Origin of the sequence: Nonomuraea sp. CA-141351, from assembly GCF_050944675.1 — a bacterium.
In the GTDB taxonomy this organism is placed as follows: Bacteria; Actinomycetota; Actinomycetes; order Streptosporangiales; family Streptosporangiaceae; genus Nonomuraea.
This window is the reverse complement of the sequence record NZ_CP191982.1, coordinates 10234039-10288802: the sequence shown is the minus strand read 5'-3', so window position 1 is coordinate 10288802 and position 54764 is coordinate 10234039. Positions and strand designations below refer to the sequence as shown.

The following is a 54764-nucleotide window of genomic DNA, read 5'->3' as shown; positions in this document are numbered from 1 at the left end:
ACATAGACATCTTGCCGTGCCGCGCGGGAACCGCCGTACGCCGGGGACACGTGTCAGGCCCTGATGGCCTTGGCCTTGCCGCGGATGGTCGCCAGAAAGTTCGCAGCCAGGGGGTTATGGTCGTTCTTCCGCCAGGCGACGGCGATTTGTGTGCGGACGATATCGGGCCCCAGGCGGCCGGCGACGGCGAGCAGGCGGAGCCGCAGGCGTTTGGGCTCGTAGCGGCGGGCGTCAATCCTCACCACGTTCTGACTCCGGTTGCCACACTGCTGAACACATGTTTACTATAGTAAACGTGTGTTCAGCACCTCTGGCGGACCTGACCGCCCAGGCCAAGATCCGTAACGCCGCCATCGCGCACTTCGCCCGCGACGGCTTCCAGAAGACGAACCTGCGCGCCATCGCGGCCACCGCGGGGGTGAGCGCCGCCCTGGTCATCCGGCACTTCGGCAGCAAGGACAACCTGCGGAGCGTCTGCGACGAGCACGTCCTACAGATCCTGGTGCGGAGGGCCCGGACCGTGGCCGACCTGATCGGCATGCGGGATCTGTCCCAGGAATATCTGTCGGACTCGGAGGAGTACCGCCTCCATGTGCAGTACATGGTGCGCGCGATCGAGGAGGACTCCTCGGCGGCCACCACGTTCGTCAACACGCTGGTGGAGGAGACCGAGGAGCTCTTCCGGGCCGGGATCGCCGGCGGCTCGATGCGCCAGTCCTCCGACGTGCGGGCGCTGGCCGTGCTCAACGTGCTGATCAGCCTGGCCACGCTGACCATGGCGCCACCCCTGACCCGCGCGCTCGGCTTCGAGCGGATGGGTCCCGACGTGCTGCGGCGCATCGGGCTGCCCATGCTCGAGATCTACACCCATGGCTTGTACGCCGACGACACCATGCTCAAAGCCGCCCAGGCCGCCTGGGAGGCCCAGCGGGGAGACGATCTCTAGCCCTCTCCTCATCACCACATAAGGACACCCATGATGACTGAGACCGATGCCATCTCCATGGCCGGATTGGTCAAGTCGTTCGGCCCGGCACGGGCACTGAACGGCCTCGACCTCGTCGTACGGACTGGCGAGGTGCACGGCTTCCTCGGGCCCAACGGCGCGGGCAAGAGCACCACGATCCGGATCCTGCTGGGCCTGATGCGCCCCGACGCGGGCACCGCCCGGCTGCTCGGCGGTGACCCCTGGACACAGACCGCTGAGCTGCACCGCCGCCTGGCGTACGTGCCCGGCGACGTCACCCTGTGGCCCAACCTGTCCGGTGGCGAGGCCATCGACCTGCTCGGCCGGCTGCGCGGCAGCCTCGACCGGCGGCGCCGGGACGAACTGATCGAACGCTTCGACCTCGACCCGCGCAAGAAAGGCCGCACCTACTCCAAAGGCAACCGGCAGAAGGTGGCCCTGGTCGCCGCGCTGGCCTCCGATGCCGAGCTGCTCATCCTCGACGAACCCACCTCCGGCCTGGACCCGCTGATGGAGGAGGTCTTCCGGCAGACGATCCAGGAGGTGCGGCGCGCGGGTAACCGTACGGTGCTGCTGTCCAGCCACATCCTCTCCGAGGTCGAGGCACTCTGCGACCGGATCACGATCATCCGCGACGGTCGTACCGTCGAGACCGGCACCATGGCCGAGCTGCGGCACCTCACCCGCACCTCCATCGACGCCGAGCTGGCCGCCCCACCGGACGGGCTGGCCGGCCTGCCGGGCGTGCACGGCCTGCGCGCCGACGGCGGCCGGGTACGCTTCAGCGTCGACGCCGCCGCGCTGGACCTCGCACTTCGCCACCTCACCAAGGTCGGCGTGCGCAGCCTGGTCAGCCGGCCTCCGACGCTGGAGGAACTGTTCCTGCGGCACTACGACCGCGCGACCGTGAACGTCAAGGGCCGGCACACGGAGGCAGGACGATGAACGCGTTCGCCGGCACGGGAAAGCTCATCCGCCTGGTGCTGCGGCGCGATCGTGTGCTGCTGCCGCTGTGGGTGGCCTTCATCTGCATGATCCCGGTGGTGTTCGTCGGCGCCTTCACCGGCGCGTACCCCACGGCCGAGGCCCGCCAGCACTACTACGAGACCAGCGTCCATACCAGGGCCTTCACCATCGCCTACGGCGTGCTGAACGGATCCAGCCTCGGCGAGCTCGTCGCCTGGCGGTCGGGATTCGTCACGTTCATGGTCGCGCTGTTCGCCCTGCTCACGGTCATCCGGCACACGCGTACGGAAGAGGCGGCCGGGCGGCGCGAACTGGTCGGGGCCACAGCGGTGTCCCGCCACGCAGACCTGGCCGCCACCCTGATCGTCACCTGCGGGGCCGCCCTCGTCCTGGGCATAGCCTCGGCGGTGGCGCTGATCGGCCAGGGCCTGCCCGCCGCCGGCTCCCTGGCGCTCGGACTTGGGTTCACGGTGGCCGCCTGCGCGTTCGCCTCGATCGGCGCGGTGACGGCGCAGCTCACGACCAGCGCGGGCGGCGCGCGCGCCATCGGGATCAGCACGCTCGGCGCCGCGATCCTGCTGCGCGGTGTCGGCGACGTCGCCGCGCAGTCCGGTGACGGGCCCGCCTGGGTATCCTGGATGACGCCGCTCGGCTGGGCGGAGGCGCTGCGGTCCTACAGCGGCGAACGCTGGTGGGTGCTCGCGCTCGCGGCCGGCGCCGTGCTGGCGCTGATCGTGCTGGCCGTGGCGCTATCGGAGCGGCGCGACCTCGGCGCCGGCATGTTCCAGGCCCGCCTGGGCCCGGCCGCCGCCGGACCCCGCCTGCGCAGCCCGCTGGCGCTGTCCTGGCGGCTGCACCGCGGGCCGCTGATCAGCCGGCTCGCCGGACTCGCCCTGGTCGGGCTCGTGGTTGGCGCGATGTCGGCGAGCCTTGGGACGCTGATGGACAACAGCGGCGCCGCGGCCCGAGAGGCGCTGGCCCGGCTCGGCGGTCCCGGCACGCTCGTCGACCAGTTCCTCGCCCCCATGATGACCATGCTCGGCCTGGTCAGCGCCGGCTTCGCCATCCAGGCCGCGCTGCTGCTCAGGAACGAGGAGCGCGACGGGCGGGCCGAGCCCCTGCTGGCCACCCCGGTGCGCCGGCTGCGCTGGGCGGGCAGCCACTTCGCGTTCATACTGCTCGGCCCGGCGCTCGGGTTGATCGCCTTCGGGACGGCCGCCGGTCTGGCGCACGGCCTCAACACCGGCGACGTCGCCCGTGAGCTGTCCCGCCTCCTGGCCGCCGCTCTCGTGCAGCTCCCTGTGGTGTGGGTGTTCACCGGGGTCGCGTTCGCCCTGTTCGGGCTGCTGCCCCGGCTGGTCGCCGGCACGTTCGCGGTGGCCATGGTGAGCATGTTGTTCGGCTGGGTCGGCCTGGAGTTGCAACTCGACCAATGGGTCATCAACCTGTCGGTCTTCGAGCACGTACCGAAACTTCCCGGCGGGGTCATGACGGCCACGCCACTGATCGTCATGACCGTCGTCGCGGCGGCCCTCGTCGCGGCCGGCCTGGCCGGATTCACCCGACGCGATATGCCCACCACCTGAGCCTGGAGGACATCATGGGAGTCACCCTTCCTACCCTGACCCCGCTGCAGGAAACCCTGTGGGTGACGCTGTGCGGCCGGGCGCTCGACAGCCGCCTGCCACGCCCCATACTCGGCGACCGCATGGCCTACGAGATCATCCACAAGACCGGCTACGACCACCGCAAACTCCGCTGGAGCGCGGCCTCGGCCATCGACGTCGCCCAGCGCGCCAAGAAGCTGGACGAGGTGGCCCAACAGTTCATGGCCCGCCACCCCGACGCGATCGGAATCGACCTGGGAGCCGGCCTCGACACCCGGGCCCTCCGCATCGACCCGCCGCCCACAGCGGACTGGTACGACGTCGACTTCCCCGAAGTCGTGGACGCCCGGCACCGGGTCATCCCCGATCGGCCGCACACGCACACGATCGGCGCGGACCTGACCGAGCCCGGCTGGCTGGAGGCGCTCCCCGCCGACCGCCCCGCCGTGATCGTCGCCGACGGCGTGCTGCCCTTCCTCTCCCAGGAAGAGATGATCACGCTGCTGGACCGTCTCACCAGCCACTTTCCCAGCGGGGAGATAGCGTTCAACGTCTACACCAGATTCACCGTCTGGGCAGCGAAACACTACTCCGGCAGCCGGTTTCTGGTCCCGCTCTTCAAGTCCCCCGGCTTCGACCGTCTCGACCCCGTACGGTGGAACCCGCGACTGACCCTGATCCGGCACATCCTGCTCACTCGGGAGCCCGAGGTCGACCAGTTCCCTCCGGCCCTGCGCCTGTGGACCCGACTGTCGGCGCTCAGCGCGGCCTTCTCCAGGCTGGGCACCACGGTCGCGCACTACCGTTTCTGACGATTCCGGCCGGCGGCTCACGCCGGGCCGGGCAGGTCCATCGCCGCCAGCCGGGCCGGGTCGACCAGGGCCGCGATGCCCGTGATCCGCCCGTCGGCGACGATGAATATGAGGACCGATAGTGGAGTGCCGTCCTCGTGCCAGGAGAGCATCCCGGGCAGGCCGTTGACCAGCACCGCCCGCCCCGCGTGGCCGAGCCGGAGAACAGCTGCGCGCGGCCTGCGATCTTGGTGGCGCCGAGGGCGACGACCACGCCGCCGAGGGTGTCGACGGTCAGCTCCACCTCGGGGTCGAGCACGCGCAACCGCGCGGTGGCTCGACCGAGCACAACGGCACAGCGAACGCGCCGAGCTACCGACACTGTGCGCCTGCCGATAATTCCATCCTTGCAGGTCAAGCCGCTTGTGAGTATTCGTGGAGGACGCCGCCGAGCCGGTCTCGTCGGCGTATCTTTAGGTCGGTGATTCGCTCTGGATCCGTGATCGGATCGGGGACGGTGCGCAGCGGCGCTGCTTGGTCCAGGGCTTGGTGGGCTCGGTGCTGGTTGTAGAAGTGTTCGTATTCGCGTAGGGCGTGCCGCAGGTGGTGTTCGTTCCAGACGAGGCAGCGGTCGAGAAGCTCGTGGCGGCACGACTGCCCCCACCGTTCCATGATCGAGTTCATGCGCGGTATCCGGATGCCGGTGATCACGGTCTTGATGCCGGCTTCGGCGAGGATGTCGTCCATGAGGGCGGGGAACTTCCCATCTCGGTCTCGGATTAGATAGCGCGCCCGGCAGCCTGTATCGTCCAGATCCATCACCAGGTTCCTGATCGCCTGGGTGACCCAGCCGGCGCTCGGGTGCGCGGTGGTGCCGAGCACCCGGATGCGCCGGGTGGTGTGCTCGATGACGGCCAGGATGTATTGGCGCTGTCCGTTCAGGGTGATGGTCTCGATGAATTCGCAGGCCAGCAGGGCGTCGGCTTGCGAGCGCAGGAAGTCGGCCCACGTAGTGAACGCCCGCTCGGGCGCCGGATCGAGCCCCTCCTGCTTGAGGATCTCCCAGACCGTGGACGGTGCCACCTTGATGCCGAGGGTGGTGAGCTCGCCGTGCACTCGCCGATAGCCCCAGCCGGGGTTCTCCCGGACCAGGCGCAGGATGAGGGCGCGGATGGAGCGGACCCTGGGTGGGCGCCCGGGCCGCTTCGGCCGGCAGGTACGGGCATGACGCCGTCGTATCAGATCGCGGTGCCAGCGTAGGACGGTGTCGGGCCGGACGAGGAGCCGTAGCCGGCGTAGGACCTCGCGGGGCAGCGAGGTCAGGAGCGCGGCGGGGAAGGCTCGGTCCTCGGGTGTGAATCGCACTCTGGTGTCGGGGCCGAGTTGGCGTTCAAGGACAGTGATCTGGTGACGCAGGACGAGGATCTCCACGTCCTTGTCCCGATCGCTCATGGGGAGCAACCGCAGCGCGGCGAAGGCGTTCGTGACAGCCCCAGGTAGGCCAGGCGAAGGAGCACAGCGGATCATCCTGCCGTACGCGTTTCCGTCTCTCGGGGGACTGGAGCTCGCGGTACGCCACGCAAGCCCTCGCAGAGCCATGACTTGGGTGGATGTAGTTATCGGCAGGCGCAGCGCCCATTTCATGAAGACGTCCAGGTCATCTAGCGCGACAGCGGCGTCGGCCTGCTGCGTGTCATCCAGTTGCACTAGGTGCGGGAAGCGGCTTGGCGACGCGTGCGGACTGCTCGGCCAGGGCTAGGAGGTCGGCGACCAGCGCGGCACCGGTGCCTGCCTTGCCCGCCGGCCGCTCCGGCGACCTGCGGCTGCTCATCACCGGCACGGCGCTGCACACCAAGGACCGGGAGCAACTCGTGGCCTGGCTGCGCGGAAGCCCATAAGGGTTCATTACAAGGCATGGACGAGGAAGGCGTAATGGCCGGCGGCCTCTCGCCGCAGCGTCCGGCTCGCTGTTCGGCTTGCTGGGCCCGCCATCTGTCGAACTCGGCGGCCAGTTCGGCGCGGGTCACCTGCTCTTCGGCGACCGGCACTTGGACGAGCTCGTCGCGATTGGGGCTTTGGTGCACCTCGGTGACGTAGCCGACGAGGCCATCGGTCTCCCGCGCCGAAGGATCTATGACCGCCGCCAGCGGAGGTGCCGTGCCCAGGACGGTCTGGTAGGTGGCGCGGTTGATCCGATCGATGCCTACCGTCTTCGCGTCATCGACCAGGCACAGCAGCTTGACGTAGCCGGGATCGAGCACGTGGCCGCCCCGCAGGCGCGCTCCCTCGTGCAAGACACTGTAGGAGACGAACACGCCGCAGGTGTTCAGCAGCTCCGGCGTGACTGCGGCCGCCGTCGCCCGCCACTCCTTGGCGGCGGTCACCGACAAGCCGACCCGCTCGCAGAACTCCCCGAGAGCAGCGGCGCCATGAGCCCATTCCGCTGCCAGGATGTCACCGATCGCCAGCTGATTGCGACGGCAGCCGATCATCAGGCGGCGGCATTCGTGGACGTCGTGCTCTGTGAAACTCATGCGAACCCATACCACTTCTTAGTGGCTCCACCCCGCGAGCTAGAAGCGGTAGTGCGCGACTGTGGTGCCCAGCCTGGAGAAGGTCGCGCTGAGTGCTGACAGGCGGGTCCACAGGCGAAGGGCCGGCGGGAATCGAGCGACCTCAGGCTCCCGCTCGGCTGGAACACGGCGTCCACCAGCGCCAGCGCGGCCCGCGAGGCGTCAGTGAAGCAGGGCGCGTCCCACCAGGAGGCCGCGGCGCTGATGCGTTCCTCGGGCTCTCCCGCTTGACGCATGGCGGCGCCGAGCATCGCCGTGTGCCCATGCCATGTTCCAGGCAGGTCCTGACCAACTCGGTAGGGGCGCAGATGGCCGCTGATCGAGACCACGGAGGATCAGCAGGCAAGAACTGCCGCGTGACCTGTGTCATCCAGTTGGACAGGTAGCTCTGCGGTGCAGTCTACGCGTCCGTATCCGGGCGGGCAGCGTCTATGGACGTGACGCCCAGTGGGCCGTCTCGGACCTGAACTCCCGCGGGGACATGCCATAAGCCGCGCGGAAGGCGCGGCTGAAGTCGCCTGCGCGGCCGAACCCCCATCGGGTGGCGATCTCGTGGATCGGGACGTCGGTCAGGGCGGCGTCGGCGAGGTCACGACGTGTGCGCTGCAGTCGCTGATCGCGTATCCATGCCGCGATTGTGTCACCTTCCTGTTGGAACAGCCGGTGGAGGTAGCTGACCGAGATGTGGTGTGCGGCCGCGACCGAACGCGGGGTGAGCTCGGGGTCGTTCAGATGGCGCTGAATGTAGGCGCGTATGCGCAGGGCGAGGACTCGCCGTGGTGAGCCTGGCCGGGGGCCTGGCCCAGATTGAAGCAGGCTGGAAAAGCATGCGGTCACGAGATCCACCAGGACCATCCCCAGCCGTTGGCTGTCTGCCGGGTTGAGCAACAGCTTTTCGTCGGAGAGATCTTCGATGAATCGTTTGAGCAGCCCGCTTACTCCGTCGTCAACGGGCATGCCATGCCCGAGCAGAGGAGCGATCGCCTCGCCCGCCAGCGGCAGCACCGGCTTCGGGATGGCGACCAGGGCCAATTCCAGAGCATCGTCGTGCCCGTCGGATTCCAGGCGTATCTCGTCGAGTTGGGCAAGGTCGTGTGCGTAGAGGTCGCCCACGCTCACGGTGTCCTGTCGTCCTGCCCACGTCGCGTTCACGGTGCCGCGCCTTGGCACGATGAGCTGGACAATGTCCGCATCGCCAGGCCGCACCGGGATGGCCTCCCGCTGCAGGTGTATCGGACGGAATCGTTTGACCTCCAGTACGGCCACCCCGAGATCGACCACACGTGCGTCGGCGGAAAAGCCACTCCCATCGACGGTAGCGAACTCACGACACAGATCGGCATGGGTGATCCAGTCGTTCAAAGCCGTTGCCTGCTGGCGAGCTATCCCTTCTCCACGCACTCGTATTCTCCTTTCGCATAGAGATGGAGCCGGGCGAGTGGGGCCGGATCCTCATGGTTTTGTGTCTTTCCTTCTGTCCTGGGGGCGGGGCAGGCGGGATTGCGACGCTGGAAGGCCATCAGGCCGACCACGGCGATCATCGGCAGGGTGGTCATGACGAGCAGCGGTGTCGTGGTGAACTGGTCTCCCGTGATGACCCGGTGAGCCCCAGATCTTCCGGACAGCTCGCCGACTAAGGTTGAGGGCTGGAGAGCCAGATGATCGGGAAACCATCAGGTCCGGTTCGGGCGGACCACTTCGCATCCTTCGTCGCCATCGCCGCCGCCCTCATTTGCTACCGCCGACTTGCCAAATGAGTCACCGTCTTGAGCGGCGGATATGCGGCATCGAGGGCGGGGACGCGTGGTGTGTCATCACTCTTGGGCGTGCCCCGTCAGGGCGGGGTTGCGGGTCTTGCCTCCGTACTTGCGCTGGATGTACGCCTCGGCGACGACGAGGTTGACGATGAGAGCCGTCCATGCACCCGAGCTCGCGATGTCGTGGATCATCGCAACGGTGTTGCCCTGGTAGGCGGGAGAGTCAGCTTGGGCCATGACGATCAGTGCCATAACGATGCCCCACGGCCGGGAGGCGAGGATGGCGAGCGTGACGGCGTAGTTGCGGATCATCCACTTGCGATGATCGTTGAAGCGGCGCGACTTGGCGGCACGTAGGCCGGCGACGCCGGTGACGGCCCACAGGATGAGCATGGTGTCCAGTGCGGCGACGTTGGACACGCCGGACTCGCTCATGGCGGAAACTGGCACTGCGAAGATCATCGACGGGATGATCCCGGCGTAGAAATAGATGCGGCCCGTCCATCGATGTATGCGGGGAAACCTGTTGCGCAACCCCGCCCACAGCTGCAGCAGGCCCGTCATTGTGGCGACCGCGCCGAACGCAATGTGTCCCACCAGCAGCCAGTAACGCACCTGGTTGCCGTGCATGTCGGCCCGACTCGTACGAATGTCCGGCGGGATGTACGCCGACAGCATGAAAGCCAGGATCGCCAGCGTGATCACCGACAGGGGGAGCATCCACCAGGCGGGGCGTCGCCGCTTTCGCCGCGATCGTGCCACCGGTGTGTCGCGCTGTGACACCTGAGTCATCTCGATTGACCTCTCTACCGGAATTAGCGTCCAGAAGATACTATCCTATGGATATTAATTTCGGCCGGTAGAGTCTGTAAGCGTGCGCAGCAAGCCGTCCGACGAGGCAGAACGCGAGGTGTCCGCACCGCTGAGGAGGCTGTGGCGGCTTCCCACCGGGTCGCACCGCGGCCGTCCGGCGGGGCTCGATGTTGACCGGGTGATCGGCACCGCACTGGAACTCGCTGACCGCGACGGACTGGCTGGCGCGACACTGCCGAAAGTCGCCGAGGCGCTGGGCGTCACGAAGATGTCGTTGTATCGCTATGTGGGATCGAAGGACGAGCTGTTCGATCTGATGAGCGACTTGGCCATCGGCCCGCCTCCCGAGATCAGCGAGAGGGCTGGCTGGCGGACCGGCGTGCGACAGTGGATCCTGGCCAACCGGCAGGTCTACGAGCGCCATCCCTGGCTGGCGCACCTTCCGATCAGCGGCCCGCCGCGTGGGCCGCACGCGATCGGCTGGATGGACGCGATGCTGCGCGCTCTGCGTGGGACGGGCCTCGACTGGCGGGCGAAGGTGGGCGTACTGAACCTCATCGGCGGGTATGTCCGCACCGCCAGTGCTCAGGAGCAACAGCTCGCGCAGGGTCGCCAGGAGATCGGGCTCGATCAGGCGCAGAGTGAGCAAGATTATGGCAGGGCCCTAGCCGAGCTCGTGGAGCCTGGCCGCTATCCCGAGGCGGCCAAGCTCTTCGCCTCCGACGTCTTCCGCTCGCCCCTGCATCAAGGGACGGACGGCAGCTTCAGGTTCGGGGTCGAGCTGATACTCAACGGCATCGACACCCTGATCACTGCCACGCGAACAGGATGATGGACCCGAGAGCGGACCGGTGGAGCGGCTCGTGCAGGGCGATCATCGGTGTCGGAGGGAGAACATGATGGTGTCTGTAAGAACTGCCGCGCCTGGCTGGGAACCGGTCGCCGCGGACCTTGACAGATCTCTGAACCGGCCGCCATGGCACCACGGGTTAGGGTGCGGCGAGCTCGACCTTTCATGCGCCGACTTGGCGGCCGTCCTGGTCGCACATGCGGGTGTGGTGGCAAGACCCTCCCTGTCAAAATGGACAGAGGTAGCAAACGGGCATGAAACTCTGTGTTGAGGGTGGGGAAGGAGACATCCCTTCGTGGGAGCAAGCAAGCCGGATCCGGAGATCCCTGACCCTCAGGTGCACGAACGTGGGCGTCCGCGCACCTACTCCGCCGCCTACAAGGCCCGGATCTTGGAGGAGTACGACCAACTCGACAAGGCCGGCAAGGGGGCGCTGCTGCGCCGGGAGGGCCTGTACTCCTCGCTGATCTCCAGCTGGCGCACAGCGCGGGACCATGGCGCGGAGCAGGCGCTGGCCCGGCCGGTCGGCCGGCCGAAGGCCGATCCGCGGGACAGGCAGATCGACGCACTGCAGGCGGAGGTCGAGCGGCTGCGCGCCGAGCTCGGCAAGACCCGCCAGGTGATCGAGGTGCAGGGAAAGCTCTTCGCGCTGCTGGATCAGCTCGCCACCGGCAGCGAGACCTCGACGCCTCGGGGCGAGCGGTGAACCAGCTCCTCCAGGCCGCCCAGGACGAGGCGATCATCGAGCTCACGCCGCTGCTCGGGCGGCGCAAGGCGTGTCAGGCGGCCGGGGTTGCGCAAGGCCACCTGGTACCGCAACAACCGCCGAAGCCCGGCTCCGGTCCGCCCAGTTCGAGTGCGCAAGCCGCGCTGTCGCAGGCCGAACGCGAGCGCGTCCGCGCGGTGGTCAACGAGCGGTTCGCCGACGCCGCCCCGGCCACGGCCTACTTCACCCTGCTGGATGAGGGCACCTACCTGGCGTCGGTCTCCACGATGTACCGGATCCTGCGCCAGCACGGCGAAGTCGGCCGACATCGGCGCCGGCAAGCCACCCACCCGCCCCGGACGGTGCCCGAGCTGGTCGCAGACGCCCCGAACCGCGTCTGGGCCTGGGACATCACCAAACTGCGCAGCCCCGGCAAAGGCGTCTGGTGCTCGCTCTATACGATCATCGACCTGTTCAGCCGTTATGTTGTCGGCTGGATGGTCGCCTCCCGCGAGTCCGCCGACCTGGCCAAGATGCTCATCGCCCAGACCGCCCGCAAGCACGGCATCGATCCCGGCACGCTCACCCTGCATGCCGATCGCGGCTCGTCGATGACATCGAAGACCGTCGCCGAGTTGCTGATCGACCTGGGCGTGGCCAAGTCCCACTCCCGCCCGAAGACCAGCAACGACAACTCGCACGTTGAGGCGAGCTTCAAGACGCTGAAGTACTATCCTGCCTTCCCGGCCGTCTTCGGCTCCATCGAGGACGCCCGCGTCTTCTGCCAGGGCTTTTACGCCTGGTATAACCACGAGCACTACCGCTCGGGGATCGGCTATCACCATCCGGTGGACGTGCATTACGGCCGCGCTGCCGCTATCCGGGACCGGCGCGCCGCAATCCTGACGGCCGCTCAGAGCGCCTATCCCGAGCGGTTCGCCAGCGGCGGTACTCCGGCCCCGCCTGACCTGCCCGGCCCGGCGTGGATCAACAAGCCCAAGAACACCGTCGAAGAGGTCGCCCCAGAGAACTCGACACAGAATTAATCCAGCTCAGCTGCCTTGATCAAATTGACAGGTTCCGAGACGCGAGGAAGGTGACGTCACCCGTGCACGGGGTCGGTTCAGGCTTCGGGACTGGACTGCGGCAGATCAGCATCAACGCGCAGCCGCCTTTAACGGCCAGCGCGAGCGGCCACCTCCATTGGTACGGCGGGACGTCCGGCTGGCGTCAAGGCTTCGAAGTCGATCACGATGTAGGTGTTCCGGGCCACGTGGCGGCCGGAGTCCCCGCCACCACGACGGGCAGGGATGCGGCCAGACGGTGCCGGGCCGCCAGAGAGGGCCGGCGGTGGACCTTCGGCCTGGTCATCGCGGTGGTTGTGCTGGCCTCCTCCGCGGACGAGAACACCGCCGGGACCGCTCTGCTGGACCGGGTCGCAGCCCAGACCTCCGGCACGGTGACCAAAGCCCTGGTCGATCAGGGGTTCAAGAACACTGTCGTCGACCATGGGGCCGGGCTCGGATCGACGTGGAGATCGTCGAACGCAACCCCGCCGACCGGGGGTTCGTCCCCCAGCTGAAACGATGGATCGTCGAGCAGACGTATGGCACCTTGATGCTGCACCGGCGCCTGGTCCGCGACTATGAACACCTGCCGGCCAGCTCCGAATCACGGGTGTACTGGGCGATGACCGACGTGATGTCCCGTCGGCTGACCCGCGCCCCCGCACCGTCGTGGCGGTCGACATGACCAGGCCGGATGCACAGGAACCGGACCGCGGCACGAGGGGGGACGGGCGGCGGGCTCTGTACAAGGTGCGGGACCCGCCGCGATGTCAATTATGGATCTGACCGTGAGAAGACTACCCGCTGGCCCTGGTAGTACCAGGCCGGCCTATTTCTTCAGCCGCCTTTCGAGGTCCAGCATGATGTCGTTGAACTCGTCGGGGCGTTCGAAGTGGAAGCCGTGGCCGGAGTCGACCTGATAGAACTGCACGTCCTTGAGCAGGGAGCGGGCTTGCCGGGCGTCGTTGGCGCTCATGGCGGCCAGCAGGTGCCCTTGTCATCGTAAAGGTCCTTGACGTGGATCAGGACGGCGGGGACGCGGATGCGCGAGAGTGTGGCGGCGTGGTCGAAGCCTTGGCGGAAGCTGTTGTCGTAGAAGGTCTCGCCGAAGCGGAGGTCGTAGAAGTCCATGGCGCGGAAGGATTCGTTGAGCTCCGGGCGGCATGTAGAAGATCATGAGTGGCTCCCCAGGATGGTCCTCGCGGTAGGAGAGCGCATACTCCTGCATGCTCTGTTTGGCGCCCTTGAACAGGTCCCAGATCGGGCCATGCCGGATCTGGAAGGCGGTGAAGTCGCTCTCGCCGCTGCGTAGGAAGTCGTGGGTGGAGGATGCCACCCGACATGGTTGAACGTCTTTTCCGCGCGAGGCAGCACGGAGGAGAAGAATGGTGGATCCTCCAGCACGACCGCCTGGACCTGGGCGCGATGCCGGGGCTGCGTCTGGGTGATGACCTTGCCGGTGGCCACCTCCAGCGCGGTGAACAGATCGGTGGTGCCTGCCCGGATGTAGTCGTGCGTGACGCGCTGGGGCGTGCCGTGCATCATCGGCAGCACCGGCTGACTGCGGTCCAGCGCCTGGACCTGGGTCTTCTCATCCACGCACAACACCAGCCCGGCGGCTGGCGGGTCCAGACAGAGCCCGACCACATCGCGGACCTTGTCCACGGGTCCTTGGACAGCTTGAAAGTCTCTTGCCGGTGCGGCTTGAGGCCGAAGGCACGCCAGATCCGTGAGATCGCGGTCTGCGACATGCCCGTCGCCTGGGCCATCGAGCGGGTCGACCAGTGCGTGTCGTCTCCAGCGTCGCCACGATCACCTGCTCGACCTGGTCATCGGTGATGGTCCGAGGGGCGGCCGGGACGCGGCTCGTCCAGCAGGCCTTCAAAGCGCTGTTCGACGAACCGTGCCCGCCACTGGGTCACGTTCCGCGAGAGACCCCCAGCTCGGTGGCCACCCTGCTGTTGGACCTGCCTTCGGCGCAGGCCAGCACGATCCACGACCGTAACGCCAGCGCCTGCGACGTCTTGCGACGGCGCGTCTACGTAGCTCTCCAGGGTGTGCCGTTCATCGTCAGTTAGTTCCAACGGTGCAAGCTTCGAGCTCGGCATATCGCAAGCCTACAGACTGACCATGAATTAATGACTCAGAACACTAGCCGACAGTGGGCGGCGGTGATAGACGGCTATGACATACAAGCTCCGCCGGTTCTGGCGATGTCGGCCTGGCGGACCCAGAAACGAACACCGCCCACGACTGTCGTCGTCTTCACGACCACGATCCCGTTGAGGATCTTGCGGGTTTCCCCCTGGTAGATGCTGAGTTGGCTGCCCTTACGGAAGAAACTATGGAACGTCCAGCTACCGTCGACCCTCGGCGCATAGCGCCGTGTAGTTCTAACGACCTTTACTGGGCAGATGACCGCTGCGCTCGCCGGGGCCGCTTTCGTTGCCGCCGTTGCAGGCGCGCTCGCCTCGGCCGAGGTAGCCATTGGAACCATGAACATGCCGGTGACAGCGGCGGAAAATGCTGCCATCTTATAGCGCTTAAATCGCACTGCTTCTCCTTCGTCGCACCTGCGCTTGTCCGCGCGTGAGTAAGACTATGGAGGAAGATGCGCCGGGATCCATCGCATGGAGTGCACAGTCTTTTTGCGCTCGCTCTAGTAGTACTTTGTTAGTTCGGGATCTTGTGTGAGATGATTTTTGTGTGACTCCGGCTGAGCTGGCTGAGGTTCGAGGCCGTCTTGAGGACTTCGCGGGTGAGGTGTTCACTTCCTTCGCGCGTCGGGAACAGCGGTCCAACGGCGGGCTGTACCTGCGTGGGCTGATGCTGGATGGGCGGCGCAAATCGATGGTTCCGATGGCTGAGCGGTTGGGGGTGGATCACCAGCGGCTGCAGCAGTTCATCACCTCCTCGACCTGGGACTATGCGGCGGTGCGCAGGCGTCTGGCACAGCGCGCGGTCAGCGTGGTGGCGCCGCAGGCGTGGGTGCTGGACGACACTGGCCACCTCAAGGACGGCGATGCCTCGCCGGGGGTGGCCCGGCAGTACACCGGCACCGCGGGAAAGGTGACCAACTGCCAGATCGCGGTCAGCGTGCACGCGGTTACCGATACGTGCTCGGCGGCGCTGAACTGGCGGTTGTTCCTACCTGAGCGATGGGACGACGCGCTGGCCGAGGATGCAGCCCAGGCCGCGGCGATCGCCGGGCGGCGGCGGCGCTGCGGCATCCCTGACGATCAGCGGCACCGTCCCAAGTGGCAGCAGGCGCTGGACATGCTCGATGAGCTGGCCGCCTGGGGGCAGGTGCCGCCGCTGGTGGTGGCCGATGCCGGATACGGCGATGTGACCGCGCTCCGGCTCGGCCTGACCGGGCGCGACCTGCCGTACGTGGTCGCCCTCAAGGGCACCACCAGCGCGTATCCCGCCGATGTCGTCCCCGAGACGGTGCCCTACTCCGGTAACGGCCGCCGTCCGGTGGCCAAATACCGCAGCGCGCCCTCCAGCCTGCGCGAGCTGGCCCTGGCCGCCGGACGCAGCAGTCTGCGCCGGGTGAGCTGGCGGCAGGGCACCAAGAAGAGCAAGGGCAACCCGACCGCTACGATGCGCTCACGCTTCCTCGTGCTGCGGGTGCGGCCCGCCAACAGCGGCATCGCCCGAGACAGTGACGGGCATCTGCCCGAATGCTGGCTTCTGGCCGAATGGCCACCTGGTGAGCCCGAGCCCACCGATTACTGGCTGTCCACCCTTCCGCCAGACATCCGGCTGCGGGAACTGGTGCGCCTGGCGAAGATCCGCTGGCGGATCGAGCACGACTACCGCGAGCTCAAGACCGGCCTGGGCCTGACCCACTTCGAGGGCCGCTCCTTCACCGGCTGGCACCGGCACGTCACCCTGGCTTCGGCCGCCCATCTGTTCCTCACCGAACTCCGGCTGTCCATCCCAAAAGCAACTGGGGCGGCCTGACCTTCTACAAGATCTTGCACATGCTCCAGGTGCTGTTAGCCACCTGGGCCGGCCGATGCCCCACCTGTCATCAACGACCACCATGACGAACTAACAAAGTACTACTAGTGTTCTGAGTCATTAATTCATGGTCAGTCTGTAGGCTTGCGATATGCCGAGCTCGAAGCTTGCACCGTTGGAACTAACTGACGATGAACGGCACACCCTGGAGAGCTACGTAGACGCGCCGTCGCAAGACGTCGCAGGCGCTGGCGTTACGGTCGTGGATCGTGCTGGCCTGCGCCGAAGGCAGGTCCAACAGCAGGGTGGCCACCGAGCTGGGGGTCTCTCGCGGAACGTGACCCAGTGGCGGGCACGGTTCGTCGAACAGCGCTTTGAAGGCCTGCTGGACGAGCCGCGTCCCGGCCGCCCCTCGGACCATCACCGATGACCAGGTCGAGCAGGTGATCGTGGCGACGCTGGAGACGACACGCACTGGTCGACCCGCTCGATGGCCCAGGCGACGGGCATGTCGCAGACCGCGATCTCACGGATCTGGCGTGCCTTCGGCCTCAAGCCGCACCGGCAAGAGACTTTCAAGCTGTCCAAGGACCCGTGGACAAGGTCCGCGATGTGGTCGGGCTCTGTCTGGACCCGCCAGCCGCCGGGCTGGTGTTGTGCGTGGATGAGAAGACCCAGGTCCAGGCGCTGGACCGCAGTCAGCCGGTGCTGCCGATGATGCACGGCACGCCCCAGCGCGTCACGCACGACTACATCCGGGCAGGCACCACCGATCTGTTCACCGCGCTGGAGGTGGCCACCGGCAAGGTCATCACCCAGACGCAGCCCCGGCATCGCGCCGTCGACTTTCGCGCCTTCCTCAACACCATCAACCGGCAGGTGCCGGCCGACCTGGACGTGCACCTGAAAGTTCTCGACTGGCTGCACCGGCAGACCGACATGGATGTGGCGCTGGTCGGGGATGACGCGGGCACTGTGGAGTCGGCCACCGCGGGTTTCCCCCGGGGGATTGTACGAACGCTCGCTCCCTTGCTCGCACGGCTGTCCGGTGGGGAGTTAGCTGCGGCCGCCACCGAGGCCGACAGGATGTACGTGCGCTGTGAAGCCCTGGATGCGTACGCTCCGCGCCCGGTGGTGGTGGCGGCCAGTCGTTCGGAGCCGACGTCGGAGGCGGTCGCGCTGGTCTCTCACGTCGGTAGCGTCATCACGGTCCTGCGCCGCGCCCAAGACGCTGACCGAGCCTGGCATGGCTACCAGCGCAAGACACGCCAGGTGCGGTTCGCCGTGCTCCAGGCGTACCGGCCAGGGAACCGACGCTGACCGGCCGCATGACAACTGGTGCTGTCCCGCCGCTGCTGGAGGCCGACCGGCTGCGGGTTACCTGCTGCACTGCCCCACGGCCGACCGCGACCGAATCCCGCAGGCCCACCAGGATCCCTCCGGCTACCACGGCCCGGTTGATGGTGCGGTGCCCCGTCTTCAAGGAGCACCTGATCTGTCTCATCGCCGACGACGAGGACGCGGCCGGCTCCGGCGTCCAGGCCCGCGGACGGGGCGAGGCCCTGCGCCGCCTGGTACGCGACAACCCGCACCACGCACTGGGCATCAGCGGCCCGCACCCGCTCAGCGCGACAGCCGAGGCCTACACCCAGGCCACCCACGCCCTGGCCGCCGCCCGCACCACCTCCAGCCGCGTGCTCTCTACCACGGCCAGACTTCGCTGGAAGGCGTACTGCGCCGCGGCCCCGCCCTCACCTGTGGCGCGGTACCTTGCTGCGCCCCCTGGACTCCCTCCCGAAGGTCGCCGCTGACATCACCCGCTTCCTCATGAGGATGCCCCGATCTGCCGTGGCCCGGCTGCTCGACCTCAGCTGCAACACAGTCACCGCACACATCACCCGCGCGCAACGGGCTCTCCGCCTCGACCTCGCCAACGTCCGCTCCCACGCCGAAGTTCACCTGGCCCTGGCCCTCACCAACGCATGCGCCGCGACCGAGGCCGATGACCATCACCTAGATCGCTGATGTGAAATTTTGGTGATCGGCCGCGGGCGTGACGAAGGGCGTCCATTGTCGGTGTGTGAAGACTGACTTAGACGCCCTTCTGACCGCACTCTATGTGCATCTGGACGATCACGTGATGCCTTCGCGGGGACGGCCTCGCGGACGGGGCCGGCCGCCGGTGCTGACCCCGGCCGAGGCGGTGGTCGTGGCAGTGGCGCAGGTGCTGCTGCGGTGTGATGACGAACGCCGCTGGATGCGGATGGCGGCCAGCCGGATCGGGCACCTGTTCCCCAGGCTGCCGTCCCAGTCGCAGTACAACCGGCAACTGCGTGATCTGGGGCCGGCCATGTCGGCGGCGGCGTTGTGGCTGGCCCGCCAGGTCCCGACCTGGCACGAGCCTTTGCGGCTGATGGACGGCACCCCGATCCGCTGCGGCGCCTCGCGAGTGACGGTCAACAGATCACACCTGGGTGAGATCGCCGGATACGGCATGGACAAGTCCCACCACGCCTTCTACTGGGGCGCCAAGCTGATGCTGATCACTACCGCTGATGGCGCGGTGACCGGCTTCAGCCTGGCCCACCCCAAAGAGCTCGATGAACGCAAGCAGGCCCTGCACCTGCTGCACGTCCACCAGATAGCCGACGGGCCATGCCCGATCGTGTGCGACAAGGGATTCGCCGGAGCCGGCATCGAGAAGGCCGCCGCCGATCTGGGTCATCTCCTGATCCGGCCGACCCGCGAAGACGAGCCTGCACGCGCCCTGCCCTTTCCCGGCTGGCTGCGCCAGCGCATCGAGGCGATCATCTGGACACTGAAGAACCAGCTCGGCCTCGAACGCCACAACGCCCGCCACCCCGACGGCCTCTGGGCCCGTATCAGCCAGCGCATCCTCGCCCTCAACGCCGCAATCTGGCACAACTGGAACACCGACGCACCCGTGAAACGGTCCCTGACCGCCTACGACCACTAACCCAAATTCACATCAGCGATCTAGCCCTCACACTGGACGACCTACTGCGCACCGAACCCGCCGCCGCCTGGGCTCAGACTTTCCTCCGTCGCCTGCAGGCCGCTCACCGCCGCACCCTGCAGGCTTGGATCGACGCCAACACCGACGCCCAGCAGGCCGCCCGCAGCCTCGGCATCAGCCGCAACACCGTCCGCACCCACCTCCGCACCGCCGAAGCCCTGCTGGGCAGCGACCTGCTGACCACCGGCGCTGGCATCCATGACGTCGTCCACGCCCTCCACATCACCACCGCCGAGATCACCTGAGCAGCGTGCACAACCAACACCCGGGACGCCGGTCCGACGGGTGCGTCTGTCAAGCGATCGAACGGTGTAATCAAGCGGAGACGGTCTCGGCGTGGATACGCGACCAGCGACTGTGGCGTACCCGTCGTGACCTCGCCGACGCGGCCCTGGACACCGTGCCGATCCACGAGATCGCCACCCGCTGGGGGTTCGGCCGCGTGGGCGACTTCAGCCGTGCTTTCCGCACCGCCTACGGCGAGTCACCACGCGAGTTCAGATCCCGTACGGCCCGCAGGGGCTGAGCGCGGACCCGGAAAGCAGGCGGCGCCGCAGCACAGGCGCGGCAACGACGGCGCCGAGACCGCATAGTCCTACGGTGGCCCAAGCGGTGGAACACGGGCGCCCATCTGGCCAGGAGGAACCCGCCGCCGTGGCCCGCGGCGATGCCGACGATCGCGACAACCACGGCGCGGTCTCCGGTAAGCCGGAGGGCCGGCGGTCGCGTTGTGCACGCTGCCCTGGTTGGGGGTTCGTGCCGGACGATGTGGCGTCGGCGCCGACGGCGGCGGTGGTGATGCGCCTGGCGGAGCAGCTTCAGGTCGACCCGGAGGTCCACCGCTATCCGGCCGACGCCGCGACCGCCGGTGCCGTCACCGGTAACAAACCGGTGAACATGACCGTCAGTCTCGCCAGGGGCGCACGCAACCAGCGCCTCACTGTAGTGGGGGCCCTGGCATAGCTCCCGTTACTCGGCTGACTGGCGGACCTTGGCCGCCACCGCCTGGAAGGCCCGGCCGATCGCTTGCAGTTCGGACATGCTGAGCAGGTCGATGAAGTGCTCGCGCACGGTTTGCGCGTTGTCCATGGCCGCCTTGACCAGCACCGCCCGCCCGGTCTCTGTCAGCGAGGCGACCACACCGCGCTTGTCTTCGTCGTCGTTGTATCGCTGGACGAGCTTGCGGGCCTCCAGCCGGGCGACGGTGTGCGACAACCGGCTACGGGAGTAATACGACAGCTCGGCGAGCTCGGCCATGCGCAGGCGGCCCTCGGGCGCCTCGGACAGCCGCACCAGGATCTCGAAGTCGGCCAGAGAGAGGTTGTGGTGGCGGCGAAGCCGGCGGTCGCGCAGTTCCAGCAGCAGCGCCGATCCTTCGACGTAGGAGCGCCACTCCCGCTGCTCGGCGTCGTCCAGCCACCGCGGATCACCCATGAGTCAAGGATAGCGGTTGATGATTTCAACTAGTGCGAGTAGCCTGTGCAGCATGGTTGAGATCTTCAACTACCTGATGAAGAGTCGCACATGTCGCGGAGAAGGGCCCCATGAACGCGAAGCTGTTCACGCTCGCTTCCGGTAACTTCGCGGTCGGGGTCTCAACGTTCGTCATCGCGCCCATGCTCGGCCACATGAGCGCAGACTTACACGCGGGCCGCGCCGTCATCGGGCAGCTCATCGTGGTGTACGCGCTCGCCTACGCACTGGGCGGCCCATTGCTCACCACTCTGGTCGGGCACCGGCCGCCACGGCAGGTGCTGCTCGTCGCGCTGGCCGTGTTCGGTGTGGGCAACGCCCTGACCGCGGTCGCGATGGACTTTCCCGGTGCGGCCGCCGCGCGCGTGATTGCCGGCGTAGGCGCCGGCGTCTACACCGCAAACGCACTGGCCGTCACTCGTCGCCTGGTCACAGGAGACCGGCAAGGACGCGCCGTGGCAGTCGTGGTGGGCGGCCTGACGACGGCCATCGTCCTCGGCCTTCCGATCGGTGCGTGGCTGGGTAGCGCGACGAGCTGGCGACTGGTGCTCGGCCTGCTCGCACTCCTCGCGACGCTGCCGATGGCCGGAACCCTGTCACTACCGGCGCTCGACGGATCGCCCGCGGTCGCACTCAGGAATCGGGTGGCGCCGCTGCGAGATCGGCGGGTGCTTGCCACTTTGCTGGCGACCTGGCTGTGCCTGACCGCGAGCTGGACGGTATACAACTTCATCGACGAGGTGCTGCTGCCGGCCACCGGGGGCGACCCAGACCGCCAGTTCCTGACGTTGCTCTGCTTCGGGGCCGGGGCGATGGCAGGCAACCTGCTCGCCGGGCGGCTGGCGGATCGGTACGGTCCAGGTCGTACGATCGCGGCGGTCGCCCCCGGCCTCACTGCCGCGGTCCTGGTGGTCCCATCGGTGGCGGTCACCATGCCGCTCGCGCTGCTGGGCATCGTCGCCTGGGCGATGCTGCATTGGATGGTGAACGTCCCGCAGCAGCTGCGCGTCGCCGCGGCGGCGCCTGATGTGGCGCCCATCGTGCTCGGCCTTCACCAGAGTGCGATCTATTTGGGCATCAGTGCAGGCGGACTTGTCGGTGCCATCGGCTACAGCCTGGTCGGCCGTACTGGCATCGGCTACGCCGCGTTCGCCACCGGGCTCCTGGCGCTGACCGCACTCTGGTGGTCGATGCGCATCCGGCCGGACAACGAGCCGGGCGTCGGAACGACCGGCGCGGACGATGCCCATGGCAGCCACACCCGGAGCTGACCGGCTCAGGCCCACGAAGAAAGGTAAGGAAGGGTTATGACTGATCGAGTTGCCATCACCGGCGTGCGGGTCTTTGACGGACATCGGCTGTCCGAGCCACGTACAGTCGTCATCGCCGACGGCGTGATCGGCATCGACGCCGACGGCGCCGAGGTCATCGACGCTGACGGCGGCGTGATGCTGCCCGGCCTGATCGATGCGCACATTCACCTCAGCGGCGAGAACACGCGGGAGAAACTCTGCTCGTACGGGGTCACCACAGGGCTGGACATGGCGACCTGGCCGGCGCGGCGATTGACCGCGCTGCGCGGTGTACGGGGCGGGAGCGACGTGCGAAGCGCGGGCACCCCCGCCGTCGGCCCAGGCGGCCTGCACTCGCGCATACCGACAATGCCGCCCGACGCCATCGTCACCGGCCCGGACCAGGCCCAGCCGTTCGTCGCCGCGCGGCTGGCCGAAGGCAGCGACTACATCAAGATCGTGGCCGATCCGGACGAAGGCGGCCCGGACCAGGAAACCGTGACAGCCCTGGCCCGCGCGGCACACGCCCACGGCAAGCCGGTCGTGGTACACGCCACGTCCCAGGCCGCCGTCATCATGGCCCTCGATGCCGGCGCGGACATCATCACCCACGTCCCGCTCGGCCCAGCGCTGGACCTGCCGGTCGTGGCCCGGATCGCGGACGCTGGCTGCACCGTGGTTCCCACCATGACCATGATGGAAGGCATCGCGGCAACGATCGGACGGCCGGAGGGGTTCGCCGGCGCCCGCCGCAGCGTGGGTCTGCTTCACCAGGCCGGGGTGCGTGTCGTGGCCGGGACCGACACGAACGACACGGCCGGTGTGCCGTTCCAGCCCGAAGCCGGAGCCAGTTTGCACCACGAACTCGAGTTGCTGGTCGACGCCGGCCTGCGCCCCGCCGAGGCGCTACGCGCGGCCACCCGGCTTGCGGCCGAGGCGTTCGGCCTGACCGATCGCGGTGCTGTCGAGCCAGGGCTGCGCGCCGACCTGATCTTGATCGACGGCGACCCTCTTGCCGGCATTCGTGCTACCCGGAACATCCGTCGCATCTGGTGCGGCGGCGTCGAGCACGCCCCGGTCGGGCAGAACCGTGCCCTCTGATAACCGTGAACCGCTTCCATCCACCGGCTTCGGATGGAGGGGAGTCACGCCTTCTTGGTCCACTGCTTGACATGCAGCGTGTCGTCCACGGCCCTAAACCTCAGCCTGTGCCCGGATAGGTCCGCATCCCCTCAGCGCGCGGTGGCCTTCCGCCGCCTGCAATCCGGGAGGGCTATACCCAACGGCGAATGGCGTCGATCGTCGTTTCCGGCGAGATGTTGAAGCAGAACCGGGTTCCGGGTGCGACTGCCCGATCACGATGAGCGGACCGGGCGAGCCCTCCGTGGCGCTCGTGCCGCCGGGCGTCGGGACGTTGCGCCCGTCCTCCGGCACAGCAACCGAGCCCGGTGCTGACAACCCTCACCGCCGCCAAGCGCGCGCTGGACGCGGTGCACGGCCCCCAAATCTGCCCTCACAACTGCAGCAGCCCGGTCGCCCTGAGCATGTCGAGCGCCGTGGCCTCCGGGCTTCCCGGTTCGGCGGAATACACGAGTACGGTCTGGTCGGTGTCGGGGAGCAGGAGGGTGTCGCAGTCGAGCGTGATCGTGCCAAGCTGGGGATGGCGGATGGACTTGACCGCCGCACGCCAGGCCGCGGAACGTCCCTCCTGCCAGAGCTCCTCGAACCGGGGACTGCCGCGGCGCAGCTCACTGACCATGCGGGCGAGTTCGGCGTCACGCGGATAGCGGGCCTGGGCGGCGCGCAGGGTGCCGACGGCAGCGCGGGTGGCGGCCTCGTCCTCGCCCGGGTCCGCGGCGACCTGGCAGCGGCTGCTGCCGAGGAAGCGCTGCCAGATGAGGTTGCGCCGGTGCCGGGGCCAGGCGGACATGTCGCCCTGCAGCGCCGCCGCCAGCGGGTTCCAGGCCAGCACGTCGCCTTTGGCCGACAGCACCAGCACCGGCAGATCCGCCATCCGGTCCAGCAGCCGCAACACGCTCGGCCGCACAACCATGGCAACGTGTCCAGGCTGCGGCTGCTCGTGGCCGGCCAGGCGGAACACCAGGTCGCGGTCGTCGTCGTCGAGCCGCAGTGCCTGCGCCAGCGCCGCGACGACCTGGGCGGACGGCCGCGCGCCGCGCCCCTGCTCCAGCCGGACGACGTAATCGACGCTCAGCCCCGCGAGCAGGGCCACCTCCTCGCGGCGCAGGCCGCGCACCTGGCGGCGGGTGCCCGACGGCAGGCCGACATCCTGCGGTCGCAGGCGGGAGCGGGCCTGGCGGAGTACTGCGGCGAGCTCTGCACGGTTCACCCCTCGATTCTGCCGCGCTGATCGCCTACAACGGGTGGTACGGCCGGTCCCAGGCCAAAGCGGTCCTGGCGAGGGCTGGGACCGTTCTCGGACGATCAATCCATGACAACGGACACCAACGGCGATGAGCTGATGCCGGCGGATACACCGGCACCGGGCGCGGAACAGCTCACGGCGGCAGATACGAAGACGGTGGCGCTGGTCACCGGAGCGAACAAGGGGCTGGGCAGGGAGACGGTACACCGCCTGTCGGAGCGGGGCTGGCGGGTGTTCCTGGCCGCCCGTGATCGCGAACGCGGTACGCGGGCGGCGGACGCGCTCGGCGTCGAGTTCGTCCAGCTCGATGTGACCTCGGACGACTCCGTTGCCGCGGCGGCCGAGACGGTGGCCAGGAGGGCCGGCCGTCTTGACGTACTGGTCAACAACGCCGGAGTCGGCGGCCCACGGCTGGATCCCGCCGACACGGGCGCGGACCGGCTGCAGGTCCTGTACGAAGCCAACGTGTTCGGCCCGGTACGGGTCACGCACGCATTCGTGCCCCTCCTGCGCAAGTCGGACCATCCCCGAATCGTCATGGTCTCCAGCGCACTTGCATCCCTGACCTACGCCTGCGACCCCGCACGCCCCGAGTCCGGCTTCCTGAGCCTGGACTACGCCTCGTCCAAGACCGCACTCAACATGATCGTCTCCCAGTACGCTCGTGCACTGCCCGGCTTCAAGGTCAACGCCGCCGATCCGGGCAACCCTGCGACCGACATGAACCACCACACCGGCATGCACACCGTCGCGGAGGCCGCCGAGGCGGTCATCCGGTTGGCCACGTTGGACCGAGACGGGCCGACGGGCGGCTTTTTCGACCGCAACGGACCCGTCCCCTGGTAGGAGCCCCCACATGACCAAAATCTTGACGATCGGCCTGCACCCGAGCGCGATCGACTACTCCGATCACCCCGGCCTGGACGAGGCGACACTGGCCGCCCGTATCGAACAGGGTGAGGCAGCGCTGCGTGCGGCGGGGTTGGACACCGTAGCGTGCCTCATCGGCGCCGATCCGGCCGCGGCCGAGGAAGCCGTACGCGAGCGACTGTCCGCCGAAGGCCCCTTCGGCCTGGCCATGATCGGGGCCGGGGTGCGCGTGCTGCCGGAGCACACCGTGCTGTTCGAGCGGCTGATCAACGTATTGGTGGCGGCGGAACCTGGCATCCGGTTCTGCTTCAACACCTCGCCGGAGACCACGATCGACGCGATCCGCCGCTGGACGTAGCCTGTCCGCGCTCGACCCCGCCGGCCGGGCCGCGTGACGATCGAGATCGCCAGCCTTGCTGTCGAGGGCTGGCTCGTCCAGGCGGAGGTCGTCGCCGCTCACAGACGCTGACCATCGGCGGATCAGGGGCGAAGGTCGTCCAGCATCCGGATTCCTGGTCACCGGAGTGGGCGGTGGCGGCGTAGGCCACGCCGCACATGAGCGGGATGAGGTCGTCCCGGGTCACGTCGGGGCGCACGACCGCGCGGCCCGGGCGCGGTCGAGCAGTCGACCGCCGAGTGATCCAAGCTCGGCCTTGAGTTCCGTGGTGTGGGGCGCGGCAGTGACGAGTGAGAACGAGGCGTCGGTCAACTGTGCGTCGATGACGGCGAACAGGGAGTACCTCAGCGCCTGCCACGCGTCCTCGTCGGTGAGCGCCCGTTCGGCCCGCGTCTACGATGCGCTGCCAGTTATGAGCAACGTCCTCGCGCAGCAGGTGCCGTCGTGATGCGACCAGCATAACCGGATAGCTCGTCCGGATTTCCACAGCATAAACGGATAAATGATTTGAAAGGTCGGGCGAGTTTCGCCTGCCCTCATAAGGAGAACGAACATGCCCTTCACCGTGACCGACGTGCCGCACCTGCCTGACGGGTTCACCAGCGCGTTCACCAGCCGAACGGTCCAGGTCCGTGATCTCACCCTGCACGCCGTGGTCGGCGGCGACGGACCGCCGCTGTTGCTGCTCCCGGGCTGGCCCCAGTTCTGGTACTGCTGGCGCCTGGCCATGCCGGACCTCGCCGAGCACTTCACCGTCGTCGCCGCCGACGTCCGCGGCGTGGGCGCCAGCGACAAGCCCCCCACCGGGTACGACCCCCTCACACTCGCCGACGACATGGCCGCCCTCATGACCGGCCTGGGACACGACCGCTTCGCCATCGCCGGCTTCGACCTCGGCATGGTCGTCAGCTATGCCCTCGCCGCCGGCCACCGCGACCGTGTCACCCACCTGGCGGTGGCCGAAGCCATCCTCCCTGGCATCTCCGACTTCCCGCCGCCCATGACGGACCCGGCCAGAGGCGACCTCATGTGGCACTTCGCCTTCAACCGCCTGCCCGCGGACGTCAACGAACGCATGGTCGCCGGTCGCGAGGAGATCTACTTCGGCCACCAGTTCGCCTCCAAGGCCGCCACCCCCCACGCCATCCCGCCCCACGCTGTGGATGTGTACGTGGACGCTCTGCGAGACCCGGCGGCACTGCACGCCAGCTTCGAGTTCTACCGTGCGGACCAAGGGCTGGCGCGGGTACGTGAGGCCGGGCCACTGACCATCCCCGTACTGACGCTCGGCGGCGAACTGAGCGGTGGCACGTTCGTGGAGACGGTCATGCGCCTGGTGGCCACAGACGTCACCGGGCTCGTCATCCCGGGGGCCGGTCACTTCCTTCCTGAGGAAGCTCCGGCGGCCGTGGTGAAGGCCCTGCTCGAATTCCTGGTCTGACACGGGGAGCGCCAGACGGTGTTCCCTGCCGCTCCGCGCGCACGGCGGTGGCGGGGTCCCCACCCCCGGCACCGCCGCCGCATCGCCGGAGCCTTGGCGTCTGTGTCGGATTTGATCTCGTGCTGGCTGCGGCGATCGGCCACAACCTGGTTCAGAGTGAGTCAGGGGTCACCGGTTGGAGGCTAGACGCCGTCACACTCGAGCAGGTCCGGCCGGGATCGGACTACGAAGGTGAAGCGCTGCAGGGTTCGTGTCTGTACGGGCACCGACTCTGTCCCGTAATCGTGGCAGCGCTGAGCGATCATCCGCCAGGCTGGGTCGTGCTAAAGATCGACGATCTTACGGGTGTGGTGTTTGCGGGGCTGTCTGCCCTGGTCAATGTAAGGGACGAGGACGACCTCATTCGGGTCATGGCCCCGTACTCGGGACAAGCCGGTACCGTGCCCGGTGCGCGGGGGCGCTGACCGGTCGGGTGCATAGCTACGGCAGTCGGACGGTCATGGATGTCCCGGTCGACGGGCGGCGGGTGGTGGTGTCGGTACAGGTACGGCGTCTGATCGGCCCGGCGTGGGGGTGCCCTCGGCAGACGTTTCGTGAGCAGGTTCCCGGGCTGCTCGAGCGCCGGATCACCGTCCAGGCCCGTGGTCGGCGCGGCCGCAAGGGCAACCGCGCGTGAGAACTGCGTACCCGGCTGACGCGTTCCGCGCGGCCCGACCGGCACGTTATCGCGGACTCGACTGTTTGTTTCTACAATCGGTGTGCTGCACATGCCTGCCGGAATTCGAACGTCTGGCCCACCACAATCGAGACCTGGTGGCCCGAGACCCTGGGATTCCCCCAGACCGGAATCACCAACGCGGGCTCTGAAGGCACCAACCGCGTGATCAATACCGGAGCCCGCGATGCCTACGGTTTCCGCAACCCCGAGAACCAACGGTTACGCACTCGCTGCGCGACCACCCGTAGAAGCCGTGGATGTCTCAACCCCGCCCAACTTCGAAGAGCCGTCATCGACCTGCGCCCGGTCTATCACCGGCTCGAGGAACGCATCCGCGTACACGTCATCTTGTGCTGGCTGGCCCTGCTACTCATCAGCATCATCAAGACCACCACGGGCACCACCTGGAACCGCATCCGCGACGAATTAGACCTGCTCACGGTGGCCACCTTCACCGGCCCGACCGGCACCTTCCGCCAACGCGCCGAACTGACCAAGCCCCAGCGCGACAGCCTGGCGAAACTCGACATCCCGACCCCGAAGAAGATCGTCGAGGCCACGCCCGCCACAGACGCCTGACCAGGCACGACACTCACGCCTGTGACATGCCGCATCAGCGTACCCGCACACGTTACCGCAGCTCACAACCCAGATTCATGTGGTTCATCGCTACACACCTGCGGAACGCAGAGTGGGCGAGGGACTGCACAGCGCGGACGAGATGGTCGACCTCTCCTCCATCAGGGAGTGCACCGCCATGCTCGTGGCCGACGCCTTCCTCCACGTCTGACCGCCGTCGCGCGCCGTCCGGAAACCTCACGACGCCCTCGGCCGCCGGGCCCGGCCCGCCAAGAACTGCCCAGAGCGCCTGCACCGAGACGCACAGTTATCGACGCCGCCTCTTCTCCACGTCGGCGAGGACGCGGCGGGCGTTGCTGACGAAACGCTCGTGCGACTTCAGCACGGCGTCGAACCGGTCGGCGTGCTCGCCGAGCATCTTCGTCTGGATGCGCTTCTCGGCGGCCGCGCGGGTGGGGATGAGACGGGTCTGCTGTTTGCAGCGCACGTCGGCGGTGGCCACGGCGCGTTCTGCAGGGGAGACGCGGGGCGCGTCCAGGTCCCAGCGCCGGTCCTCCACGGCATCCTGCGGCGTTCGGTAGTTGTAGCCGCCTTCGTGCATGCAACTACTCCAGGCCGTGATGGCCCGCGCCACGGCCGGGTCTTCCGCGGATTGGTCGATCGCCTGGTGTTCCATCCCGGTGAACCATGAGCGGTGCCGGTCATCGATGCCCTTCCGCAAGACGGCGCTCGCCTCGTCCACGCACCCCCCACGGTCGAACAGCCCTGCTTTCTCGTCATCGCCCAACCGGTCGGTCCAGGCCGCCTCCGCGGCCTTGGCCTGGGCGCTCTCGGGCGTGTCGGGGACGTGGTAGCCGTAGCGATCGGCGGCGTCGGAGTCGGCCAGACCGTAGCGGCGGGCGTTGCCTGAGAGCAACGGGTGCTCGCGGGCCGCCTGGCGTGGCCACGTCCAGGCGTAGCCCTTGGCGGCCATGCACTCGCGCATGAGCGCGATCTGCGCCGCGTCGATGGTGGCGATGTCCTCGGCGCCGGCCTTGTAGGAGTCGAAGGGGAGGACGATCGTCGCCCGAAACGGCGTCGCCCGGCTCGGAACCTCGGCAGCGGTGCCGCAAGCGGCGACCAATGCGACGATGGGCAGCAGAATCGCTGCCGCGGAGAAAACGGAATTAGCTCCCTTGGACATGATCGCCTCTCCGGAGGGCGGCCAGGCTGCCTCTCCGTACCAGCCGGGAGACAGCCTGGCCGCTCAGGTTCCGCTATCAGGGCACGTAAATCGAGCTCGCCTCGTTGTCACCGATGGGGTCGTTTGACAGTTTGCCGTCGTCCCATTCGGAGCCCGGAAGAAAGGCGTCAGGGGTACCGGACCATCCGGACTTCTGGTAGAGGATGATGGTCTTACCGGTTCTGTTCCGGATCGAGCTGGTCTCGTCGTTCATGCCGTCACCGCTGTCATTGCCCCCGTGGTCCCGCCAGTTGAAATCGCTGAAATTGCTCTTGCTCTCCTTGAAGTTTCGCCAGTGGTCGCCGGAGACGCCCTTGTCCCTGTTGAAATCCTCGTTCTCGTAGAGGCAGACCCAGCCGCCACTGCACTTGCCGTCCGGATCCGCGGACGCCGGTGTTCCCCAAGCGAGGACCCCGGCACTCGTTGCGGCTGCGGTGATCGCCATCGTCGCGAATAGGCTTCTAATTTTCATTGACGGCTCCTTTTTGGTGCTTTATCGGCAGTGCGCCGACTGTAGAGGAGATTATCAATGATGGCTGGAAGCGGCCTTAGCGTGGAGTGCACACTTCGTTGGCGTTGGGTCCAGGGATCCTTGGTCGCTAGGTTCTGGGCATTGGTGTCAGATTTTCACGCGGCTCCGGGTACAGAGGTTGAAAGGCTGGCTTCTCGCGTTACGGCGGTTCGGGTTCGAGGATCAGTTCGGTCTGGGCGATGATGGCGTCGAGCAGGTCGGGCCGGTACTACAGGCGCTTGAGAAGGTGCTTGATGATGGCGGTGAGGTGGTCGATGCCGCCGCGGATGGCCAGGTTGGCCAGATGGCCCTTGAGGTGGGCCCAGATGCCCTCGGCCGGGTTCAGCGCCGCGCCTCCCAGCCGGCATCTATGTCGCCTTGCAGCGGATCGAGACCGACCAGCTCCTTGCGGATGCGGTGGGGCGAGAGCGACTGAACCCGCGACGATCCGTCGCGGAGAAGCAGGAGGACTTTCCCCGATGTCATCTCGCACCCTGCCGGTGCTGCTGAGAGGCGGCATCGCCGCCGGCGTTCTGGTGCCGGCGCTGCTGTGGGCCGACGGCGCCACCCGGCCCGGCTACAGCCTGTGGCACCACGGCGCTCGTCACCTCGGCACCGGCGAACGCGGCTGGCTGCAGACGATCAACTTTGTGCTCGGCGGGCTGCTGGCCGCCTTCGCCGCCGGCGTGCGAGGCACTCTTCGGGGTGGGCGCGGCGGCACCTGGGGGCCGCTCCTGCTCGCGGCGACCGCGGCGGGCCTGCTCGTGCCGGGCTGGTGCCCACCGATCTCGCACTGGGCTACCCACCCGGGCAAGCCACGGCCATCACCGCCAGCGGCCGGATCCATCAGGTGGCCGGATTCCTGCTGTTCTTCGGTCTCAGCGAGGCCGCGTTCGCCCTGGCCCGGCGGCTGGGTGCCGGCGGTAGAACAGGTGCGGTCGTTCGCCGTCCCGGTAGGCCACAACGCCGGCCATGTTGACCCGGCCCGAGCCTTTGCCGCGTACCGTCACCACCGGACGGGCGCCGACCGGCGCCCAGGTGCGTCCCTTGGGCGGCCTCAGCCCCTGCCCGGCTTCGTCTTCGAAGCACAGGTAGGCGCCCAGGTCCGCTCCGATGCTTTTACCACCGGCCACACCTGCTCCTTCCAGGCGGCGATGGCCTCCTCGTCCCGCTCCAGAGCCCGCCGCGCCGGGACCTGGACCGACCAGCCGTGGCGATGCAGCAGCTTGCCCATGTCCGCGTACGACCTCGCATGACGGTGGTCGTACGACCTCATATGTAGGTGAGACTCCGGCGAGTTGACCCGTTCCTCGCCGCAGAGTTGATCATCCTTCGGATTGTCGGCAGGCCAAGCAGACAACCCGAAGGACGACAACTCTCATGATCCTGGATCAGGAGTCCTGGATGAACCTACGCCGCTTCCGCGCCCTGCATCAGGCGGGTGCCACCTATAAAGAGATCGCCGAGGCCACCGGCCTGGACTGGCGCACCGTCAAGAAATACCTGCAACAGGACGCCCCCGTCACACCGCCGAAGGCGTCCTCGCGCAAGGGCACCCAGCCCCAGGTGATCGAATCCTACGTGAACGTGATCGATGCGATGCTGCGCGCCGAGCGCGCGATCACCGCCTCCACGATCCATGAACGACTGGTCGCCGAGTATGGCTTCACCCACTCCTATCAGCGGGTGAAGCTCTACGTCGCCCGGGCCAGGCCGCGGATCGCCGCCGAACACGACGGCGACGCCGAGGGTGGTGGCCGGGAGCGGCTGCGGGGACTGCACCGCCGCTTCGAGGTCACCCCCGGCGCTCAGGCGCAGGTCGACTGGGGTGAGGAAGGCGCGCTGCTGGCCGGCCGCAGTACCGGTGGGAAGGTCTACTCCTTCCACATGACGCTGTCGTACTCGCGTGACCCGTTTTGCCTGTTCACCGCCCGCACCGACCTGGTCACCTTCTTCGACTGCCACCGGCGGGCGTTCGCGCATTTCGGCGGTGTGCCCGCGACGATCGTCTACGACCGGACCAAGACCATCGTCAAACGGCACGTCGCACCCGGCACAGCGGTGCCGCTGCATCCGGAGGCGGCCGCGTTCGCCGCGCACTACGGGTTCACGATCGACCCGCTGGCCGCCTACCGTCCCACCGGCAAAGGCCGGGTGGAGCGGCAGGTGGCCATCGTGCGCGAGCATGTGCTGGCCGGGCGGTCGTTCGCGACACTGGATGAGGTGAACGCCGCGTTCGCCACGTGGCTGCCGATCCGGCGCGGCCAGGTGCACCGCACCCACGGGCAGATGATCGCGGTGCGGGCGCAGCAGGACCGGGCGGCGCTGCTGCCGCTGCCGGAGCTGCCCTATGTGGTGGCCGATCACCATCTGCGCCGGGTGGGCAAGGACTGCCTGATCTCGTGCGAGGCCAGCCTGTACTCGGTACCCGCCGCGAGAATCCGGGCCGGCCAGCGGGTGCAGGTGCGGGCCTGCGCCGACACGATCGCCATCCACGCTCTCGACGTCGATGGCGGCGGCGTACTGGCGGTGCACGCCCGCGCCCCGCGCCGGGGCAGCTGTATGGTCGACCCGGCGCACTGGGTGGGCCTGCCGGACGGGCATACCCGCGCCACCTGCCTCGACCCGACGCCCGCCGGCAGGCCTACCGGCGGGCCCGGCTCGCACCGCCCGGACAGCAACAGCGGCGGCAACAGCGCGGTTGCGGGTGAGCCGAACCCGCTGGCCGCGCTCCTGGCGGGCAACCCCGCCGCGGCGACCGTCGTGGCCCGGCGGCCGCTGAGCGACTATGACAAAGCCGCCCTCCTGCCCGTCTGGGACCAGGAGGCTCAGCCATGATCGGCGTGCACCGGATCGGCGTGCACCGGATCGGGGAGGGCTGCTACCAGCGCGCGGACGGAGCCGTCCTGTCCGACGCCGACCTGGCCGAATGCCGGCCCCTGCACCGCGACGAACTACGCGATCTGGCCTGGCTGCTCGGGCTGCTGGAGGACTGGCTGCTGCACACCAGCGACGATGTCCGGGCGGATCTGGCCACCTTCCCCGGCCCTAGCCGGCACACCATCGACCGGCACACGATCGACGACCTCATCGATCATCTCGGCACCCAGGCGGTCAAGCTGCACCGGCTGACCCGCTGACCGGCCGGCGCCGACGGGCCCCTGGGGCATCTCGGGCCGCACCCACCAACCTCCGCCTTGGCCGCCGACCCCGGCCACGCGACCCCCAGGGGGCCCGCCACACCGACCCTGCATCCACCTATCAGTCATCGACCTCACCGAAGGAGACGAACCCGTGAGCGAACTGATCATCACCCGCATCCGCGACACCGCCACCAAACTCGGCCTGGCCACCTCGCCGAAACCCTGCCCGACCTCATCAAACGCGCCGAGGACGCCACGATGGGCTACGTCGATTTCCTCGACCTGGCCCTCGGCGAGGAAGCCGGCGTCAAAGACGGCCGCCGCTTCCGCAACGCGCTCAAACTCTCCGGCCTGCCCCACCACAAGACCCTCGACGACTTCGACTTCGCCTTCCAGCCCGACCTCGACGTCCGCAAGATCCGCGACCTGGCCACCCTGGCCTTCCTCGAGACCCGCTCCAACATCGCGCTGCTCGGCCCGCCCGGCGTCGGCAAGAGCCACCTGGCCATCGCGGGCGCGACTACGTCCCCACCGGTCCTGAGCTTCTGACCCAGGCCGAGCAAGTACGCATCATCGGCGACGCGATCGGTCGCCCCCTACGCTGGGAGGGGATCTCACCGGCCACGGCGCGGCAGGAGATGCTGGCATGGCAGCCCGCTGGGGTCGTCGATATCGTCCTCAACGCATACGCCAGCATGGTCAAGGGGCCAGCCCCGATCACCCCCACGGTCGAGGAGATCACCGGAAGGCCGCCACAGTGCTCAGCACGCGAACGTGCCTGGTGGCGTGCTCGATGACGGTCAGGATGTACTGGCCAGCCCGTTGAGGGTGACGGTCTCGATGAAGTCGCAGGCCAGCAGCGCGCCGGCTTACGAACGTAGGAAATCGGCACACGTTGGATGCCCGCTCAGGAGACGGATCTACGCCTTCCTGCTTGAGGATCTCCCACACGGTGGAAGGCGCGACCTTGATGCCGAGGGTGGCGAGCACGCCATGTACTCGCCCGTATCCCCACAAGGGGTTTTCCCGGACCAGACGCAGAATGAGAGCGCGGATGGTGTAAGTTTCGGCGGCAAATGGCCGGGATCTCCGGCGCTATTCGGCCAGACGTGATCTCTTGACGGCAAGAGTACGGCCCCGCCGTGGCGGGGCCGGGAGGTCGTCGATGTGGTGGGTCGTGGGTTCGAGGCGGGAGCCTCACATGACTCCGATGATCAGGTTCTCGCGGGCGGCTTCATTGGTCGCGCTGGCGAAGATGGCCGATAGTGGTCTCGGTAGGGCGCGTATCAGGCTATATCGATGATTCCTTCTCGATCTGGCTTGGCCGTCAGATCGGACTGCTCGGGATCTGCCGTGTTTTGCCTCGTTAGCAGGAGTGCGGCCGAGGCGAGCAGGGTGCAAAGGGTCATTCCGGCGAAAAGGGGTATGGCGGTGTGCTCGCCGGCGACGCCCATCAAGGGGGCCACAGCCGCGCCGAGGGCGTTCTGCAGCATGCCCAGCACCGCCGAGCCCGTTCCGGCAGCGTGCGGAACTCGTTCGAGGGCGAGCCCGGTGGCGGTGGCGAAGACCTGGCCGAGCCCGAGGAAGGCGGCGCCGATGAGGCCCAGGGCCCAGGCTCGGGTGAGGTGTCCAGTGAGGGTGAGGAGGAGGGCGGCGATGCTGGAGGCGAGCATGAGGGCCAGTCCGGCGCGGAGCAGGAGCCGAGGGGTGCGGCGGCCGACGAGACGGCTGCCGGCCAGGGTGGAGACAGTGGCGGTGAGGGCACCGATGGAGAAGACGGTCGATGCCGCGCCGACGCTGAAGCCCAAGACGTTCTGCAGGAGGAAGGGGGAGGCAGCGATATAGCAGAAGAGCGCGGCGGTGGCGAGGCAGAAGGCGAGCGTGTAGCCGAGGTAGGGGCGGTCGGTGAGGACGGAGGCGGCTGCCTTCGCCAGAGCGCCGGCACCATCGGTGTGGCGCCGCTCGGCGGGCAGGGTTTCGGGTACGCGGGCCAGCGCGGCCACGAACATGAGCGCCGATGCCCCCGCCAGCACCCAGAACACCGCGCGCCAGTTTCCTGCCCCGCCCACCACGACTCCGCCCGCCAGCGGCGCGAGGATGGGCGCGATACCGCCGAGCGCCATGAGCAGGCCGAACAGTCTGGCCGCGACCGCACCGGTCGCGAGGTCGGTTACCACAGCACGGCCTACGACGACTCCTGCCGCGCCGGCGAATCCCATGACGAAGCGCAGTGCGATCAGCATGCTCAGCGTGGGAGCCACGGCGCACAACGCCGTGGCCAGCGTGCAGACGCCAGCGCCGATCAGGATCGGTTTGCGCCGCTCGTAGCGGTCGGAGAGCGGGCCGAGCGCGAGTTGACCTGCCGCGAGCCCCACGAGGAAGGCTGTGAGCGTGAATTGGACGCCGGCGGCGTCGGTGTTCAGCTCGCGTGCCATGGCAGGGAAGCCCGGCAGGTACATGTCGGTGGACAGCGGTACCACGAACGACAACAAGGCCAGGGTCGCCGTGAGCCCGCCCGATGGAGCCACCGGCCGTGCGGCACGAACGGTCATCATCACTCCGCAGAATTTAGATATAGATTTATATCTATAACTATACACACTGGTAGGATCGAGGAGTGCGCAGGACAGATGCCGATGCCGCTCCCGGACGTGAAGACCTGCTGCGCGAGGCCAGGCAGCTCGCCCCGGCGCTTTATGCGCTCGCACGCGTTCTGCGGTGGGGTGGCATAACGGAGGCAGGCCTGCCGCCCCTGCCTCCTTCTGAGCTGGACGTGCTGCGCTACGTGCTGGACTCGCCCGGTACGGGCACCAAGGCGCTCGCCCACGAACTGGGACTGCACAGCAGCAACGTCAGCACGGCCGTGCGCGGCCTGCTCACCCGCGACCTCATCCGCCGCGAGCCCGATCCACACGACCGCCGCGCTGTACGCTTGTACCCGACCATGAGCGCCCAGCACGGCATGGCCCTGATCGAGGACGCCTGGGCGGAGATATTCGCCGATGCCCTGGCCACGCTGCCTCCCGGCGAACGCAGCGCCTTGACGGCCGCCGTGCCCGCACTCCACGCCCTCGGCGCGCCCCTCAGGGAACGACGCGCCCCCGCCCGCGACTGATCAGCCGGTATGTGTGGCCAGTAGTCCGCGGACGGTACGGGCGCCCGCTGCGGCGACTCCGGGGATGCCCGAGGTGATGAACAGACCGCCACCGATGACGGACATCACTTCGCTCCGTCGGCTGCGCCTGACCGGGATCGCGGGCGTGATCGGCGCGATGATCTTGTGGACGCTCGGCGATATCCTTCTCATCGGCGCCAAGGCCCAAGTCGCCGATTACCCGCTCGTTCTCGAGACCCATGCGGGAAGAGTCGATACGGACATGGCGACCATGATGCTGCCATCATCCGAGGCGCGGCTGGCGGCGGGCGCGCTCGTTGCCAACATGGGCATCGTCTTCTATCTCGCCGGGAGCTGGCACCTGTTCCGGGGGCTGCTGCCGGCAGGTCGTGCGTAGGCCTGGCCGCTGTTCGTGATGCTGCTGGCTGGCAATGCTTGGGCGCCGCTCGACCCTGCCGGCTATTACTACGTCGGCATGGTCTACAAGACTCTGCCGGCCACGCCCCCCCGAGGCCCGTGCAGCGATGCTCGATCTGGGCGCGCGATTCCATGATGTTCTGTAGATCGCCTGGTGCTTGCCGATTGTGACGATTGGTCTGGCGCTGCTGGCACTCTGCGTCAGAATCGCGCTCGGGCGGACGGTGTGGCCACACTGGTTCGCCCTGGTCGCCAACCCCCTCTCGCTACTGGCCGTCGGGACGGCGATCGCCTTGGTCTCACCCGAGCCGATCGCGACCTGGCTCGGCGGCGCGGCGTTCAATCTCGGCTTGCTCGTCGTCTATCTGATCTCCACCCTGCTCTTGCGGAAGGCAGGGCGTCGGCCTTCTGCCGATCGCAGGCCTGACCTGAGTCCTGCGAGCTGATGAGTGCTCTGACCGGAAGGGATCACGGTCTAGGGCGCCCTGCGGATCGGGCGATCAGGGAATACAGCACTTGCTGGTCGATGACGACGGCGTCCCGGGCGCGTTTGCTGGCCTTACCGGGCGGGCTGTCATCCGCGGTCGCTGGTGCGCATGGTCCCCCTCCGCATTGTCGTGCCCAATCCCGAGTGGCTCAGCATCTAGCTTCGGGGGTATACAGATCCATCGGGTCCGTACCAGCGTTGGAATACCAATTGGCCTTGAACCGAGTGCGGCACGGATGCTTCCACGTGAACCTGGCCACTTCGCCCTCCTCGACGTATCTATGCTTGGAGAACTTGTATACGTAGTTCACTTTTCCGGTTCGGATCGAGAAGATGCCCGCGGCTGTCCGCCCGCTCGGCGGATAGTACTTGGCCTGGAGTTTGTCGCCGTTGTGCCGAACGCACAGCTTTCCTACGACATTGCCACCGCACACCCATGGGGTGGTCGATGCGTTCGCCGGAGTGGGAAACATCAGCGCCGACACCAACACGGCCTCGACGAGAATAATTGCGCCCTTGGTAAGAACCATGCGAAGGAGAAAACCTTTCTGAAAATTCTTCGACGCCCGGCTACCGCCACAACGACTTCGCGATATTCGCGAGAGACCCAGCGGATGTTATGTGCGGAGGGATGCCTCGGCAACGCTCATCCTCGAGCACGACCCACTTGCCGACGGTCTCTCGGTGTCTCTCCCTGGTCGACAGTGAGCAAGATGTACGCGACCATAACTCCCTGCGAGAGCTCGGGGAGGCGAAGGATATGTATCACTCGACCGCGACATCGGGCCCGTTATTGGCTGGCGTGCGCGCTCCCGATGAGTGCGACCGGCTGTGGCGTGCCGCAGACTCCGACGAGGACAACAAGCGGAAGAAGGAAAAGAGATTTGACCGACATATGTCGTATCCTCAGCGAGTAAAGCTGGCGCTCCATTGGGTTACCGCGGTGCGCGTGTCGGATGAGCTGTAGGCACGGAGCTTGGGCTTACGCACATCCTTCGGGTTCTTACCCGACCAGGAAACCGTGATCACGCCCTTCTTGCCGCACTTGGGCGCGGAAACACGGCGCGATTCGCCGTGGTAAATGCTCCGGACCTGCACGCAGACCCGGCTGTCCGCGCTCCACCTGTAGGTAAGTTTGCCGCGCAAGTCCAGCTCGCAAGCCGACCGCCACTGACTCCACCGCATGGGCGCGGCGACTGCCCTATCCCCCGCGCACGAGGTGGGCGGTCCTGCGGCGGCTGAAGCCAGCGCGGCATCTGCGGAGGAGGAAACGGCGGACGAGGCGGGTACGGCGCCGGCGGAGAAGGAAAGGACCAGCAGCGCGCCGACCGCAACCAACGAAAGACGCATGACGCGAAACCTTTCGAGAATGATCGATGAAAGCGCAACCAAGGCTGGTCAAACCGGTCGCAGATGTCTAGCGCGCAGCGTCGACAAAAACTGCGCACTGCCTTCCCACCTCGAGCCCGCCTCGAGTCTGGCCGCTATCCCATCGCGTAAGCCCAGGTCAGTCCGTTAGGGCGGATTTCGTGGGGTCGGCTTGTTCGGGCCGGGTCGCTGAAAATCTGGCGGCGATGGTCGTGCGGCGGAGCAGGGCGAGCATGTCGTCGAAGTTGGGCTGGGTTGAGATGGCTCGGCATGGTTGCGTGCCTCTCTGCTGGTCGGTGACTATGCCGGTGGGATGCGGTATCCGGATGGTGGTGGTCTGACCCCGGCCGCCCGAGTCAAGTGCGAGCAGATACGCATGCAGGCCAGGGAGTTATTCGCTGCCGGTGTGGCACCATCGCAGGTGGCCACGCGGCTGAGAGTCTCACGCAAGTCCGCCTACGCCCGGCATCGGGCCTGGCAGGCCGGCGGGCTGGAAGCATTGCGGTCAAAGGGGCCGGGTGGGTCGCCGCTGCCGGTTGGACGAGCAGAAGGTGGCCCGTCTGGAGCACGCATTGGACGCCGGGTCGGCCCCCCACGGCTGGGGCGAGGACCAGCGCTGGACTCTGGCGCGGGTGACGGCGCTGATCGAGCAGTTGTTCAGGATGTCTTACACCCTGCGCAGTACCTCGTACCTGCTGCACCGGCTCGGCTGGAGTCCGCCGGCGCCCCAGCGCCGCCGAGCGGAACGAGGACGCCATCGCTACGTGGATCAAGGAGGCCTGGCCGAGCGTGGAACAACGGCGCGGGACCAGGACGCGTGGATCTGCTTCGAAGACGAAGCAGGCCAGTCACTGAGGCCGCCCAAGGCCCGCACCTGGTCCCGCCGGGGCCGCACCCCGGTCGTCACAGGCTCCGGACGCCTCTCCCTGGCCCGGCTGATCTGCCTCAGCCCGGCAAACGCACCCGCCTGATCTACCCATGCTCCTCTACCGTGGTCGCCGCGGCGAGCAGAAGGGCTTTCGTGAGGTCGACTATGCCCGCCTGCTGTATGCCGCTCACCAGCAACGGCGGGCCGATCGTGCTGGTCCGGGACAATCTGACCACGCACCGAGACGCGCTGATGCGCGGCCTGATCGCCTCCCGACCCTGGCCGACGGTTGTTCTACCTGCCCTCCTACGCCCCCGAACTCAACCCCACCGAGGGCGTCTGGTCTCATCTCAAACGCAGCTTGGGCAAGCTCGCCTCCGCCGCCCTCGACCAACTCGGCGCGCTGATCCGCACCCGGCCCAAGCCGATGCAGCACCGATCCAGCCTGCTGAACGCCTTCATCGCTCGCACCGGCCTGACCTTCACCAGCGGCGCGCTATGAACCCTGACCTTTCAACCTCTGTCTCAGGATGAAAAGCGCCCCGTGGAGGCATTGCGAAGAAGTGGGGTAGTGCTTGCTAATGCCCGGCAGAAACTACACGGCTAAGCTATTCCAGCAAGTTGGCCAGAGGATGCCTTGCCTCGGGCCGGCTGATCAGAAATTTGCTGATCAGCCATGAGCGTGTCATAGCTAAACTGTGGGCGCTCTACATTCATCATCGGGAGCACGGGGAATAATGTGAGACTCGGCTCAATTTCCGCTGCAGCTGTGGTTGCGCTCGCTGTAGCAGCCGCGTCGACATCCGTCGCTGAGGCGGCGGCGCCGTCGCCGATCAGCGTATGTGGTGGTGGCCGCATGCACGTCATCGACGCGCACAAGCTCAAGTTGGCCGGGCGCGGGCCGACGTACGCGACGATTTATCTGCTCTATGACGGCGCCAAGAACTGCGTGGTCACCTGGAAGAGCGGGCGATATGCCGGGGAGAAATGGCTGCGCGTGACCACGCAGATAAAGACGCGTGGCACTCCGGGCCTGAGCGCACCAGACCTCCCCCCTTACCGCTACGCAGGCCCACTACGGATCAATGCTCACAAGAAATGCGTCAAGTGGGGTGGCTCCATCGCGATCAGAGGCGGGAATGGCCAAATGACCAGTCAGAGCTGGGACTCGGGCAAATATGAACATTGCGGATAGCCGGGACGCCTTGGTGTCATTGCTACTGCTCGCTGGTGTGCCGCATACACGTCGGCTCTCACAGGCTGGCGGATTCGGCGCGTTTCAGCGCATGCGTCTGCGAGGCAAGGCGACCGCATCGCCAACGAATTGGAGCAGAAGTTGATGCGCTCGAAAGCAAAGCTGGTCGCAGTTGCTGCCGCTCTGGCCGCCGTGGTTCTCATCGGTTTCTCCGGCCCGGCGGAGGCGGCCAGTCGTTGGGTCTGCAAGACCAACTCCGCCGGTACGGTGTGCGGTAGACACCTGAACGGCAAGATCTATGCGATCTTCATTGCGCCCAAGGATCACAAGGTCTACGGGCACCTCAGCATCTCGACTGGGAAGAAGAACCGAATCTACAAGCGCGGCAAGCATCAGGCGGTTGAGAGAGGCAAGGCCATCCGGCTGATCTGGAATCACGCATGCCGCACCCAGTTCCGGGTGAGTTGGTATTTCTCCAGCGGGGACCCGGACCCGATTGACCTTCGCACGGGAACCGTTCGCTGCTGACCACACCGCATGAAAAGCAGGATTTGGGAAGGAGGTGTGCCATGCGTACCACTGGCTGGGGTTAAAATTTCGGGAGAATAATGGGACAGCGCTCGAGACCGAGTCCTCGAGTGCTGTCCCACGCCAGAGGTCAAAACGGCCCTCCGGGCGGCGGAGAATCGGTTGAGATCGGTGCCTGGTGAACAAAATAAGAACTCTAAGCGATGGATCCGGATAGCGCCTCCTCGGCCCGGTGAGGAAATGCGGAAAACGAGAAGACCGTCGATCAACGTGCCGTCGGCCCCGGCGACGGCTACCTTCGCGAGCCTGTTCAGGGTACGGGAATTCCGCTATCTCTACCCGGCCTATGCGCTTTCCTACATGGGCGACCAACTCTCGTCCGTCGCCGTGGCTATTTTGGTGTTCGATCGGACCGGTTCTGCGGCGGTCACCGCGATGGCGTTCGCCGCGTCGTTCCTGCCGTCCGCGCTGGGCCCAGTGCTGGGTTCATTCGCCGATCGGATCGCCCGCCGGAGGCTGCTCGTCGTCTGCGACCTGGCCCGGGCCGTGCTGGTCGCGGTGCTGGCGATTCCAGGAATGCCGATCGGAGCGGCGATCGCACTGCTCTATCTCGCACATTTGTTCACTCCGCCGTTCACAAGCGCCCGTGCCGCGTTGATGCCCGAAGTGCTGAGCGGCGAGGCGTACATCGCCGGAAACGGTCTGACCAATCTCACCTACCAGGTCAGCCAGGTGGCTGGGTTCGCGATCGGCGGCGCCATCGTCCTGCTGATCACACCAGCGGGAGCCTTGCTGGTGAACGCCGCGACATTCGTGATCTCCGCGATGCTCATCTGGCGGGGCATCCGGCCTCGGTCCGCGCCGGAGAGCCACGGCGTCCGCTGGTCACCTCTCAAAGATGCGGTGGAAGGGGCGCGCTATGTCTTCGCCGACCCCTGGTTGCGATGTTGCCTTCTCCTGGTCTGGCTGGTGCCGGCCTTTGCCTTCGGCATCGAGGCGATCGCCTATCCCCTCGCCCGCGAACTGGGCGGCGGCCCGTCGCTTGCCGGAATGCTCATGGCCACGATCGCCCTCGGCTACGCGACCGGGGCAACGATCCTGACCCGCTGGACCCCTTCCTCCGTTCGCGACCGCATCCTGGCGCCGCTCGCCGTGCTCCCCGGTCTCGCGTTGCTGCCCATGCTCGCGCACCCACCCACGCTCGTAGTTCTCGCTCTGCTGTTCTGCTGCGGCTTGGGATGCTCGTTCGGCACGCCACTCAACGCGATGTTCGTCCAGCGGGTCGCTCCGGCTTACCGGGGACGCGCCATGGGTGTCGCGATCGCCGGCATCGCCGCGGGTCAGGGCGGCGGATTCCTCCTGGCGGGATGGGTGACCGATCTGGGTGTCACCGCTTCGGCCGCCGTGGGACTGTGCGGTGCCTGCGCGGTCGCCGCCGCGCTGTGCTGCGGTGCAGCCTACGCGTCCGTATCCAGGCGGGCAGCGTCTACGGACGTGACGCCCAGCGGGCCGTCTCGGACCTGAACGCGCGTGGGGACATGCCATAAGCGGCGCGGAAGGCGCGGCTGAAGTCGCCTGCGCGGCCGAACCCCCATCGGGTGGCGATCTCGTGGATCGGGACGTCGGTCAGGGCGGCGTCGGCGAGGTCACGACGTGTGCGCTGCAGTCGCTGATCGCGTATCCATGCCGCGATTGTGTCACCTTCCTGTTGGAACAGCCGGTGGAGGTAGCTGACCGAGATGTGGTGTGCGGCCGCGACCGAACGCGGGGTGAGCTCGGGGTCGTTCAGATGGCGCTGAATGTAGGCGCGTATGCGCCCGGCGAGGACTCGCCGTGAGGAGCCTGGCCGGGGGCCTGGCCCAGATTGAAGCAGGCTGGAAAAGCATGCGGTCACGAGATCCACCAGGACCATCCCCAGCCGTTGGCTGTCTGCTGGGTTGAGCGACAGCTTCTCGTCGGAGAGATCTTCGATGAATCGTTTGAGCAGCCCGCTCACTCCGTCGTCAACGGGCATGCCATGCCCGAGCAGAGGAGCGATCGCCTCGCCCGCCAGCGGCAGCACCGGCTTCGGGATGGCGACCAGGGCCAATTCCAGAGCATCGTCGTGCCCGTCGGATTCCAGGCGTATCTCGTCGAGTTGGGCAAGGTCGTGTGCGTAGAGGTCGCCCACGCTCACGGTGTCCTGTCGTCCTGCCCACGTCGCGTTCACGGTGCCGCGCCTTGGCACGATGAGCTGGACAATGTCCGCATCGCCAGTCCGTACCGGGATGGCCTCCCGCTGCAGGTGTACCGGGCGGAATCGTTTCACCTCCAATACAGCCACCCCGAGATCGACCGAAATGCCACTCTCATTGTCGACGGTGGCGAACTCAGGACACATATCGGCATGGGTGATCCAGTCGCTCCAAGCCGTCGCCTGCCAGCGAGCTCCTTCTCCACGCACTCGTGTCCTCTTTTCCCATAGAGATGGAACCGGGCGAGCGGGGCCGGATCCTCATGGCTTTGTGTCTTTCCTTCTGTCCTGGGGGCGGGGCAGGCGGGGTCGCGATGCTGGAACGCGATCAGGCCGACCACGGCGATCATCGGCAGGGCGGTCATGACGAGCAGCGGTGTCGCGGTGAACTGGTCTTCCGTGATGACCTTGATGTGCCCCAGATCTTCCGGACAGCTCGCCGACTAAGGTTGAGGGCTCAAGCCGGAGCCGATGGCGAGTTCTGCGACGGTCAGGCGTACACGTCCCGGGATCTGCCCATGCGGTCCCGCAGCCACCGCGAAGATTCCTCCGGCGTGCGGCTGCTCGCGTAGCTCCGCCTCGGACAGGCCCACCCGGGCGGTGGTCACGTACAGTGTGCCGAGGTAGGCGCCGCCGAAGGCACAGCTTGTCACCTTGCGCGCGGGAATTTCGACGGTCGTGACGGGCCGACCCTCCGGCGAGAACCGCTGCACGGCCCATCCGTCCCACAGCGCCACCCAGAGACATCCCTCCGCATCGACCGTCAGCCCGTCGGGTCGTCCGCGCTCGATGTCGATCAGGCGGCGCCGGTTGCTGAGGGCGCCCGTCTCCGGGTCGTGGTCGAAGGCGTCCACGCCGCCCGTGGGGGAGTCCGCGTAGTAGAACGTGCGCCCGTCAGGGCTCCAACCGAGGCCGTTGGAGACCGAGACACCGGTCAGCATGGTACGGAGCGTGCCGTCGGGGGCGAGGCGGTAGAGCGCGCCCGCGCCCTGGACGCCGGAGAGCAGGGTCCCGGCCCAGAAGCGTCCCCAGGGGTCGGCCTTGCCGTCGTTGCACCGTCCACCCGGTGGATCTGTGTCCACCTCGTGCAGGACCGTACGTCCCGAGCCGTCGGCGGCGCAGCCGACGATCCCCGTCGCCGTCGCGAGCAGCAGGCCGCCGTCGCGCCGGGTGGCCACGGCGCCGACTGGCTCGCCCGCTGTGAAGCTCGCGTCCTCGCCGGTGGCGGGGGAGAAGCGGTGCACCCGGCCGGCCGGGATGTCCACCCACCACAGCGCCTGCCGTCCGGGGTCCCAGGTCGGGGACTCGGCCACCGTCGCCTGCGCGTCGAGCACCAGGTCGGCGGTCATGGGCGGGGCGCCGCGATGCTCTGATGGGCGAGGAACGGCAGCAGGCCGGGCACGCCGCCCTCGTAGCCGATGCCGCTGTCGCCGCGGCCACCGAAGGGGATCTCCGGCGTGGCGGGGGTGGCCACGTTGACGCCCGCGATGCCCACGTCGAGCCGGGCGAGCAGCTCCGCGCCCGCGGCGGCGTCGCCGGTGCAGACGTACCCGGCCAGGCCGTGCCCGGTGGCCGAGGCGTCGGCGATCGGCTCTTTCAGGTCGGTGAAGGAGCGGACCAGCGCGACAGGGCCGAAGACCTCTTCCCGCCACTCCGGCCGGTCCGCCGCCGGATCGACGACCAGCGTCGGCGCCACGTGCCAGCCGCGCGCCTCCGCTCGCCGTCCCCGGTGTACCCGCGCGCCTGCCGAGTCCAGCGCGGCGATGAGAGCTTCCAGGCGTGCGGCCATCTCGTGGGTCCGTACGGGGCCGAGGGTCGTGCGCTCGTCCAGCGGGTCCCCGGGAACCAGAGCCGAGATCCGCTCGGCGAGGCGGTCGAGGAAGTCCGCGCGTATGTCTTCGTGGACCCAGACGTTGTTGGCGGCGATGCACGAGGCCCCGTTGTTACGGAACTTCGCCACCATCAGTGTGTCCACGGCCTCGTCGAGGTCGGCGTCGGGCAGCACGATGAACGGCGCGCGCCCGCCGAGCTCCATCACCACGGGTGTGAGGGCCGCCCCGGCAGCCTGCGCGATGCTCCGTCCGACGGCGGTGGAGCCGGTGAAATGCAGCAGGCGCACGCGGCGATCGTCCAGCCAGGCGCCGGTGATCTCCGGTCCATCCCCGGCCACCGTGTTCAGCAAACCTTCGGGGAGCTCGGACTCGCAGAGTTCGGCGAAGGCGAGGCTGGACAGCAGCGACAGCTCGGACGGCTTGAAGACCACGGCGCAGCCGGCGGCCAGGGCGGGCGCGATCTTGCGGGCGGGAATGGAGATGGGGAAGTTCCACGGTGTCAGCACGGCGGCAACACCCACAGGTCCAGTGCGTACCATGTGCCGCAGGCCGGGGCGTACGGAGAGCGCCTGGTCGGTGAGGGTGTGCGCGAGTCCGGCGTACCAGTCGAAGTAGTCCGCGGCCAGGGCGAGTTCGGCGCTCGCCTCGCGGCGGCACTTGCCGGTCTCGCGGGCGACGGTCTCGGTCAGGTCGTCGGCGACGCGCAGCCGTCCGGCGATCGCGCGTAGTACGGCGCCCCGTCGTGGGGCCGGCGTTGCGCGCCATCCCTCCAGCGCGGCGGCCGCGGCGTCCACGGCGCGTGCGGCGTCGCGGCCGGTGCCTGCGGCGACGTGCCCGATCGGCCGCCCGGTCGCGGGCTCGACCACCTCGTAACGGGGCCCAGCACCGGTATAGGGGCGGCCGCTCAGCCGTATTCCGGAGATGTCGTGTTGCATGATCGGTCCCTTCTGTGTCATTCGTTCTCGCCGTGCAGCACGGCCAGGTAGCGGCGCGCGCCGTCCGCCAGCCGGTCCCAGTCCCTGTCTCTGACGGCGTCCGCGTTGATCAGCCCGGCGCCGACGCCCACCATTGCGCAGCCGGCCGCAAGGCACTGCCTGCCGAGTTCGGCGGTGACCCCGCCAGTCGCCAGCAGCGGAACGCCGGGAAGCGGCTGGCGTAGCTGCTCGACGTAGGCGGCGCCGACGGGTGCGACGGGGAAGATCTTGACGAGGTCCGCGCCGGCGGCGTGTGCCCGGACGACCTCGGTCGGCGTGAACGCTCCAGGGATCGAGACCAGCCCGGACGCCTTTGTCGCCGCGACCAGCTCCTCGTCCAGGTGAGGCGAGAGCAGGAACGACGCGCCGGCGTCCGCGGCCGCCCTGACGTGGCCGATCGTTCGTACGCTGCCCGCCCCGACCAGTGCGCCGCTGAGGCGCCGCGACAGCCCGGCGATCGAGTCGAGCGCGCCGGGGCTGTCCATGGTGGTCTCGAAGGCCGTCACCCCTGCGGCGTGGAGCGCATCGCTGGCCGCGAGGACGTCGCCGGGGGCCAGACCACGGTAAATGACTAAGAGTTCAGGAAATTCCACGCCTCTCACCAGTTCGTGAAGGAGCCGTCGCCGCGGAACAGCCGCGGAGGCTCGTTCCAGACAGACGTATGGGCGGCCGCCAGCGCCTCGAGGTTGACCTGGAGGCCGAGGCCCGGCCCCTCCAGCGGCAGCAGGCTCCCGTCACGCCACTCCGGTGCCGTGGGGAACACCTCAGCCAGCAGGTCGCCGGGAATGTAGGGCTGCTCCTGGACGCCGAACGCGGTGCACGCGAGGTTGAAGTGGAGCGCCGCGGCGGTGGCCACCGGGCCGAGGGGGTTGTGCACGGCCACGCGGATGTAGTGCGTCTCGCACCAGCCTGCGATCTTCGCGGCCTCGGTGAGCCCGCCCGCGATGCACAGGTCGATCCGGGCGTAGTCGACCAGCTCCTCCTCGATCAGCGGGCGGAACTCCCACTTCGACGCCAGCTGCTCGCCGGCCGCCAGCGGCACGGCGGTGCGTTCGCGCAGCCTGCGGTAGGCGCCGAGGTTCTCGCACCGCAGCGGGTCCTCCACGAACAGCGGGCGCAGAGGTTCCAGCTCCCGGCAGAGCAGCACCGCCTCGGGCGGATCGAGCCTGGTGTGCACGTCGAGAATCAGGTCGACGTCCTCGCCCACCGCCTCCCTGGCCGCTGTGAAACACTCGACGCCCGCGCGTACCGCCGCGCGCGGCTCGAACGCCTCCCCGGGCGCGGGCAGTGCCAGCCGCAGCGCCTGCCACCCCGCCTCGCGCAGCTCCGCGCAGGCCCGCGCGATCCCCGTGGGATCGCTTCCCTCCGACCGTACGTGCGTGTAGCACGGGACGCGGTCGCGGACCCGCCCGCCCAGCAGGACGTGCACGGGCACGCCCAGCGCCTTGCCCTTGATGTCCCACAGCGCGATGTCGACGGCGGCGATGGCCGTGCCCAGCACCCGGTCGGCGGGGAAGAATCCGCCGCGCGACATCACCTGCCACAGCTGCTCGGTGCGCAGCGGGTTCTGGCCGATCAGCAGCGGCCGAAGGTGCTCGAGTGCCCCGCACACCGCTGCCCCGCGGCCGGCGAGCCCCGACTCGCCGATGCCGAGCACGCCCTCGTCGGTGTCGACGAGCACGAACAGATAGGTACGTCGCCCACCCCGCACGGGCACCGCGCGAACGTCGGTGATCTTCATGCCGTCTCCTTGCTGAAGTGGCACGCCGACCAGCGGCCCGGTGCGACCTCGCGCGCGACCGGCCGCTCGGTGCGGCAGATCTCCCGTCCCGCCCCCAGGGCGCATCGCGTGTGGAAGGGACAGCCGGAGGGAGGCGACAGCGGGCTCGGTACCTCTCCGGACAGCGCCACGCGGCTCCGCCTGCGTTCGAGCGCGGGATCGGGTTCTGGCACCGCCGACAGCAGTGCGGCCGTGTACGGGTGCAGTGGCTTGGCACAGACCTCGTCGGCAGGGCCTTCCTCCATGATCTGCCCCAGGTACATCACGGCGATGCGGTCGCTCATGTGCCTGACCACGGCGATGTCGTGGGCGACCAGCAGGTATGCGATGCCGAGCCGGTCCTTCAGGTCGAGCAGCAGGTTGACGATCTGTGCCTGGAGCGAGACGTCCAGCGCGGAGACGGGCTCGTCCAGCACCAGCACCGACGGGTCCACGGCCAGAGCCCTGGCCAGGGCGATGCGCTGGCGTTGGCCGCCGGAGAAGTCGCGCGGCAGCCGGGCCGTCATGGCCGGGTCGAGCCCGACCAGCTCCAGCAGTTCGGCCACCTCGCGCTCGATCTGGCCCGGCTCCGCCAACCCATGGATGCGCAGTGGCTCGGCCACCAGGCGGCCGACGGTGTGCCGTGGGTTGAGCGAGGCGTACGGGTCCTGCAGGACGAGCTGTACCTGCCGACGCAGCTCCGTCAGCCCACGGCCGTCGGTCGCCGTCAGGTCGTGGTCCCGCACGAGCACGGACCCCGAATCGGCTTTTTCCAGGCCCAGGAGGATGCGGGTGAGCGTGGACTTGCCGCAGCCCGACTCGCCGACCAGCCCGAGCGTCTCGCCGGCGGCCAGCCGCAGGCTCACGCCGCGTACGGCCCTGACCTCGCCCATGGTGCGCCGGCCGAGCCCGCGCCCCCGCACCGGGTAGCTCTTGTAGACGTCGCGCAGCACGAGAACATCGGCGACGGGCTCGCGCGTGCCGTGCTCGGGACCGGGACCGCCGTGCTGGGGCCGGAGCGTGGGGGACGGCTCAACACACGCATAGGAGCGGCTGGCAGCGGTGAGGCGCAGCCCGTCGTCGGTGACCCAGCAGGCGGCCCGGTGGCCGGGGTCCCGTTCCGTCAGCGGTGGCGCCGCCGCGTGGCAGCGATCCTCGGCGAACGCGCAGCGCGGCGCGAACGCGCAGCCATCGGGCGGGCGGCGCAGGTCCGGTGGTCGGCCCGGGATTGCTTCCAGCCGGTTCGCGCCGCCGGTGAGCCGGGGCACCGACTTGAGCAGGCTCCACGCGTACGGATGCCGCGGTGCGTCGTGCAGCGCGGCCACGGGGGCCTCCTCGACGATCTGGCCCGCGTACATGACCAGGGCCCGGTCACACAACCGGGCCACCAGGCCGAGATTGTGGGTGATGACGGCGACCGTGGTGCCCAGCTCCTTGTTCAGCCGCGCGAACACCTCCAGGATCTGCGCTTGCACCGTGACGTCCAGAGCGGTGGTGGGTTCATCGGCGATGATGAGCGACGGGTCGCCCGCCAGCGCGATGGCGATCACGACGCGCTGGCGCATGCCTCCGGAGAACTGGTGCGGATAGTCGGCCAGCCGCCGCGCGGGGTCGGGCACGCCCACGAGCTCCAGCAGCTCCGCAGCCCTGGCCCGGGCGCGGCGGCGGTCGTGGCCGTGTGCCCGTACGGCCTCGGCGACCTGCTCGCCGATGGTCATGACCGGGTTCAGCGAGGACAGGGGGTCCTGGAAGACCATACCGATCTCGCCTCCGCGCAGCCGGGCGAGCTCGGCCCTGGACATGCCGAGGACCTCGCGTCCCCCGTAACGGATGGAGCCGGAGGTGATCCGGCCCGGGTCGCGTACGAGTCGCAGCACGCTGCGGGCCGTCACGGACTTGCCGGATCCCGACTCACCGACGATGGCGAGCGACTCGCCAGGGTAGACGTCGAATCCCACCCCGCGCACGGCCTGCACGCGGCCCTGCCGACCTCGGAAGTCGACCCGTAGGTCGCGCACCTGGAGCAGGGGGACTTGGCTGTCGTTCACGGATTCTCCAAGGGGGGTCATCCGCGGCGCAAGGCCGCGTTGAGTGCGTCGCCGAGCAGGTTGAGTCCGATGACCAGACCGGTGAGCACGGCGACAGGCGCCAGAACGCCCCATTGCTGCTCCGCCAGGTAGGGAAGCCCTTTCTCGATCATTCCGCCGAGCGACGGGGCCGGCGGCTGGATGCCGAAGCCCAGCAGGCTGAGCGCTCCCTCCAGGAACACGGCGCCGGCCGCGGACATCACGAAGTTCACCACGAGCGCGTCGACCGCGTTCGGCAGGATGTGCCTCACCAGGATCGCGGTGCGTGAGGCGCCCACGACGCGGGCTCCGGTGACGTACTCCCGCTCGCGCTCGGTGAGCACCGCCGTCCTGGTGAGCCGGGCGGTGACGGGGATGCCGCTGATCACGATGACGATCAGCACCGTGGAGAACCCCGGGCCGAGGAACGCCGCCAGCGCCGCCCCCATGATCACCGTCGGAAAGGCCAGTTTGACGTCCAGCAGCCGCTGGACGAGGACATCGGCGGCGCGATGTGTGGTCGCCAGTAGCCCGACGACGATGCCGATGGCCTTGCTGAGCGGCACGGCCAGGACGATGATGACCATGTCCTGCCTGATGCCGTACAACAGCCGGGACAGCACGTCCCTGCCTAGGTCGTCGGTGCCGAACCAATGGCCCGCCGACGGCCCCTCGAGCACCGCGCCCGCCTGCTGGAAGTCCGGCGCGTACGGGCTGAGCCACGGCGCGAGCAGGCCTGCCGCGGCCAAGACCAGGACGATCGCCGCGCCCGCCGAGCCTCCTGGCGCGCGCAGCACCCGGGGCGTTCTCATGACGCCTCACCCTCCAGCCTGACGCGCGGGTCGAGAGTCGCGTGGATGAGGTCGCCCGCCACCTGCACGGCGATGAAGACGACGACGAAGTAGACCACCAGATCCTGGATGATCAGATAGTCATGGTTGACGACCGCGTTCGCCAGCACCTGGCCGAGCCCGGGCCAGGCGAACACCGCCTCGATGACCACGGCGCCGCCGAGCAGATGGCCGACGCGCATACCCAGCACCGTGACGACCGGCGGCAGGGCGTTGGGTAAGGCGTGCCGCCAAAGCACCCGCCGGGCAGAGACGCCCTTGGCGTGCGCGGTGTCGAGGTACTCCTCCTCCAACTGCCTGCGTAACTCGGTTTCCAGGAACCTGCCCACGACCACCCCGGAGTGCAGCCCCAGCGCGAGGGCGGGCATGGCCAGGTACTGGATGCCGATCTCCGGGTCGGCCAGCAGCGGCTCTCGGCCGCCGGCGGGCAGCAGACGCACGCTGATCGCGAAGAGCAGGATCAGCAGGATGCCCAGCACATACTCCGGCACGCCGAAGATCAGGGCACCGACACCGCGGATGATCGTCTGGGGCACCCGCCGCCGAGCCGTGGCCCCTGCGATGCCGAAGCCCGCGCCGGTGAGGACGGTGACGACCAGGCTGGCCAGAGCCAGCTCCACGGTCGCGCCTGCCGCCGCGCCGAGCGTGTCGGCGATCGGCGCGCCAGAGATGTAGGAGGTGCCGAGGTCGCCGATGATCAGGCCACGGGCCCAGTCCGCGTACTGCTGCAGCATCGGCCTGTCCAGGCCCATGCGCTCCTCCAGGGCGGCCACGGCGGCCGGGTCGGCCTGGTCGCCCAGGATGACCGAGGCGGGGCTGCCGGGCAGCAGGCCGATCAGCAGGAAGACCACGACTGAGGTCAGGAGGACAGTGAGCGCCGCGGTCGGGACGCGGCGGGCGAAGTAGGACAGCACGCGTCAGACCACCGTGGAGTTCCCCAACAGGACGTCGTCCCAGACGGTGTAGTCCCAGCCGGAGACGCCGCTGGTGACGGCGGTGCTGGTGGCGTGGACGAGGTCACAGCAGAACGCCTCATCCAGGATGAACTCGGTTACGGCGTCGTAGGCCGCGCGCCGCTCCGTCTCACCAGGGGCGCGCAGGGCGGTCTGGGCGAGCTTCTCGTACTGTTCGGAGTCGAAGTTGAACAGGTTCTGCGTGGTCCGGTAGGGCATGGCGCTGTAGAGGAGGTTGGTGGGGGAGAGGTTGTTGTATCCGTGCTGGCCCATCCACATGCCCTCGAAGGTGCGGCTCTCGATGCGCTCCTGCTGCTGGGTGGCGTTGAGCACGCGCAGCCGCGGTTGGAGCCCGGCCTCACGCAGGTTGAACTCGGCGATCTCCGCGGACTTGCTCACCGGCTGCGCCGATTCCAGGATCAGCTCTGCGCCGTCGGCTCCGGCCTCTTTCAGCATGCTCACTGCCCTGGGCAGGTCGCGGGCGTAGTGGTCGGCGAGCGTCTGGTTATGAGCCGGGCTGGTGGCCGACCATGGGGTGGCGTTCGGCTGGGCCTTGCCGCGGTAGATTTCCGCGGCGATCCGGCGCCGGTCCAGCGCGTAGTGGATGGCCTGGCGCACCCGCTTGTCCTTCAGCGGGCCCGCGTTGACGTTGCAGCCGAGGTAGACGCCGGAGCTGTAGGTGTCGTACGGGGTGACGGTGAATTTCTGGTCGGACTCGACCTGCTTGAGCTCCATGGGGCCGACCCCGGTGGCCAGGTGCACCTGGCCCGAGCGCAGCGCGGACATGCGGGCCTCCGGCTTGGTGATCATCCTGACCAGGACGCTGTCGAGGGCGGGCCTGCCGGACTCCCAGTACTTGGCGTAGCGGTCGAGCCGCAGGCTGGTGCCCTGCCGGTATTCGGCGAAGATGAACGGCCCGGTGCCGATCACCTTGGCGCCGGTGACGAGTTCCCGGGCCGACTCCCAGTCCAGCATGATCATGAGGGAGAGCGCGTCGAAGAGGTTGTTGACCGGCTCGTCGAAGGCCAGCCGCACGGTCCCGGAGTTCACCGCCGTGACTTCGGAGAGCTGCTTGAGCAGCCAGGCGAAGGCGAACGGCGGCTGCATGTCGCGCTGGAACTCCACGGAGAACCGCACGTCGTCGGCGGTGAACGGCCGGCCGGAGTGCCAGGTGACCCCCTCGCGCAGGGTCAGGGTGGTGACGCGGCCGCCTTCGCTCGTCTCCCAGGCGGTCGCCAGCTCGGGGAGCGCCTCGTGCGTCTGCCTGTCGAGGCGGACCAGGCTGTTGAAAACCTGTCTGCGCCAGGTGGCGTTCTGCGCGGACTGGTTGACCACGGTCTTGGGGACGATGTCGGTGCCCTGTGCGATGACGAGCCGGCCGCCGCGCGTCCCCGCGGCACTCTTGTTCCTGACCTCCCGTTCGACGGCGGAGGCGCAGCCGGCGACGCCCGCGCCCAGCAGGGCCAGGCTCGTGGCTCCCCAGCGCAGGATGTCTCTTCGAGCGGGCGGTTTGCTCATGGTGGAATACCTCCGTCGGCCCGCAAGATTAATTCCTGACTGAAGTTAATGTCGCGGTACCGGCGTCGTCAAGACGTTCCGCACCAGGTGTCGAGGCTTGAGTGACACATTGACGCGCAGGGGTTCTCCTATTATCTTCCGATGACAACTTATGGAAGGGGTCCGTATGAGCATGCGCATCACCGACCTCCGCCTGCGGCGTTTCCGTGCCACTCAGAGATCGACGTGGATGTTCCTCGAGGTTGAGACCGAGGAAGGCATGGTGGGGACCGGCGAGTGCTCCGACAGCGGGTGGCCTGAGCGGGTCCCGGAGACGGTCGCGGAGCTGGTGCCCCGCGTCCGCGGGACCGACGCGCAGGCAGGCGGGCAGGACCTCTGCGAGCTGCTGCGCCGCGAGTGCGGGGCACACGGCGATCCGCGTACGCGCTTCCTGCGGCGTACCGTCATCGGCGGCCTCGACATGGCCCTGGCCGACCTCGCCGCGCAGGCGGAGGGCGTGCCGCTGTGGCAGTGGATGGGAGGCGAGCGGCGGGAGAGCGTCCCGGTCTACGCCAACATCAACCGCAGCGGCGGCAGACGCCGGCCGCAGGACTTCGCCGCAAAGGCCGCCGCCGCGGTCGCCGACGGCCACGGCAAGATCAAGGTCGCGCCGTTCGACGGGCCGCCGCTGCCAGGCATGTCCAACCTCGACACCGGGCTCGCGATCGCCCGGGCCGTACGCGAGGCTATCGGCCAGGGCGCCGAACTGATGATCGACGTGCATCACAAGCTCTCCAGGGACGAGCTCGCCGTGGCCGTGCCGCGCCTGGACGAGCTCGGTGTCGCGTGGCTGGAGGACGCCGTGGACGTCACCGATCCCGAGGCGGTCCGCTGGCTGGCGGCCCGTGCCAAGGCGCCTATCGCCGGCGGCGAGACGCTTCACACGGCGGAGCAGCTGGCCGCCGCCCTGTCCACGGGCTACCTGAGGGTGCTGCTGCTCGACCCCAAGTACACCGCCGGCCTCACTCCGCTGCTGCGTCTTGCCGAGAAGGTCACGGGGGTCGACGTGACGTACCACAACCCCTGTGGCCCGATCAGCACCGCCGTGTGCGCGCATCTGTCGACCGTCCATCCCGACGTCACGCTGGTGGAGTTCATGTACGGCGAGGATGTGGACCGCGCCGCCGTGGTCACCCCGCAGGAGATCGTGACGGGGGAGGGCCTGCCCCTTTCCGCGGCCCCGGGACTCGGGGTCGCCCTCACCCCCGGCCTCGCGTTTCTCCCGGAAACGGCGTGAGCGCGGTCCGTTCGGTGATCCAGGGCGCTCGATGAGGTGAGTCTTCAATCCGACAGGCGCGACGATGCTCTGGAACTGGCCCTGGTGGCCATCCCGAAGCCAGTGCGGCGAACGCCATCGCGGTGACCGCCATAGAACCGGTCCGATCGAACACCAAAATAGCCATGGCGATGGACGAGAGTTGGCCGCCCA

The 54764-nt window shown here is 68.1% G+C and carries 61 protein-coding genes and 7 pseudogenes (1 of these 68 running past the window's edge); 39 read left to right on the top strand and 29 right to left on the bottom strand.

What is annotated here, in order from left to right:
• Positions 1–2: a 2-nt sliver of a TetR/AcrR family transcriptional regulator gene (locus ACQPWU_RS48310; RefSeq protein WP_433433000.1), read on the bottom strand. Its footprint begins 571 nt before the window's first position; just 2 of its 573 coding nucleotides fall inside the window; the start codon is cut by the window's left edge — 2 of its three bases fall inside, at positions 1–2; its stop codon lies beyond the left edge, outside the window.
• A gap of 51 nt (positions 3–53) precedes the next feature.
• Positions 54–245 carry a hypothetical protein gene (locus tag ACQPWU_RS48305; protein WP_433432998.1) on the bottom strand — a complete coding sequence of 64 codons (192 nt, stop codon included), beginning with the start codon at positions 243–245 and terminating at the stop codon, positions 54–56.
• A 50-nt stretch (positions 246–295) separates the two neighbouring features.
• Between ACQPWU_RS48305 and ACQPWU_RS48300 the strand changes: the two genes are divergently transcribed.
• The 4 genes from ACQPWU_RS48300 to ACQPWU_RS48285 are packed head-to-tail and all read left to right on the top strand — an operon-like array spanning position 296 to position 4352.
• Positions 296–946 (top strand): TetR family transcriptional regulator, encoded by a 651-nt coding sequence (locus tag ACQPWU_RS48300; RefSeq protein ID WP_433432996.1) that lies wholly within the window; start codon positions 296–298, stop codon positions 944–946.
• 30 nt (positions 947–976) lie between these two features.
• Positions 977–1912: an ABC transporter ATP-binding protein gene (locus ACQPWU_RS48295; RefSeq protein ID WP_433432994.1), complete on the top strand. Its 936-nt coding sequence runs from the start codon at positions 977–979 to the stop codon at positions 1910–1912.
• Entirely contained in the window at positions 1909–3519 is a 1611-nt protein-coding gene (locus tag ACQPWU_RS48290; protein WP_433432992.1) for an ABC transporter permease, read from the top strand. Before ACQPWU_RS48295 ends, ACQPWU_RS48290 begins: the two co-directional genes overlap by 4 nt.
• Positions 3520–3533: 14 nt before the next feature.
• A complete protein-coding gene (locus ACQPWU_RS48285; RefSeq protein WP_431932859.1) occupies positions 3534–4352 on the top strand; it encodes a class I SAM-dependent methyltransferase in 819 nt (272 codons plus the stop codon).
• A 17-nt stretch (positions 4353–4369) separates the two neighbouring features.
• On the opposite strand, the gene ACQPWU_RS48280 is transcribed toward ACQPWU_RS48285, so the two are convergent.
• The 6 genes from ACQPWU_RS48280 to ACQPWU_RS48255 form a co-directional block, all read right to left on the bottom strand.
• Positions 4370–4528 carry a hypothetical protein gene (locus tag ACQPWU_RS48280; protein ID WP_433432990.1) on the bottom strand — a complete coding sequence of 53 codons (159 nt, stop codon included), beginning with the start codon at positions 4526–4528 and terminating at the stop codon, positions 4370–4372.
• A 217-nt stretch (positions 4529–4745) separates the two neighbouring features.
• Entirely contained in the window at positions 4746–5783 is a 1038-nt protein-coding gene (locus tag ACQPWU_RS48275; protein WP_433432988.1) for an integrase core domain-containing protein, read from the bottom strand.
• Positions 5784–6037: 254 nt separating this feature from the next.
• Positions 6038–6865, bottom strand: a complete 828-nt coding sequence (locus ACQPWU_RS48270) for a hypothetical protein (RefSeq protein ID WP_433432986.1) — start codon at positions 6863–6865, stop codon at positions 6038–6040.
• A gap of 468 nt (positions 6866–7333) precedes the next feature.
• A complete protein-coding gene (locus tag ACQPWU_RS48265; RefSeq protein ID WP_433432984.1) occupies positions 7334–8266 on the bottom strand; it encodes a helix-turn-helix transcriptional regulator in 933 nt (310 codons plus the stop codon).
• A gap of 20 nt (positions 8267–8286) precedes the next feature.
• Positions 8287–8460: a hypothetical protein gene (locus ACQPWU_RS48260; protein ID WP_433432982.1), complete on the bottom strand. Its 174-nt coding sequence runs from the start codon at positions 8458–8460 to the stop codon at positions 8287–8289.
• Between the two features lie 258 nt (positions 8461–8718).
• Positions 8719–9453: a DUF2306 domain-containing protein gene (locus ACQPWU_RS48255; RefSeq protein WP_433432980.1), complete on the bottom strand. Its 735-nt coding sequence runs from the start codon at positions 9451–9453 to the stop codon at positions 8719–8721.
• 82 nt (positions 9454–9535) lie between these two features.
• Between ACQPWU_RS48255 and ACQPWU_RS48250 the strand changes: the two genes are divergently transcribed.
• The 4 genes from ACQPWU_RS48250 (at position 9536) to ACQPWU_RS48235 (ending at position 12782) form a co-directional block, all read left to right on the top strand.
• Entirely contained in the window at positions 9536–10306 is a 771-nt protein-coding gene (locus tag ACQPWU_RS48250) for a TetR/AcrR family transcriptional regulator (protein WP_433432978.1), read from the top strand.
• A gap of 313 nt (positions 10307–10619) precedes the next feature.
• Positions 10620–12076, top strand: a protein-coding gene (locus tag ACQPWU_RS48245) for an IS3 family transposase (RefSeq protein WP_433432976.1) whose coding sequence is annotated in 2 segments (ribosomal slippage) — positions 10620–10959 and positions 10959–12076 — 1458 coding nt in all. Because the reading frame shifts where the segments join, the coding sequence is not laid out codon by codon here.
• A gap of 227 nt (positions 12077–12303) precedes the next feature.
• Positions 12304–12612 (top strand): hypothetical protein, encoded by a 309-nt coding sequence (locus ACQPWU_RS48240; RefSeq protein WP_433432974.1) that lies wholly within the window; start codon positions 12304–12306, stop codon positions 12610–12612.
• Positions 12561–12782, top strand: a complete 222-nt coding sequence (locus ACQPWU_RS48235; RefSeq protein WP_433432972.1) for a hypothetical protein — start codon at positions 12561–12563, stop codon at positions 12780–12782. Before ACQPWU_RS48240 ends, ACQPWU_RS48235 begins: the two co-directional genes overlap by 52 nt.
• A gap of 144 nt (positions 12783–12926) precedes the next feature.
• Here the strand turns inward: ACQPWU_RS48235 and ACQPWU_RS48230 are convergent, their stop codons facing one another.
• The 4 genes and pseudogenes from ACQPWU_RS48230 to ACQPWU_RS48215 form a co-directional block, all read right to left on the bottom strand.
• Complete coding sequence (locus ACQPWU_RS48230) at positions 12927–13073, bottom strand: alpha/beta fold hydrolase (protein ID WP_433432970.1); 147 nt, start codon at positions 13071–13073, stop codon at positions 12927–12929.
• The gene (locus tag ACQPWU_RS48225) at positions 13070–13228 is read right to left on the bottom strand and encodes a hypothetical protein (protein ID WP_433432968.1); all 159 of its coding nucleotides are present in this window, start codon (positions 13226–13228) and stop codon (positions 13070–13072) included. Before ACQPWU_RS48225 ends, ACQPWU_RS48230 begins: the two co-directional genes overlap by 4 nt.
• 288 nt (positions 13229–13516) lie before the next feature.
• Positions 13517–14205, bottom strand: a pseudogene (locus ACQPWU_RS48220) (IS630 family transposase); the annotation flags it as partial.
• A gap of 74 nt (positions 14206–14279) precedes the next feature.
• Positions 14280–14651, bottom strand: a complete 372-nt coding sequence (locus ACQPWU_RS48215) for a hypothetical protein (RefSeq protein WP_433432966.1) — start codon at positions 14649–14651, stop codon at positions 14280–14282.
• A 152-nt stretch (positions 14652–14803) separates the two neighbouring features.
• Between ACQPWU_RS48215 and ACQPWU_RS48210 the strand changes: the two genes are divergently transcribed.
• The 8 genes and pseudogenes from ACQPWU_RS48210 (at position 14804) to ACQPWU_RS48175 (ending at position 20063) form a co-directional block, all read left to right on the top strand.
• Positions 14804–16063, top strand: a complete 1260-nt coding sequence (locus tag ACQPWU_RS48210; protein WP_433432965.1) for an IS701 family transposase — start codon at positions 14804–14806, stop codon at positions 16061–16063.
• 151 nt (positions 16064–16214) lie between these two features.
• A pseudogene (locus ACQPWU_RS48205) lies at positions 16215–16981 on the top strand (IS630 family transposase); the annotation flags it as partial.
• Between the two features lie 410 nt (positions 16982–17391).
• Positions 17392–17874 carry a hypothetical protein gene (locus tag ACQPWU_RS48200; RefSeq protein WP_433432963.1) on the top strand — a complete coding sequence of 161 codons (483 nt, stop codon included), beginning with the start codon at positions 17392–17394 and terminating at the stop codon, positions 17872–17874.
• A gap of 22 nt (positions 17875–17896) precedes the next feature.
• Positions 17897–18088 carry a helix-turn-helix domain-containing protein gene (locus ACQPWU_RS48195; protein ID WP_433432961.1) on the top strand — a complete coding sequence of 64 codons (192 nt, stop codon included), beginning with the start codon at positions 17897–17899 and terminating at the stop codon, positions 18086–18088.
• Between the two features lie 55 nt (positions 18089–18143).
• The gene (locus ACQPWU_RS48190; protein ID WP_433429273.1) at positions 18144–19040 is read left to right on the top strand and encodes a transposase; all 897 of its coding nucleotides are present in this window, start codon (positions 18144–18146) and stop codon (positions 19038–19040) included.
• On the top strand, positions 18935–19345 hold the full coding sequence (locus tag ACQPWU_RS48185; protein ID WP_433445475.1) for a helix-turn-helix domain-containing protein: 411 nt from the start codon (positions 18935–18937) through the stop codon (positions 19343–19345). Before ACQPWU_RS48190 ends, ACQPWU_RS48185 begins: the two co-directional genes overlap by 106 nt.
• 5 nt (positions 19346–19350) lie before the next feature.
• Positions 19351–19626 (top strand): helix-turn-helix domain-containing protein, encoded by a 276-nt coding sequence (locus tag ACQPWU_RS48180; RefSeq protein ID WP_433432959.1) that lies wholly within the window; start codon positions 19351–19353, stop codon positions 19624–19626.
• A 74-nt stretch (positions 19627–19700) separates the two neighbouring features.
• Positions 19701–20063 (top strand): hypothetical protein, encoded by a 363-nt coding sequence (locus tag ACQPWU_RS48175; protein ID WP_433432958.1) that lies wholly within the window; start codon positions 19701–19703, stop codon positions 20061–20063.
• Positions 20064–20069: 6 nt separating this feature from the next.
• Here ACQPWU_RS48175 and ACQPWU_RS48170 read toward each other — a convergent pair whose 3' ends face one another.
• Positions 20070–20534, bottom strand: a complete 465-nt coding sequence (locus tag ACQPWU_RS48170; RefSeq protein ID WP_433432956.1) for a MarR family winged helix-turn-helix transcriptional regulator — start codon at positions 20532–20534, stop codon at positions 20070–20072.
• Between the two features lie 110 nt (positions 20535–20644).
• On the opposite strand from ACQPWU_RS48170, the gene ACQPWU_RS48165 reads away from it, so the two are divergent.
• Both ACQPWU_RS48165 and ACQPWU_RS48160 read left to right on the top strand, forming a co-directional pair.
• Positions 20645–21844 carry an MFS transporter gene (locus ACQPWU_RS48165; protein WP_433432954.1) on the top strand — a complete coding sequence of 400 codons (1200 nt, stop codon included), beginning with the start codon at positions 20645–20647 and terminating at the stop codon, positions 21842–21844.
• A 123-nt stretch (positions 21845–21967) separates the two neighbouring features.
• Positions 21968–22966: an amidohydrolase family protein gene (locus ACQPWU_RS48160; RefSeq protein ID WP_433432952.1), complete on the top strand. Its 999-nt coding sequence runs from the start codon at positions 21968–21970 to the stop codon at positions 22964–22966.
• A 412-nt stretch (positions 22967–23378) separates the two neighbouring features.
• Here the strand turns inward: ACQPWU_RS48160 and ACQPWU_RS48155 are convergent, their stop codons facing one another.
• Positions 23379–24215 (bottom strand): helix-turn-helix domain-containing protein, encoded by an 837-nt coding sequence (locus ACQPWU_RS48155; RefSeq protein ID WP_433432950.1) that lies wholly within the window; start codon positions 24213–24215, stop codon positions 23379–23381.
• Between the two features lie 132 nt (positions 24216–24347).
• Between ACQPWU_RS48155 and ACQPWU_RS48150 the strand changes: the two genes are divergently transcribed.
• The 7 genes and pseudogenes from ACQPWU_RS48150 to ACQPWU_RS48120 form a co-directional block, all read left to right on the top strand.
• Positions 24348–25097: an SDR family oxidoreductase gene (locus tag ACQPWU_RS48150; RefSeq protein WP_433445473.1), complete on the top strand. Its 750-nt coding sequence runs from the start codon at positions 24348–24350 to the stop codon at positions 25095–25097.
• Positions 25098–25107: 10 nt separating this feature from the next.
• Positions 25108–25479, top strand: a complete 372-nt coding sequence (locus ACQPWU_RS48145; RefSeq protein ID WP_433432948.1) for a hypothetical protein — start codon at positions 25108–25110, stop codon at positions 25477–25479.
• 361 nt (positions 25480–25840) lie between these two features.
• Positions 25841–25966, top strand: a complete 126-nt coding sequence (locus tag ACQPWU_RS48140) for a hypothetical protein (protein ID WP_433432946.1) — start codon at positions 25841–25843, stop codon at positions 25964–25966.
• 105 nt (positions 25967–26071) lie between these two features.
• On the top strand, positions 26072–26959 hold the full coding sequence (locus ACQPWU_RS48135; protein WP_433432944.1) for an alpha/beta fold hydrolase: 888 nt from the start codon (positions 26072–26074) through the stop codon (positions 26957–26959).
• Between the two features lie 320 nt (positions 26960–27279).
• Positions 27280–27581: pseudogene (locus ACQPWU_RS48130) on the top strand (transposase family protein); the annotation flags it as partial.
• Between the two features lie 57 nt (positions 27582–27638).
• Positions 27639–27890: pseudogene (locus ACQPWU_RS48125) on the top strand (transposase); the annotation flags it as partial.
• A gap of 69 nt (positions 27891–27959) precedes the next feature.
• Positions 27960–28256, top strand: a pseudogene (locus ACQPWU_RS48120) (IS1634 family transposase); the annotation flags it as partial.
• A 307-nt stretch (positions 28257–28563) separates the two neighbouring features.
• Here the strand turns inward: ACQPWU_RS48120 and ACQPWU_RS48115 are convergent.
• Both ACQPWU_RS48115 and ACQPWU_RS48110 read right to left on the bottom strand, forming a co-directional pair.
• Complete coding sequence (locus ACQPWU_RS48115) at positions 28564–29439, bottom strand: hypothetical protein (protein ID WP_433432942.1); 876 nt, start codon at positions 29437–29439, stop codon at positions 28564–28566.
• A 76-nt stretch (positions 29440–29515) separates the two neighbouring features.
• Positions 29516–29950, bottom strand: coding sequence for a peptidase inhibitor family I36 protein (locus ACQPWU_RS48110; protein WP_433432940.1), 435 nt, complete (start codon positions 29948–29950; stop codon positions 29516–29518).
• A gap of 239 nt (positions 29951–30189) precedes the next feature.
• Between ACQPWU_RS48110 and ACQPWU_RS48105 the strand changes: the two are divergent.
• A pseudogene (locus tag ACQPWU_RS48105) lies at positions 30190–30759 on the top strand (DUF998 domain-containing protein); the annotation flags it as partial.
• Positions 30760–31046: 287 nt separating this feature from the next.
• Here ACQPWU_RS48105 and ACQPWU_RS48100 read toward each other — a convergent pair.
• A complete protein-coding gene (locus ACQPWU_RS48100; RefSeq protein WP_433432938.1) occupies positions 31047–31223 on the bottom strand; it encodes a helix-turn-helix domain-containing protein in 177 nt (58 codons plus the stop codon).
• A gap of 146 nt (positions 31224–31369) precedes the next feature.
• Between ACQPWU_RS48100 and istA the strand changes: the two genes are divergently transcribed.
• From istA to ACQPWU_RS48085, 3 genes are read left to right on the top strand one after another with little or no spacing between them, the layout of a single operon-like run.
• Positions 31370–32827, top strand: a complete 1458-nt coding sequence (gene istA, locus ACQPWU_RS48095; protein ID WP_433432936.1) for an IS21 family transposase — start codon at positions 31370–31372, stop codon at positions 32825–32827.
• The gene (locus tag ACQPWU_RS48090) at positions 32824–33129 is read left to right on the top strand and encodes a hypothetical protein (protein ID WP_433432934.1); all 306 of its coding nucleotides are present in this window, start codon (positions 32824–32826) and stop codon (positions 33127–33129) included. The genes istA and ACQPWU_RS48090 overlap by 4 nt, the downstream gene beginning before the upstream one ends.
• Positions 33130–33186: 57 nt before the next feature.
• Positions 33187–33681: an ATP-binding protein gene (locus ACQPWU_RS48085; RefSeq protein ID WP_433432932.1), complete on the top strand. Its 495-nt coding sequence runs from the start codon at positions 33187–33189 to the stop codon at positions 33679–33681.
• Between the two features lie 737 nt (positions 33682–34418).
• On the opposite strand, the gene ACQPWU_RS48080 is transcribed toward ACQPWU_RS48085, so the two are convergent.
• Positions 34419–35732, bottom strand: a complete 1314-nt coding sequence (locus ACQPWU_RS48080; protein WP_433432930.1) for a multidrug effflux MFS transporter — start codon at positions 35730–35732, stop codon at positions 34419–34421.
• A gap of 17 nt (positions 35733–35749) precedes the next feature.
• Here ACQPWU_RS48080 and ACQPWU_RS48075 point away from each other — a divergent pair, with 17 nt between their 5' ends.
• The 3 genes from ACQPWU_RS48075 (at position 35750) to ACQPWU_RS48065 (ending at position 37110) form a co-directional block, all read left to right on the top strand.
• The gene (locus ACQPWU_RS48075) at positions 35750–36247 is read left to right on the top strand and encodes a MarR family winged helix-turn-helix transcriptional regulator (RefSeq protein WP_433432928.1); all 498 of its coding nucleotides are present in this window, start codon (positions 35750–35752) and stop codon (positions 36245–36247) included.
• Between the two features lie 94 nt (positions 36248–36341).
• Positions 36342–36644 carry a hypothetical protein gene (locus ACQPWU_RS48070; RefSeq protein WP_433432927.1) on the top strand — a complete coding sequence of 101 codons (303 nt, stop codon included), beginning with the start codon at positions 36342–36344 and terminating at the stop codon, positions 36642–36644.
• A gap of 178 nt (positions 36645–36822) precedes the next feature.
• Complete coding sequence (locus tag ACQPWU_RS48065) at positions 36823–37110, top strand: hypothetical protein (RefSeq protein ID WP_433432925.1); 288 nt, start codon at positions 36823–36825, stop codon at positions 37108–37110.
• A 190-nt stretch (positions 37111–37300) separates the two neighbouring features.
• Here the strand turns inward: ACQPWU_RS48065 and ACQPWU_RS48060 are convergent, their stop codons facing one another.
• Positions 37301–37681: a hypothetical protein gene (locus tag ACQPWU_RS48060; protein WP_433432923.1), complete on the bottom strand. Its 381-nt coding sequence runs from the start codon at positions 37679–37681 to the stop codon at positions 37301–37303.
• Positions 37682–38057: 376 nt separating this feature from the next.
• Positions 38058–38501: a hypothetical protein gene (locus ACQPWU_RS48055; RefSeq protein ID WP_433432921.1), complete on the bottom strand. Its 444-nt coding sequence runs from the start codon at positions 38499–38501 to the stop codon at positions 38058–38060.
• Positions 38502–38832: 331 nt separating this feature from the next.
• Here ACQPWU_RS48055 and ACQPWU_RS48050 point away from each other — a divergent pair.
• From ACQPWU_RS48050 to ACQPWU_RS48025, 6 genes and pseudogenes are all read left to right on the top strand, one after another.
• Positions 38833–38964: pseudogene (locus ACQPWU_RS48050) on the top strand (IS630 family transposase); the annotation flags it as partial.
• A gap of 73 nt (positions 38965–39037) precedes the next feature.
• Positions 39038–39490 carry a helix-turn-helix domain-containing protein gene (locus ACQPWU_RS48045; protein WP_433432919.1) on the top strand — a complete coding sequence of 151 codons (453 nt, stop codon included), beginning with the start codon at positions 39038–39040 and terminating at the stop codon, positions 39488–39490.
• A gap of 186 nt (positions 39491–39676) precedes the next feature.
• A complete protein-coding gene (locus ACQPWU_RS48040) occupies positions 39677–39889 on the top strand; it encodes a transposase (protein ID WP_433432917.1) in 213 nt (70 codons plus the stop codon).
• A gap of 354 nt (positions 39890–40243) precedes the next feature.
• The gene (locus tag ACQPWU_RS48035; RefSeq protein WP_433432915.1) at positions 40244–40582 is read left to right on the top strand and encodes a hypothetical protein; all 339 of its coding nucleotides are present in this window, start codon (positions 40244–40246) and stop codon (positions 40580–40582) included.
• Between the two features lie 129 nt (positions 40583–40711).
• Positions 40712–41110: a hypothetical protein gene (locus ACQPWU_RS48030; RefSeq protein ID WP_433432913.1), complete on the top strand. Its 399-nt coding sequence runs from the start codon at positions 40712–40714 to the stop codon at positions 41108–41110.
• A gap of 240 nt (positions 41111–41350) precedes the next feature.
• Positions 41351–42634 carry an MFS transporter gene (locus ACQPWU_RS48025; protein ID WP_433432912.1) on the top strand — a complete coding sequence of 428 codons (1284 nt, stop codon included), beginning with the start codon at positions 41351–41353 and terminating at the stop codon, positions 42632–42634.
• Here the strand turns inward: ACQPWU_RS48025 and ACQPWU_RS48020 are convergent.
• The 9 genes from ACQPWU_RS48020 to ACQPWU_RS47980 form a co-directional block, all read right to left on the bottom strand.
• Complete coding sequence (locus ACQPWU_RS48020; RefSeq protein ID WP_433432910.1) at positions 42597–43553, bottom strand: helix-turn-helix transcriptional regulator; 957 nt, start codon at positions 43551–43553, stop codon at positions 42597–42599. The two genes, ACQPWU_RS48025 and ACQPWU_RS48020, sit on opposite strands and share 38 nt — an antisense overlap.
• A gap of 233 nt (positions 43554–43786) precedes the next feature.
• Positions 43787–44692 (bottom strand): SMP-30/gluconolactonase/LRE family protein, encoded by a 906-nt coding sequence (locus tag ACQPWU_RS48015; protein ID WP_433432908.1) that lies wholly within the window; start codon positions 44690–44692, stop codon positions 43787–43789.
• Positions 44689–46110, bottom strand: coding sequence for an aldehyde dehydrogenase family protein (locus ACQPWU_RS48010; RefSeq protein ID WP_433432906.1), 1422 nt, complete (start codon positions 46108–46110; stop codon positions 44689–44691). The genes ACQPWU_RS48015 and ACQPWU_RS48010 overlap by 4 nt, the downstream gene beginning before the upstream one ends.
• Positions 46111–46127: 17 nt before the next feature.
• Positions 46128–46742: a bifunctional 4-hydroxy-2-oxoglutarate aldolase/2-dehydro-3-deoxy-phosphogluconate aldolase gene (locus tag ACQPWU_RS48005; RefSeq protein ID WP_433432904.1), complete on the bottom strand. Its 615-nt coding sequence runs from the start codon at positions 46740–46742 to the stop codon at positions 46128–46130.
• Positions 46743–46747: 5 nt separating this feature from the next.
• A complete protein-coding gene (locus ACQPWU_RS48000; RefSeq protein WP_433432902.1) occupies positions 46748–47890 on the bottom strand; it encodes a mandelate racemase/muconate lactonizing enzyme family protein in 1143 nt (380 codons plus the stop codon).
• Positions 47887–49956, bottom strand: a complete 2070-nt coding sequence (locus tag ACQPWU_RS47995) for a dipeptide ABC transporter ATP-binding protein (RefSeq protein ID WP_433432900.1) — start codon at positions 49954–49956, stop codon at positions 47887–47889. Before ACQPWU_RS47995 ends, ACQPWU_RS48000 begins: the two co-directional genes overlap by 4 nt.
• Positions 49957–49973: 17 nt before the next feature.
• Positions 49974–50786 (bottom strand): ABC transporter permease, encoded by an 813-nt coding sequence (locus ACQPWU_RS47990; protein ID WP_433432899.1) that lies wholly within the window; start codon positions 50784–50786, stop codon positions 49974–49976.
• Positions 50783–51739 carry an ABC transporter permease gene (locus ACQPWU_RS47985; protein WP_433432897.1) on the bottom strand — a complete coding sequence of 319 codons (957 nt, stop codon included), beginning with the start codon at positions 51737–51739 and terminating at the stop codon, positions 50783–50785. Before ACQPWU_RS47985 ends, ACQPWU_RS47990 begins: the two co-directional genes overlap by 4 nt.
• A gap of 3 nt (positions 51740–51742) precedes the next feature.
• Positions 51743–53296, bottom strand: coding sequence for an ABC transporter substrate-binding protein (locus tag ACQPWU_RS47980; RefSeq protein WP_433432895.1), 1554 nt, complete (start codon positions 53294–53296; stop codon positions 51743–51745).
• A gap of 166 nt (positions 53297–53462) precedes the next feature.
• Here ACQPWU_RS47980 and ACQPWU_RS47975 point away from each other — a divergent pair, with 166 nt between their 5' ends.
• Positions 53463–54572 carry a mandelate racemase/muconate lactonizing enzyme family protein gene (locus tag ACQPWU_RS47975; protein WP_433432893.1) on the top strand — a complete coding sequence of 370 codons (1110 nt, stop codon included), beginning with the start codon at positions 53463–53465 and terminating at the stop codon, positions 54570–54572.
• Positions 54573–54764: the final 192 nt, after the last annotated feature.

Excerpts from the sequence above, each read along its gene's own strand:
- ACQPWU_RS48295 (WP_433432994.1), top strand. The coding sequence starts at position 977 with ATGATGACTGAGACCGATGCCATCTCCATGGCCGGATTGGTCAAGTCG.
- ACQPWU_RS48290 (WP_433432992.1), top strand. The coding sequence starts at position 1,909 with ATGAACGCGTTCGCCGGCACGGGAAAGCTCATCCGCCTGGTGCTGCGG.
- ACQPWU_RS48285 (WP_431932859.1), top strand. The coding sequence starts at position 3,534 with ATGGGAGTCACCCTTCCTACCCTGACCCCGCTGCAGGAAACCCTGTGG.
- ACQPWU_RS48275 (WP_433432988.1), bottom strand. The coding sequence starts at position 5,783 with ATGAGCGATCGGGACAAGGACGTGGAGATCCTCGTCCTGCGTCACCAG.
- ACQPWU_RS48270 (WP_433432986.1), bottom strand. The coding sequence starts at position 6,865 with ATGAGTTTCACAGAGCACGACGTCCACGAATGCCGCCGCCTGATGATC.
- ACQPWU_RS48260 (WP_433432982.1), bottom strand. The coding sequence starts at position 8,460 with ATGACCACCCTGCCGATGATCGCCGTGGTCGGCCTGATGGCCTTCCAG.
- ACQPWU_RS48255 (WP_433432980.1), bottom strand. The coding sequence starts at position 9,453 with ATGACTCAGGTGTCACAGCGCGACACACCGGTGGCACGATCGCGGCGA.
- ACQPWU_RS48230 (WP_433432970.1), bottom strand. The coding sequence starts at position 13,073 with ATGAGCGCCAACGACGCCCGGCAAGCCCGCTCCCTGCTCAAGGACGTG.
- ACQPWU_RS48225 (WP_433432968.1), bottom strand. The coding sequence starts at position 13,228 with ATGGACTTCTACGACCTCCGCTTCGGCGAGACCTTCTACGACAACAGC.
- ACQPWU_RS48200 (WP_433432963.1), top strand. The coding sequence starts at position 17,392 with ATGACAACTGGTGCTGTCCCGCCGCTGCTGGAGGCCGACCGGCTGCGG.
- ACQPWU_RS48195 (WP_433432961.1), top strand. The coding sequence starts at position 17,897 with ATGCCCCGATCTGCCGTGGCCCGGCTGCTCGACCTCAGCTGCAACACA.
- ACQPWU_RS48170 (WP_433432956.1), bottom strand. The coding sequence starts at position 20,534 with ATGGGTGATCCGCGGTGGCTGGACGACGCCGAGCAGCGGGAGTGGCGC.
- ACQPWU_RS48165 (WP_433432954.1), top strand. The coding sequence starts at position 20,645 with ATGAACGCGAAGCTGTTCACGCTCGCTTCCGGTAACTTCGCGGTCGGG.
- ACQPWU_RS48150 (WP_433445473.1), top strand. The coding sequence starts at position 24,348 with ATGCCGGCGGATACACCGGCACCGGGCGCGGAACAGCTCACGGCGGCA.
- ACQPWU_RS48145 (WP_433432948.1), top strand. The coding sequence starts at position 25,108 with ATGACCAAAATCTTGACGATCGGCCTGCACCCGAGCGCGATCGACTAC.
- ACQPWU_RS48140 (WP_433432946.1), top strand. The coding sequence starts at position 25,841 with ATGACGGCGAACAGGGAGTACCTCAGCGCCTGCCACGCGTCCTCGTCG.
- ACQPWU_RS48135 (WP_433432944.1), top strand. The coding sequence starts at position 26,072 with ATGCCCTTCACCGTGACCGACGTGCCGCACCTGCCTGACGGGTTCACC.
- ACQPWU_RS48115 (WP_433432942.1), bottom strand. The coding sequence starts at position 29,439 with ATGTCCAAGGGAGCTAATTCCGTTTTCTCCGCGGCAGCGATTCTGCTG.
- ACQPWU_RS48110 (WP_433432940.1), bottom strand. The coding sequence starts at position 29,950 with ATGAAAATTAGAAGCCTATTCGCGACGATGGCGATCACCGCAGCCGCA.
- ACQPWU_RS48100 (WP_433432938.1), bottom strand. The coding sequence starts at position 31,223 with ATGGGCAAGCTGCTGCATCGCCACGGCTGGTCGGTCCAGGTCCCGGCG.
- istA (WP_433432936.1), top strand. The coding sequence starts at position 31,370 with ATGATCCTGGATCAGGAGTCCTGGATGAACCTACGCCGCTTCCGCGCC.
- ACQPWU_RS48090 (WP_433432934.1), top strand. The coding sequence starts at position 32,824 with ATGATCGGCGTGCACCGGATCGGCGTGCACCGGATCGGGGAGGGCTGC.
- ACQPWU_RS48070 (WP_433432927.1), top strand. The coding sequence starts at position 36,342 with ATGACGGACATCACTTCGCTCCGTCGGCTGCGCCTGACCGGGATCGCG.
- ACQPWU_RS48060 (WP_433432923.1), bottom strand. The coding sequence starts at position 37,681 with ATGGTTCTTACCAAGGGCGCAATTATTCTCGTCGAGGCCGTGTTGGTG.
- ACQPWU_RS48055 (WP_433432921.1), bottom strand. The coding sequence starts at position 38,501 with ATGCGTCTTTCGTTGGTTGCGGTCGGCGCGCTGCTGGTCCTTTCCTTC.
- ACQPWU_RS48035 (WP_433432915.1), top strand. The coding sequence starts at position 40,244 with ATGCACGTCATCGACGCGCACAAGCTCAAGTTGGCCGGGCGCGGGCCG.
- ACQPWU_RS48025 (WP_433432912.1), top strand. The coding sequence starts at position 41,351 with ATGCGGAAAACGAGAAGACCGTCGATCAACGTGCCGTCGGCCCCGGCG.
- ACQPWU_RS48015 (WP_433432908.1), bottom strand. The coding sequence starts at position 44,692 with ATGACCGCCGACCTGGTGCTCGACGCGCAGGCGACGGTGGCCGAGTCC.
- ACQPWU_RS48010 (WP_433432906.1), bottom strand. The coding sequence starts at position 46,110 with ATGCAACACGACATCTCCGGAATACGGCTGAGCGGCCGCCCCTATACC.
- ACQPWU_RS48000 (WP_433432902.1), bottom strand. The coding sequence starts at position 47,890 with ATGAAGATCACCGACGTTCGCGCGGTGCCCGTGCGGGGTGGGCGACGT.
- ACQPWU_RS47990 (WP_433432899.1), bottom strand. The coding sequence starts at position 50,786 with ATGAGAACGCCCCGGGTGCTGCGCGCGCCAGGAGGCTCGGCGGGCGCG.
- ACQPWU_RS47980 (WP_433432895.1), bottom strand. The coding sequence starts at position 53,296 with ATGAGCAAACCGCCCGCTCGAAGAGACATCCTGCGCTGGGGAGCCACG.
- ACQPWU_RS47975 (WP_433432893.1), top strand. The coding sequence starts at position 53,463 with ATGAGCATGCGCATCACCGACCTCCGCCTGCGGCGTTTCCGTGCCACT.